General features: G+C 48.4%; 46 protein-coding genes and 1 pseudogene (1 of these 47 running past the window's edge). 33 read left to right on the top strand and 14 right to left on the bottom strand.

Annotation, left to right across the window (positions count from 1 at the left end; genetic code table 11):
• Both fkpB and ispH read left to right on the top strand, forming a co-directional pair.
• Nucleotides 1-28: the end of an FKBP-type peptidyl-prolyl cis-trans isomerase gene (gene fkpB, locus O9X78_RS09910; protein WP_269619510.1), read on the top strand. The gene continues 425 nt to the left of window position 1, outside the view; 28 of the gene's 453 nt are visible here — the last part of the coding sequence; its start codon lies off the left edge, out of view; its stop codon occupies nucleotides 26-28.
• A 62-nt stretch (nucleotides 29-90) separates the two neighbouring features.
• On the top strand, nucleotides 91-1,038 hold the full coding sequence (ispH, locus tag O9X78_RS09905) for a 4-hydroxy-3-methylbut-2-enyl diphosphate reductase (protein WP_269619645.1): 948 nt from the start codon (nucleotides 91-93) through the stop codon (nucleotides 1,036-1,038).
• Between the two features lie 5 nt (nucleotides 1,039-1,043).
• On the opposite strand, the gene O9X78_RS09900 is transcribed toward ispH, so the two are convergent.
• Nucleotides 1,044-1,547, bottom strand: coding sequence for a GspH/FimT family pseudopilin (locus O9X78_RS09900; RefSeq protein WP_269619509.1), 504 nt, complete (start codon nucleotides 1,545-1,547; stop codon nucleotides 1,044-1,046).
• Between the two features lie 148 nt (nucleotides 1,548-1,695).
• On the opposite strand from O9X78_RS09900, the gene O9X78_RS09895 reads away from it, so the two are divergent.
• From O9X78_RS09895 to O9X78_RS09840, 12 genes are all read left to right on the top strand, one after another.
• Complete coding sequence (locus O9X78_RS09895) at nucleotides 1,696-2,202, top strand: GspH/FimT family pseudopilin (RefSeq protein ID WP_269619508.1); 507 nt, start codon at nucleotides 1,696-1,698, stop codon at nucleotides 2,200-2,202.
• Complete coding sequence (pilV, locus tag O9X78_RS09890; protein ID WP_269619507.1) at nucleotides 2,199-2,639, top strand: type IV pilus modification protein PilV; 441 nt, start codon at nucleotides 2,199-2,201, stop codon at nucleotides 2,637-2,639. Before O9X78_RS09895 ends, pilV (O9X78_RS09890) begins: the two co-directional genes overlap by 4 nt.
• Before the next feature lie 10 nt (nucleotides 2,640-2,649).
• Nucleotides 2,650-3,693, top strand: a complete 1,044-nt coding sequence (locus tag O9X78_RS09885) for a PilW family protein (protein WP_269619505.1) — start codon at nucleotides 2,650-2,652, stop codon at nucleotides 3,691-3,693.
• Nucleotides 3,690-4,235 carry a pilus assembly PilX family protein gene (locus O9X78_RS09880; protein WP_269619503.1) on the top strand — a complete coding sequence of 182 codons (546 nt, stop codon included), beginning with the start codon at nucleotides 3,690-3,692 and terminating at the stop codon, nucleotides 4,233-4,235. The genes O9X78_RS09885 and O9X78_RS09880 overlap by 4 nt, the downstream gene beginning before the upstream one ends.
• Before the next feature lie 28 nt (nucleotides 4,236-4,263).
• Nucleotides 4,264-8,073: a pilus assembly protein gene (locus O9X78_RS09875; RefSeq protein ID WP_269619502.1), complete on the top strand. Its 3,810-nt coding sequence runs from the start codon at nucleotides 4,264-4,266 to the stop codon at nucleotides 8,071-8,073.
• Between the two features lie 5 nt (nucleotides 8,074-8,078).
• Nucleotides 8,079-8,516, top strand: a complete 438-nt coding sequence (locus tag O9X78_RS09870; protein WP_269619500.1) for a type IV pilin protein — start codon at nucleotides 8,079-8,081, stop codon at nucleotides 8,514-8,516.
• Nucleotides 8,517-8,648: 132 nt separating this feature from the next.
• On the top strand, nucleotides 8,649-9,068 hold the full coding sequence (locus O9X78_RS09865) for a type IV pilin protein (protein ID WP_269619498.1): 420 nt from the start codon (nucleotides 8,649-8,651) through the stop codon (nucleotides 9,066-9,068).
• Nucleotides 9,056-9,508 carry a GspH/FimT family pseudopilin gene (locus tag O9X78_RS09860; RefSeq protein ID WP_269619496.1) on the top strand — a complete coding sequence of 151 codons (453 nt, stop codon included), beginning with the start codon at nucleotides 9,056-9,058 and terminating at the stop codon, nucleotides 9,506-9,508. Before O9X78_RS09865 ends, O9X78_RS09860 begins: the two co-directional genes overlap by 13 nt.
• A complete protein-coding gene (pilV, locus tag O9X78_RS09855) occupies nucleotides 9,508-10,080 on the top strand; it encodes a type IV pilus modification protein PilV (RefSeq protein ID WP_269619494.1) in 573 nt (190 codons plus the stop codon). Before O9X78_RS09860 ends, pilV (O9X78_RS09855) begins: the two co-directional genes overlap by 1 nt.
• On the top strand, nucleotides 10,077-11,171 hold the full coding sequence (locus O9X78_RS09850) for a PilW family protein (protein WP_269619492.1): 1,095 nt from the start codon (nucleotides 10,077-10,079) through the stop codon (nucleotides 11,169-11,171). The genes pilV (O9X78_RS09855) and O9X78_RS09850 overlap by 4 nt, the downstream gene beginning before the upstream one ends.
• Nucleotides 11,171-11,716 carry a PilX N-terminal domain-containing pilus assembly protein gene (locus tag O9X78_RS09845; protein WP_269619491.1) on the top strand — a complete coding sequence of 182 codons (546 nt, stop codon included), beginning with the start codon at nucleotides 11,171-11,173 and terminating at the stop codon, nucleotides 11,714-11,716. Before O9X78_RS09850 ends, O9X78_RS09845 begins: the two co-directional genes overlap by 1 nt.
• A 37-nt stretch (nucleotides 11,717-11,753) precedes the next feature.
• Nucleotides 11,754-15,644 (top strand): pilus assembly protein, encoded by a 3,891-nt coding sequence (locus tag O9X78_RS09840; RefSeq protein ID WP_269619489.1) that lies wholly within the window; start codon nucleotides 11,754-11,756, stop codon nucleotides 15,642-15,644.
• A 46-nt stretch (nucleotides 15,645-15,690) separates the two neighbouring features.
• On the opposite strand, the gene O9X78_RS09835 is transcribed toward O9X78_RS09840, so the two are convergent.
• Together O9X78_RS09835 and O9X78_RS09830 are read right to left on the bottom strand one after the other, a co-directional pair.
• Nucleotides 15,691-17,064: a sigma-54-dependent transcriptional regulator gene (locus O9X78_RS09835; protein WP_269619488.1), complete on the bottom strand. Its 1,374-nt coding sequence runs from the start codon at nucleotides 17,062-17,064 to the stop codon at nucleotides 15,691-15,693.
• Nucleotides 17,065-17,090: 26 nt separating this feature from the next.
• The gene (locus tag O9X78_RS09830; protein WP_269619486.1) at nucleotides 17,091-18,686 is read right to left on the bottom strand and encodes a sensor histidine kinase; all 1,596 of its coding nucleotides are present in this window, start codon (nucleotides 18,684-18,686) and stop codon (nucleotides 17,091-17,093) included.
• Between the two features lie 147 nt (nucleotides 18,687-18,833).
• Between O9X78_RS09830 and O9X78_RS09825 the strand changes: the two genes are divergently transcribed.
• Together O9X78_RS09825 and O9X78_RS09820 are read left to right on the top strand one after the other, a co-directional pair.
• Nucleotides 18,834-20,462 carry an NAD+ synthase gene (locus O9X78_RS09825; protein WP_269619485.1) on the top strand — a complete coding sequence of 543 codons (1,629 nt, stop codon included), beginning with the start codon at nucleotides 18,834-18,836 and terminating at the stop codon, nucleotides 20,460-20,462.
• Between the two features lie 180 nt (nucleotides 20,463-20,642).
• Nucleotides 20,643-22,268: a glycerol-3-phosphate dehydrogenase/oxidase gene (locus tag O9X78_RS09820; RefSeq protein WP_269619483.1), complete on the top strand. Its 1,626-nt coding sequence runs from the start codon at nucleotides 20,643-20,645 to the stop codon at nucleotides 22,266-22,268.
• A gap of 139 nt (nucleotides 22,269-22,407) precedes the next feature.
• Here O9X78_RS09820 and O9X78_RS09815 read toward each other — a convergent pair whose 3' ends face one another.
• Nucleotides 22,408-23,274 (bottom strand): outer membrane protein assembly factor BamD, encoded by an 867-nt coding sequence (locus O9X78_RS09815; RefSeq protein WP_269619481.1) that lies wholly within the window; start codon nucleotides 23,272-23,274, stop codon nucleotides 22,408-22,410.
• Nucleotides 23,275-23,371: 97 nt separating this feature from the next.
• Between O9X78_RS09815 and rluD the strand changes: the two genes are divergently transcribed.
• From rluD to O9X78_RS09780, 7 genes are all read left to right on the top strand, one after another.
• Nucleotides 23,372-24,328, top strand: a complete 957-nt coding sequence (gene rluD / locus O9X78_RS09810; protein WP_269619479.1) for a 23S rRNA pseudouridine(1911/1915/1917) synthase RluD — start codon at nucleotides 23,372-23,374, stop codon at nucleotides 24,326-24,328.
• Between the two features lie 60 nt (nucleotides 24,329-24,388).
• On the top strand, nucleotides 24,389-25,156 hold the full coding sequence (gene pgeF, locus O9X78_RS09805; protein ID WP_269619477.1) for a peptidoglycan editing factor PgeF: 768 nt from the start codon (nucleotides 24,389-24,391) through the stop codon (nucleotides 25,154-25,156).
• A 120-nt stretch (nucleotides 25,157-25,276) separates the two neighbouring features.
• Complete coding sequence (gene clpB, locus O9X78_RS09800; RefSeq protein WP_269619476.1) at nucleotides 25,277-27,865, top strand: ATP-dependent chaperone ClpB; 2,589 nt, start codon at nucleotides 25,277-25,279, stop codon at nucleotides 27,863-27,865.
• 113 nt (nucleotides 27,866-27,978) lie between these two features.
• Nucleotides 27,979-29,550 carry a DUF4331 domain-containing protein gene (locus O9X78_RS09795; RefSeq protein ID WP_269619474.1) on the top strand — a complete coding sequence of 524 codons (1,572 nt, stop codon included), beginning with the start codon at nucleotides 27,979-27,981 and terminating at the stop codon, nucleotides 29,548-29,550.
• 10 nt (nucleotides 29,551-29,560) lie between these two features.
• Nucleotides 29,561-29,791: a hypothetical protein gene (locus O9X78_RS09790; RefSeq protein ID WP_269619472.1), complete on the top strand. Its 231-nt coding sequence runs from the start codon at nucleotides 29,561-29,563 to the stop codon at nucleotides 29,789-29,791.
• Nucleotides 29,775-30,911, top strand: coding sequence for a hypothetical protein (locus O9X78_RS09785; protein WP_269619470.1), 1,137 nt, complete (start codon nucleotides 29,775-29,777; stop codon nucleotides 30,909-30,911). Before O9X78_RS09790 ends, O9X78_RS09785 begins: the two co-directional genes overlap by 17 nt.
• Entirely contained in the window at nucleotides 30,908-31,996 is a 1,089-nt protein-coding gene (locus O9X78_RS09780) for a HupE/UreJ family protein (RefSeq protein WP_269619468.1), read from the top strand. The genes O9X78_RS09785 and O9X78_RS09780 overlap by 4 nt, the downstream gene beginning before the upstream one ends.
• 8 nt (nucleotides 31,997-32,004) lie before the next feature.
• On the opposite strand, the gene O9X78_RS09775 is transcribed toward O9X78_RS09780, so the two are convergent.
• Nucleotides 32,005-32,463: a DUF4124 domain-containing protein gene (locus tag O9X78_RS09775; protein WP_269619467.1), complete on the bottom strand. Its 459-nt coding sequence runs from the start codon at nucleotides 32,461-32,463 to the stop codon at nucleotides 32,005-32,007.
• A gap of 522 nt (nucleotides 32,464-32,985) precedes the next feature.
• Between O9X78_RS09775 and O9X78_RS09770 the strand changes: the two genes are divergently transcribed.
• The 3 genes from O9X78_RS09770 (at nucleotide 32,986) to O9X78_RS09760 (ending at nucleotide 36,153) form a co-directional block, all read left to right on the top strand.
• Nucleotides 32,986-34,734 (top strand): acetolactate synthase 3 large subunit, encoded by a 1,749-nt coding sequence (locus O9X78_RS09770; protein ID WP_269619465.1) that lies wholly within the window; start codon nucleotides 32,986-32,988, stop codon nucleotides 34,732-34,734.
• Nucleotides 34,734-35,225 carry an acetolactate synthase small subunit gene (ilvN, locus tag O9X78_RS09765; protein ID WP_103683381.1) on the top strand — a complete coding sequence of 164 codons (492 nt, stop codon included), beginning with the start codon at nucleotides 34,734-34,736 and terminating at the stop codon, nucleotides 35,223-35,225. Before O9X78_RS09770 ends, ilvN begins: the two co-directional genes overlap by 1 nt.
• 562 nt (nucleotides 35,226-35,787) lie before the next feature.
• Nucleotides 35,788-36,153 carry a YajD family HNH nuclease gene (locus tag O9X78_RS09760; RefSeq protein ID WP_269619463.1) on the top strand — a complete coding sequence of 122 codons (366 nt, stop codon included), beginning with the start codon at nucleotides 35,788-35,790 and terminating at the stop codon, nucleotides 36,151-36,153.
• A 72-nt stretch (nucleotides 36,154-36,225) separates the two neighbouring features.
• Here the strand turns inward: O9X78_RS09760 and O9X78_RS09755 are convergent, their stop codons facing one another.
• Together O9X78_RS09755 and rapA are read right to left on the bottom strand one after the other, a co-directional pair.
• Nucleotides 36,226-36,510 (bottom strand): hypothetical protein, encoded by a 285-nt coding sequence (locus O9X78_RS09755; RefSeq protein ID WP_269619461.1) that lies wholly within the window; start codon nucleotides 36,508-36,510, stop codon nucleotides 36,226-36,228.
• A 32-nt stretch (nucleotides 36,511-36,542) separates the two neighbouring features.
• Nucleotides 36,543-39,437 carry an RNA polymerase-associated protein RapA gene (gene rapA, locus O9X78_RS09750; protein ID WP_269619460.1) on the bottom strand — a complete coding sequence of 965 codons (2,895 nt, stop codon included), beginning with the start codon at nucleotides 39,435-39,437 and terminating at the stop codon, nucleotides 36,543-36,545.
• A 275-nt stretch (nucleotides 39,438-39,712) separates the two neighbouring features.
• Here rapA and O9X78_RS09745 point away from each other — a divergent pair, with 275 nt between their 5' ends.
• On the top strand, nucleotides 39,713-43,210 hold the full coding sequence (locus tag O9X78_RS09745) for a hybrid sensor histidine kinase/response regulator (RefSeq protein WP_269619458.1): 3,498 nt from the start codon (nucleotides 39,713-39,715) through the stop codon (nucleotides 43,208-43,210).
• Between the two features lie 12 nt (nucleotides 43,211-43,222).
• Here O9X78_RS09745 and O9X78_RS09740 read toward each other — a convergent pair whose 3' ends face one another.
• Nucleotides 43,223-43,876: a response regulator gene (locus O9X78_RS09740; RefSeq protein WP_269619457.1), complete on the bottom strand. Its 654-nt coding sequence runs from the start codon at nucleotides 43,874-43,876 to the stop codon at nucleotides 43,223-43,225.
• 83 nt (nucleotides 43,877-43,959) lie between these two features.
• Nucleotides 43,960-45,936: an acetate--CoA ligase gene (gene acs, locus O9X78_RS09735; RefSeq protein WP_269619456.1), complete on the bottom strand. Its 1,977-nt coding sequence runs from the start codon at nucleotides 45,934-45,936 to the stop codon at nucleotides 43,960-43,962.
• 198 nt (nucleotides 45,937-46,134) lie between these two features.
• Between acs and O9X78_RS09730 the strand changes: the two genes are divergently transcribed.
• The 5 genes from O9X78_RS09730 to O9X78_RS09710 all read left to right on the top strand — a co-directional run bounded on the left by O9X78_RS09730 (nucleotide 46,135) and on the right by O9X78_RS09710 (nucleotide 50,631).
• On the top strand, nucleotides 46,135-47,478 hold the full coding sequence (locus O9X78_RS09730; RefSeq protein ID WP_269619454.1) for a DcaP family trimeric outer membrane transporter: 1,344 nt from the start codon (nucleotides 46,135-46,137) through the stop codon (nucleotides 47,476-47,478).
• Nucleotides 47,479-47,582: 104 nt separating this feature from the next.
• The gene (locus tag O9X78_RS09725; protein ID WP_269619452.1) at nucleotides 47,583-47,849 is read left to right on the top strand and encodes a DUF4212 domain-containing protein; all 267 of its coding nucleotides are present in this window, start codon (nucleotides 47,583-47,585) and stop codon (nucleotides 47,847-47,849) included.
• A gap of 9 nt (nucleotides 47,850-47,858) precedes the next feature.
• Nucleotides 47,859-49,565, top strand: coding sequence for a sodium:solute symporter family protein (locus tag O9X78_RS09720; protein ID WP_269619450.1), 1,707 nt, complete (start codon nucleotides 47,859-47,861; stop codon nucleotides 49,563-49,565).
• Between the two features lie 150 nt (nucleotides 49,566-49,715).
• Nucleotides 49,716-50,240 carry a PaaI family thioesterase gene (locus O9X78_RS09715; RefSeq protein WP_052763527.1) on the top strand — a complete coding sequence of 175 codons (525 nt, stop codon included), beginning with the start codon at nucleotides 49,716-49,718 and terminating at the stop codon, nucleotides 50,238-50,240.
• Nucleotides 50,233-50,631, top strand: coding sequence for a PaaI family thioesterase (locus O9X78_RS09710; RefSeq protein ID WP_047012463.1), 399 nt, complete (start codon nucleotides 50,233-50,235; stop codon nucleotides 50,629-50,631). The genes O9X78_RS09715 and O9X78_RS09710 overlap by 8 nt, the downstream gene beginning before the upstream one ends.
• A 14-nt stretch (nucleotides 50,632-50,645) precedes the next feature.
• Here O9X78_RS09710 and O9X78_RS09705 read toward each other — a convergent pair whose 3' ends face one another.
• The 4 genes from O9X78_RS09705 to O9X78_RS09690 all read right to left on the bottom strand — a co-directional run bounded on the left by O9X78_RS09705 (nucleotide 50,646) and on the right by O9X78_RS09690 (nucleotide 55,198).
• Nucleotides 50,646-51,659 carry an AraC family transcriptional regulator gene (locus O9X78_RS09705; protein ID WP_047012462.1) on the bottom strand — a complete coding sequence of 338 codons (1,014 nt, stop codon included), beginning with the start codon at nucleotides 51,657-51,659 and terminating at the stop codon, nucleotides 50,646-50,648.
• Nucleotides 51,660-51,913: 254 nt separating this feature from the next.
• Complete coding sequence (locus tag O9X78_RS09700) at nucleotides 51,914-52,339, bottom strand: hypothetical protein (protein ID WP_269619447.1); 426 nt, start codon at nucleotides 52,337-52,339, stop codon at nucleotides 51,914-51,916.
• Nucleotides 52,340-52,438: 99 nt separating this feature from the next.
• Nucleotides 52,439-53,629, bottom strand: a complete 1,191-nt coding sequence (locus tag O9X78_RS09695; protein WP_008251353.1) for an iron-containing alcohol dehydrogenase — start codon at nucleotides 53,627-53,629, stop codon at nucleotides 52,439-52,441.
• Nucleotides 53,630-53,677: 48 nt separating this feature from the next.
• Entirely contained in the window at nucleotides 53,678-55,198 is a 1,521-nt protein-coding gene (locus O9X78_RS09690) for an aldehyde dehydrogenase family protein (RefSeq protein ID WP_269619446.1), read from the bottom strand.
• A gap of 377 nt (nucleotides 55,199-55,575) precedes the next feature.
• On the opposite strand from O9X78_RS09690, the gene O9X78_RS09685 reads away from it, so the two are divergent.
• Nucleotides 55,576-57,489 (top strand): TonB-dependent receptor, encoded by a 1,914-nt coding sequence (locus tag O9X78_RS09685; protein WP_269619445.1) that lies wholly within the window; start codon nucleotides 55,576-55,578, stop codon nucleotides 57,487-57,489.
• Here the strand turns inward: O9X78_RS09685 and O9X78_RS09680 are convergent.
• Nucleotides 57,461-57,671 (bottom strand): annotated as a pseudogene (locus O9X78_RS09680) (IS4 family transposase); the annotation flags it as partial. The gene O9X78_RS09685 and the pseudogene O9X78_RS09680 overlap by 29 nt on opposite strands.

Raw genomic sequence — 57,671 nt, 5'->3', positions numbered from 1 at the left:
TGTCAGCGCGCAGGCTGACCCAAAGTAATATTGATTTTCGCGCAGCGGAAGTCTGGGCATGGTGATGGTATGAGTAACTCTGGCGATAAAATGCAAATCAAAATGGCGAACCCCCGTGGGTTTTGCGCAGGGGTTGATCGCGCCATCGAGATTGTAAACCGTGCCTTAGACGTATTCGGTGCGCCAATCTACGTGCGTCATGAGGTTGTTCACAATAAGTTTGTGGTTGAGAACTTGCGTCAGCGCGGCGCCATGTTTGTGGACGAACTCGACGAAGTGCCAGACGATAAAATCGTCATTTTTAGTGCTCATGGCGTATCGCAGGCGGTACGTAATGAAGCAGACCGTCGCGGCTTAAAAGTATTTGATGCCACCTGTCCTCTGGTAACAAAAGTGCATATGGAGGTCGTTAACTTTAGCGGCACTGGCCGCGAGTGCGTGCTGATTGGCCATAAAGGCCATCCAGAAGTCGAAGGGACAATGGGGCAATACGATGCGTCCCACGGCGGCGATATTTATCTTGTTGAGGATGTCGATCAGGCCCTGGCCTTAGAAGTCAAAGATCCAGATCACTTGTCCTATGTTACTCAAACCACCTTATCGATGGACGACACCGCAGCCGTCATCAAAGCACTGCGAAGCAAATTCCCCAATATCGAAGGCCCACGTAAAGACGATATTTGCTATGCCACGCAAAACCGCCAAGACGCGGTAAAGACTTTAGCTGAGCAAGTGGATGTGGTTTTAGTGGTTGGCTCACCGAATAGCTCAAACTCAAATCGCTTACGCGAACTCGCCGAGCGCATCGGTTGTCGCGCCTATTTGGTCGACAGCGAAGAAGATATTCGTCCTGAATGGCTTGAAGGTTCACCCAAAATTGGCATTACTGCTGGCGCGTCTGCGCCAGAGGTGTTGGTGAGCGCTGTTATTGACCGGCTTTGTGAACTGGGCGCCTCTGTTCCTGTTGAATTAGAAGGTCGGCCAGAAAATATCACATTCTCATTGCCTAAAGAGCTACGTTTAGTCGATATTTCATAAGCCTTTCAACATTCGTCAATGTCGGTTTTTATCATCCGTATTCGGCCGCCAATGCTGATAATAAGCTGATAGGCCTTTGTTTGTTTCGGCGTACAAATAGTGATCGTCCCAACCTGAAACGCACCATTTGCGGTTTGGGCGCTGCCGTCAGCAGCGAACTTGACGTAATCCGCGACCCAGCGGTTTCCGGTAATTTGAATATTCGTCTGATCTACGCCGCTCAGTAATATTTGCTCGCCGTCTTCGTGCTTACCATTACCGTTATCGTCTTCAAATACCGTGACCCCACTAGTCCAGTCGCCGTCCTCATTCCAGATACTGATGGACCTACTGCGCATAACCGCCGTAGCTCGCGCAGTAGTCATCAGTCGGAAAAGCTGCTGTCCAGTTGAGCGCAGCTGGTACTGACGAATGAAAGACGTTAGAGGTGGCGCAGCGCCTACTACCAGTATTGCGGCTATAGCGAGTGCTGTTATAAGCTCAACTAAGGTCATACCTCGGTTTGCCACTATGGACTCCTTTCCATATTGGGTTACACTTGAGAGAGGTTCCTATCCAGCGTCGTCCGCGTCCATGCAGACGATGTATGAATTAGCACACTCGTAGTTTAATCTATGACTACTTCGCGAAAAGTCAAGCTTAAAACGGAAAAGCGATATGCGGTTTACAAGCAAAAACCGAGGTTTTACCTTAATTGAGCTGATTGTAACAGTGTCTATCGCCGCTATTTTGGCGGTCGTGGCGGTGCCTAGTTTTACCCAATTTATCGATGAATCTCGTGATCGCGCGATGGTTCAGCAATTAATGAAGGCTCTAATTACAGCTCGGTCAGAGGCTGTTGTGAGAGCGGCGCCGGTCACTGTAAGCGCGATTGACGGTAATTGGGCAAAGGGTTGGTTGAGCTGGGTTGATGCCAATGCGAATGGTAGCTACGACGACGGAGAAGCACTTCAGAAAAATGCTGCAGTTAGCAGCTCGACCATTACTGGTGATCGTGGTGGTACTTCAATCAGCAGCATCGCCTTCAATAGCGACGGATTTCTAAACGACACTGCAGCAGTGGTTGTTTCGTATCGAACATCGCCTGAATATTGTTCCCGTGATCGTAATATCAATATAAGCCTTACGGGGCAAGTGAGCGTGACGGAAAGGAGCTGCCCGTGAATAAGAGAAGACAACAGGGCGTAACGCTAATTGAAGTACTGGTTGCCGTTTTGATTACCGCGACTGGCGTGCTCGGTGCCGCTGCAATGCAGCTTAACGCGGTAAAGTTTAATCAGGCGTCTACAACCCGCTCCACCGCAGTTTTTCTCGCCAATGATCTTTCTGATCGCATGAGGGCTAACCGAGCAGATGCCTTGGTTGGCCGTTATGATTTAGCGATCGATGACGACGCGCCAACGGGAACGGAAATTTACAAAGTAGATATTCAGGATTGGCTTCAGGAAATTGCGCGACGTCTTCCTGCTGGTGACGCGTCTATTGCACGCGATAATAATAATTTCACCATTACTATTCAGTGGGACGAAAGCCGACTGTCTAAAACTCGCGAGGTAGGTGCGGGCGATAATCAAACTTTTGTTTTTCAGACCAGGCTGTGAGGGAGGCTTTATGAAGTTGTCACAGCGGGGGTTTGGTCTTGTCGAGTTGATGATATCCGTCACTCTTGGACTATTCTTAAGCACGGCAGTTATTCAAGTTTTTCTGGCAACCAATAGCAGCTCAAAAGTACAGGATTCCCTCGCGCAAATTCAGGAAAACGCGCGCTTCGCCATGCGTTTTATAGGAAAAGAAATTCGCATGGCGGGATATATGGGCTGTAGTTCTATCGGCAACATTAATGTCAATGTTATTGCCGTTCCGGCGAATACTGTAGATTTCAGTTTAGCGACTGCACTGGTGGGCGAAGATGATGTTGCGGCAGGGAATGCCTTAGGTGCAATAGTAGGTAGCGACATACTTCATATTAAAAAGGCGTCGGAAAACGATATTAATGTCACCGGTAATATGAATACGGTCAATGCTAATTTGCAAATTGAAAATAATAGCCTTGGCTTTGTCACCGGTGATTATGTGATGGTAAGTGATTGTCTTAATGCAGATGTCTTTCGCATTGTTAACAATCCAGGTAACAACGGAAATGGCAATGCGGCAACGACGCTAACTCATTCTAATGGTCAAGGGCTAAATTCGAGCAATAACTTAAGTAAGTTATACCAAACTGATGCCGAGGTATTCTCCTTCGAAAGTGTAGACTATTTTGTTCGCGACACCGGTCGAGATACAGCGGGAGGGCGACCAATAAACGCCCTTTATATGCGTAGGCTTATTGCTGGTTCGGGTGGCGCGATAAGCGCTGCAACTGAGCTAGTAGAAGGCGTAGAAAATATGCAGCTCACCTACGGTGTAGATACCAATGGTGACCGCGCTGTAGACGAGTATCAAAGCGGGGCCGCAGTAGCCGACTGGACTGATGTGTTAAGTGTTCGAATTTCATTGCAGATGGTGGCCTCTGAGGAAAATATTGTCGGTAAAACAGGCTCAGAGAGTGCCCAGTCAATTATCGATGTAAACGGAAATGTGGTTGCCAATACAGACGGCCGATTTAGGCAGATATTTACCAATGTATTTGCGATCAGGAATAAATTGCCATGATATATAAACTGCGTAGACACGGCATTCGCGGGCAGCGTGGTGCAGTACTGATCGTTAGCTTGATATTCATGCTCATACTTACCATCATCGCGGCGGCATCGATGCAATCTTCAACGTTGCAAGAGCGTATGGCGGGTAACGCTAAGGATACTAATTTGGCGTTCCAAGCTGCAGAGGCAGGTTTGAGGGCTGCGGAAACGGCGTTGTCACAAATAAATGTCGGACCATTTGACGGGACTAATGGTTTATATCGTTATTGTGCGGACCCTACTAGTACGGCTACCGCTTGTGTTGAGCCTGATTGGTCTGATCATTCCTCGTCAGTTGGTTGGCAGATTATGGCGGCAGATGTCATACCCTATGCAGCTAAACCTCCTGAATATTTTATTCAAGAGTTGACCAGTAACTCGGGGGTTAATGATGCCTTAGATTCTGACCTGGCCGTTACCACAAAGGTGTTTTACCGAGTAACAGCGCGAGGCTATGGTGCAAGTGATCGCAGTATGGTCGTGCTTAGTACTACATTTAAGCGAAATAATTGAGATTCCGAAAATTATGTCGGTGAATATTATGTCAAGACTCACGATAGATACCTTCCATACTCGCTTATTGTTGGCGCTTATTGCTGTGCTTTTAGGGGGGCTGATATACCCTCCCGACGTTCTTGCTGCTGATGATTGTATTGTTGAGCGAACAACTAATAAGTCGATCGGTAAAAAGAAAAAAAATGAGACATACACGTTTCAGGATCTAAGCAAAATCACAGGTATTGTTAAGGTTGATGTGGACAAAAATAAACAATGTCCGGGCAAGAAGTATGGTTTCAACGACAACAAGCTGACCGTGTACAACAGTGATGCTGATAAAACAAAATGTAAGGCGAAATTTACCGTAAAAGGTGAAAAAAAAGATTGCAGTTCTGGCGAACCAGTAAATGATGACATTTCCCAAAAACCACTATTTTTGACTCAGGCTGCTGAGCCAAATGTGATGTATATTCTCGATGATTCGGGGTCGATGCAATTTGAGTTGATGCCGGACAGTATTATTTATAGTAGCGCACGATATATTTTCCCTAGGGCGGACGGCGTATATAAAGGTAATGATTATAGTAACTACGTCCCTACTGTTGATGCCAATTCTGGGTTTAATGCCCGTTCGCGGTCACCACAAATCAATTCAGTTTATTACAATCCGGGAACTACTTATTCTCCGTGGATAAAGGCAGATGGCACATTGTATCCCGATGCAAACCCGTCGTGTGCTTTTCATAACCCTGACAGGCCAACAAATAGTTTTGATGCAAAGTATTGCCGTAAACTAAATGCAGAGGCCAACGATAATTATAATAGTGTGCGCTGGTATGAGTGTAATAGCTCTGGTTCGTGCAGTTATACAACAAGCGCAAAAAAATATTGGCCAGCTAAATATTTTTGGTACAAAGGGACCGGGAGTGATTGGAGCTGGAGCAACTTTAAAGAGGTCGAAATTCGCTCAGGCAAGACGTATACAGGTGACGGTCGTGATAATCGAGATGATTGTGATGACGAAGACACGGTAACGTGTACTTACGAACAGGAAATGCAAAATTTCGCAAATTGGTACACTTATTATCGCTCAAGAGTTTTAACTGCGCGAGGAGGTAGCGGTTATGCTTTTGCAGAACAAGGAGCAGGTATTCGGGTTGGCTTTGGTAGCATAAACCAAGGTGAAACCACCATAGATGGCGAGAAAACGAAAGTCATCGTTAATGGGGTACGTACGTTTGAAGGCGAAGCAAGGAAAGAATTCTATAAGTCTTTGTATGAACGTGAAATTCCCAATTCAGGCACGCCATTGCGTTTGGCCGTTGATTACGCGGGGAAATACTTTTCTCGTAAAGACAATAAGGGACCTTGGGGCGCCGATCCCGGTACTGATGACGATTCTGATCAGCTGCAATGTCGAAGAAATTATACGGTTTTAATGACAGATGGGTATTGGTCTGGAGATGCAACGAGTGGCGGGCCAAATAATAATAATGATGGTACAGATGGGCCTACTCAAACCGGGCCGACGGGCGCTAGCTTTAGTTATAAAAAGGTCTCACCATTTACAGATGGTGAGTCGAGTACCTTAGCTGATGTGGCTATGTACTATTGGAAAAATGATATCCGCACAGATATGGCAAATGTGGTGGCCGTGTCAAAAACATCGCCTGCATTTTGGCAGCATATGACCACATTTGGTGTGGGTCTTGGGGTTTTTGGGACGATAGAGCCAGAAAAGGCATTTGCTGCTATTTCTTCTGGTGATTCAATTTCTTGGCCTAAGCCGACTTCGAATGAAGTTCATAAAATAGATGATCTACTTCATGCTGCGGTTAATAGTCGCGGAGGTTTTTTTAGTGCGTCAGAACCAGAAGTGTTTGCTAATAAGCTTGGCAACATTTTGCAAACCATTGCAAATGAAAGTAAGTCCTCAGCATCATCTGTTGCGGCGAACTCAACGCGCTTAGATTCAGGTACTTTAATTTATCAGGCTAGCTTTAATAGTTTAGAGTGGTCTGGGCGAATTATTGCTTATTCCTTGAATGGTGACGGGAGTCTTAATAATGTTGTGTGGGATACCAATAAAGGCGGCATCCCTATTGAAGCTTCTAGAAATATTATTTCAGCTGTTGGTGACCAGGGGGCGACGGTGAACAAAGCCGTTGCTTTTACCGTCGGTAATTGGGGGGAGTTAAGTAACAGTCAACAAGACGATCTGCGCGCGGGCGAAACGGTTGACGACGGTAAAAAACGATTATTGTGGCTTCGAGGCGACAAAAGTAACGAAGGCAGTAAGTTTAGAGAACGCTCAACTATTATGGGCGATATTATAAATTCAGACCCCTTCTTTGTCGGTAAAGAGGAAAATTTTGGTTTTAGTAAATTGTCGGGGCAGGAGGGTTCGAGTTATGCAGCCTTTCTCGCTAAGAAGGCAACTCGTACGTCAATGATCTATGTGGGAGCCAATGACGGTATGTTGCATGGCTTCGATGCGGCTACCGGCAAGGAAAAGTTTGCCTATATTCCAGTAGCGGCTTTTCCGAAATTTGCAGAATTGTCTGATAGCGAATACGAACATTCATATATCGTAGATGGCTCGCCAAGAGTGCTTGATGCGTATTTAAGCGGTAGTTGGAAGTCGATTTTAGTAGGCTCTTTGGCTGCGGGTGGTCGTTCGGTATTTGCCCTTAACGTTACCGATCCGGCTACGTTGAACGCCTCTAGTTTTCTTTGGGAGTTTGCTACAGCTTCAAATGCTGTTGATAAATTGGGTGTTGCAATGAGTCAGCCTATCATTGCGCGGGTAGCAGCAGGTGGCAAGTGGGTAGCAATATTTGGCAATGGTTATAATTCCGGTGACAACGTTAAATTATTTGTGGTTGATTTAGAAACAGGCGCTTTGATTAAAGCTATCAATACGGGCGTCAGCGGCGTGGATAACGGTTTAGCAAGTCCGGTTCCAGTTGATGTTAATAACGATCGCGTAACGGATTTTATTTATGCAGGCGATTTAAAAGGCAATCTATGGAAGTTTGATTTGACCGGTGCATCGAAAAACTCTTGGGATGTCGCGTATAAAAATGCGGGAGTTGCTGAGCCTCTCTATAAAGTTGTTGATGCAGACGGTAATACGCAAGCAATTACGTCAAGGCCGACGGTAGGTGTACATCCTAAAGGCGGTTATATGGTCTACTTTGGAACTGGAAAATACTTTGAGAACAGTGATGGGCTATTGCCAGTAAAACCACCAATTCAGGATTTTTACGGTATACGAGATAACGGTTCGAGTTTTACAGGTCGGGACAAGCTGTTATCACAAAGCATTGTATTCCAAGGTGTTGCTACGACTGCCGACGGTTCGGCGTCTGCAAATAAGATCCGTATAGTCACTAATAATAGCGTAGGTACTCCGCCGACTTACGGATGGCATTTACCTTTGTATCCGCCCTCAAAAGTTCGCACGGGAGAAAGGGTTGTTTCGCAGCCAATCTTACGCAACGGCAGAATAATTTTTGCAAGTATTGTCCCCTCTGAAAGTGTGTGTGGTTTTGGTGGCGATAGCTGGTTAATGGAACTAGACGCGGTGACTGGAGGGCGTATTGGTGAGCCGGTGCTGGATATTAACGGCGACGGTAAGGTTAATTTATTAGATCTAGCTCTATTTGAAGGGGACTATTATCCAGCAAGCGGAATTGGCAGTGAAGAAATGATCAAAACCCCTGGCATTATCGGAGCTGGAGAACTTGAATATAAATACACATCAGGAACGAGTGGTACCATCGGCGTGATAACGGAAACCGGCGGTGGAAGTGACGTAACAGGTAGGCAGTCTTGGAGACAGTTGCAGTGATACGGATGTCAAAAGCTGACGGCTTCAGTTTAATGGAGCTGATGATTACGCTAGCGATCGTTGGTATTCTCGCGTCGATCGCATACCCCTCTTACCAAGAGTCGGTGGCTAAATCACGTAGGGCAGAGGCGAGCGGTGCACTTTTATCTGCGGCGCAGGCACTTGAACGTTACTACTCTACCAACGGGCGTTATACAACGACTGCAGCGGGTTCAACTTTGCCCTCGGTGTTTTTAACTACAGTGCCAGAAAGTGGTACTGCCTATTACACAATTGCATCCAGTTCTGCATCTGCGAACGCATTCACTTTAAAGGCAAGCCGGGCGGGAGTCATGGCTGGTGATGCCTGCGGTGACTTTACCTTAGATGAAACGGGATCGTATTCCATAACTGCAAAGCCTTCGGGTTCGTCTAAATCCGTTAGCGATTGCTGGCGGCGTTGAATTTAATGGCGGCAAGCTTTAACAAGATGCCGCCTGTCGTGTAAATCCTACCGGTCGTCGGTCTTCAGCTGACATTGATATAACACCCTCCTACAGTGTAAAACGAGTCATTTTTTTATGGGCGTTTTACGCATGATTTTTTCTCTACGTCGAAATAGCGGGTTTACCTTGATTGAGTTGATGATCACGGTAGCGATTATTGCCATCTTAATGATGGTGGCGCTCCCGTCTTATCGAGATTATACCGTTCGAGCTAATCGTTCTGCGGCAACTAGCTTTGTTATGGAAGTTGCGAATATGCAAGAACGCAACTTTCTTGATGAGCGGAGCTACGCGACGAGTATGGCTGATTTAGGTGCAACAACGCCGTCGCAAGTAAGTAGCAACTTTACAATTAGTACTACAGCCAATAACGCGGCAACACCGCCGACTTATACGGTTTCAGCGGTGCCTAGAGGTAGCCAAGCTAGCGATGATAGTTGTGGCACCCTTACCTTGAACAGTCAGGGGCAAAAGGGGCATGCAGCGGGGGCGACAAGATGCTGGGATTAGGTCAACAACGTGGTTATACCCTGCTGGAATTAATGGTAACGCTCGGTATCGTGTCTATCCTGGCCGCAGTGGCGGTCCCCTCGTTTAATGATGTCATTCGAACACAACGATTGCGTAGTGTTGCCAGTGATTTAAACGCGACGTTCCAACTGGCTCGTAGCGAGGCGGTAAAGCGAAATACCGATGTTACGGTTACTCGAGCTGGCAGCAGTTGGGTTGAAGGTTGGACGGTAACCGCGGCTGGCGATACATTGCGATCTCAGGATGCAGTTTCTGGGGTGAATATAACTGGCAGTGCAAACAGCTTTATCTTTCGAAGCAATGGCCGCATAGATAGTTCAGTGACCTTCGACTTAGTAAGTTCGGCTAGTAGCAGTGTCGCTAAGTGCGTCAGATTGTCTTTGAGTGGCAGCACCACTACTGATGATGGGAGTTGCTAATGCCAATAAGTCATCGAACTAACAGTGGCGGTTTTACATTAATAGAAATATTGGTGGCGCTGGTTGTATTGCTCGTTGGTTTGATGGGCGCAGCTGGTTTAATGGTGCGTACAGTGCAGCAGGAAGCCGAATCCTACCAGCGTTTGCAGGCCTTGAGTGTGTTGCAAGACATGGTCGATAGGATTAATGCAAATCGCACTGTAGCCGCTTGCTACTCCTACGGTGGTACAGGATCCGTGATGGGTTACAACGTGAGTGCATTGACGTCTTGTACACTCGGTGATGCGTCGCAGCAAGCTATCGCCGACGCAGATCTTAGCGAATGGAATGATTTACTACAGGGTGCGTCTGAGCAAATAGGCAGTGCAAAAGTTGGTGCAATGGTTGGCGCGAGAGGTTGCGTACAGCAAATAAGTGCTGCAGACCAAACATACCGAATCACTGTTGCTTGGCAGGGTTTGAGCGAAACGGTAACGGCAACAGCGAATAATACCTGTGGTAAGGATCTGTACGGCGACGAAAAAATGAGGCGTATTGTGAGTGCCATTATTCGTATTGGAGACCTGTCATGATGGGGTGCGTGTGTCATGTCGAGGTTCGTCAACGAGGCCTATCTTTAGTTGAGCTTTTAATTGCGATGGGACTCGGCGCATTTATGCTGCTGGGTATCATTAGTCTTGTTGCCTCTGTGAGTACAACGAGAACTGAACTGGCAAACACCTCGGACCAAATTGAAAACGGGCGTTATGCACTGCAGGTTTTTAATGAGGATGTGGCATTGGGTGGGTTTTACGGTAAGTACCATCCGGGTATTGGTGCAGTTTCATATAGCACTCCAAGTCCCTGTGGAACGGCGGTGGCGAATTTGGGCTTTAATAGCACCGTGACACCCGTGCAGATGCCCTTATCTGTAAATGGGTATCCTTATGATAGCGCTAGCTCGGCACCGGGCCTGACAGTGCCAAGTTGTTTCAGTGCCGAGGTGCGCGATAAATCTGAAATACTTATCGTTCGTCATGTGGATCCAAACTCGGTGGCGGTGACTGCGGCGAATATCCCTGCCAGTAATACCACGCCGTATCTTCAAATATCGAGCTGTGATTTGGATTCGCTAAGTTTCAAAATAAGCACTGACATTGCGGAATTAACACTTCGTGAAAATGGCTGTACAAGTGCAGTTTCGACCTTGGCTGAGGCTTGGCCATACACCTTTAATGCCTATTTCATTTCTCCCTGTAATGACTGCTCGGGTGCGGGCGATGGTATTGCTAGCCTTAAGAGCTATGAGTTTAGAGCTGGCAGTGGTGGCATTCGCACCTTGGTTGAGGGGGTAGAGGATATTCATTTCGACTATGGTTTAGACCTAGATGGGGATGGTGGACCGGATTGCTACGTTGCCAATCCTACTGTTGATACAAAACCAGCGGCTTGTCCAGCAGGTGCGAGCTACGAATGGGAGTTTACAGATAGCTTAAATTGGCAGAACGTTGTTTCTATACAAATTAAAATGTTGGTACGTGGTAGTCGTTCAAGTAGTAATACTAGTAACGCTAAAACATATGATATTGGGCGAGAAGTATTGGGCCCATATAGTGACAATATTAAGCGGCAAGTGTACTCAACCGTCGTTATGTTGCCGAATATCGCCGGAGTGAGAGAGTGATGCGCACATTAAAAAAACAACGTGGCGTGGTACTTATTGTTGTGCTGATTATGCTCGGAATTTTCAGTGTTATTGTGGCGAGTATGCTTACTAGCAGCAATGTGAATTTTAAAATCGCTGGTAATCAGCAGTATCGTGTTGAAGCAAAGCTGGCGGCGAGTAATGCCTTGGAAACGTACATCTCAAACCCCGCTAATTTTTCGCTACCACTGCCGACAACAAATTCTAATATTCAAAGTGATTTTGATGGCAACGGTGTTGCCGATATGGTCGCGGTTGTGCCCCCGCCGAGCTGCTTACGGATTGCTCCGGTCTTGCGGTCCGAACTCAGTTACCCAAAAGACAAAGATTGCATTCGAACCGCTCAGGATATCGATGCCAATATTTTTCGTGACGACGAAGGGGTAGCCACGGTAACTAACTCAGGTTGCGTCAAAATGACGTGGGATGTGCAAGCGAATGTCACAGATGCCGCAACCGGCACAAATTTAGAAATGCACCAAGGGGTTTACCTTCGCGCTGCATTGGGAACAACGTGCCTGTAGTGCACGATTTTAAGAAATTAAAAATGGTGAGGCAGTAATGAATACATTCAATCACACAATGAGAACTTTAATCTCAGCCGTCACATTTTTATTTGTATCTGGCGGCATAGCCCTTGCCGAAGATATAGATCTCTTTGTTGGGAATACGCCGTCGTCTGAAGCGCAGACGGTACTGCTTGCCTGGCATACCAGCGGTAATGTAAATGCCAATGCAGTTCATGGCTGTGTATACAGTGACAATGCGGGTATACCTGCTCTTGGTGCGAGTACTGTTGGTGGTATGGAACAGTGCGCCATGGTAAATGCGGTCCTGTCGCTTAAAGACGATATCGATAGTTTGGGAGCGCTTAAAGTAGGTTTGATGGTGTTTAATAAAAACAACCAAGACAATTATTTTCCGAACGGCACAAGTTTAGGAAACGGCAACAATGGTTGTGGGTATTTGGTCATTCCTCCAACGCTATTAACTTCTGCCGGTATCGATGCCTTTGTTGCGAAATTAAAAGCAATCGATAGTCGAGTGACGGCTAATGCCTCAGAAATGGGGGACATGATTTCAGAGAGCTGGGCGGTTTTAAATGGTCTTGGTGCATCGGCGTCTTGCTCTGGTGTTAATTACAGTTCATTGGCGACTGCCGGGGGTTTATGCAGGGATTCAGTTCTGGTTTATATTGGCAACGCTACTGCAGCAAATGCCAGTGTAAAAGATGGCAACAACAATCCAAGTGGCGTGCTTTTTAATCAATTGAGTTCGGCCTTTGGCTATGCCAACGGATCTGCTGAATATAATAGGTACGCGACGATTCGTAATATTACGGGCTTTAATAAAAATCCGGCTAATGATTTTTGGGGGGATGAATGGGCCTACTTCATGCACAATGTTGATGTTGATGATAGCGCGCAATCTGACCGCAATGTTACTACTTATTCGATAGCGGTTTATGATCCTAGTGTGCAATCTCAAGTCGCGGAGGAGTTGGTTTTTCTTGGCGAAATCGCGATTGCGGGTGGCGGTAGACCTTATCAAGTCACATCTACTGAACACGCTGATTTAGCAGCGATATTCCGGGAAATTTTTAACGAGGTATTAGATGTAAACAGCGTTTTCTCCTCGGCAACACTGCCGGTGAGTGCGAATACGCAGGGTACCTTTGAAAACCAGATTTATATTGCTATGTTCCGTCCAAATCCATCGGGCGGTCCGCGTTGGTTGGGGAATGTAAAACAGTTCCAATTCGGCGTAGATCTAAGTGGTGGTATTGTGCTGACAGATGCACTGAATCCCACAGTCAATTCTCAGTCGATAGTGAACCCCGTCACAGGTGGCTTGGTTGATAGCGCACAAAGTTTTTGGACCACTAATTCGCCTACAAATCAAGCACAATGGCCGTTAGAGGGTTTCTGGAAAAATAGCCCTGAGGGTGACGGTTTTACCTTCGATGCGCCAGATGGTGATTTAGTGCAAAAGGGTGGTGTCGCTCAAATGTTGCGTGTGGACTATTTAGCAAGTCAGAGTGCCCGTCGTGTTTATACTTGTCCTAGTTCTGGTTGCGTTGCTAACGCGACATTAACTGAATTCAAGGCATCTAATAGTGATTTGGTTAACGCCCTCGATAGCATAATTTCTTCTACCCCAAGTAGTGCTACCTCCACAATAACGGCCGGTAAACAGGCCCAGATATCAGGTACTGCTGTTTGCGATACCAGAGGCAATGCAAGTAATCGGACTTGTACGTATACCTACGCAGCGGGTTCGCCGACTTTTAATTTTTCAACCAGCGAAGATCGGGTTGTGTTGGGTACAGGTATTGCGGGAAGCTCAAACTGCACTAGTTCGTCACCGTGTGTGGTGGAGTCGTCGTCGGCAACGCAGTTTGTTGTTAAGGCTGGTAATACTGGCAATACAGCTAGTTCCTCGTTTACAAATGCGACTGTGACTCGTGTAACAAGTAGGATAAATGTTGCGAGAATCGCGCATGGAATAACAACGGCTCAGGCGCTGCAGTCATGTGCATTAAATGGCACCAATAGCTCAGCAACAGTATTGAATGCCTCGTTAATTACCGGGGCGACGGTTACTACAAGCAGTTTCGCGAATGTAGATGCGAATAATTACACGGCGAGTTTGGGCGCCGGAGCTTATGTCTACGCCAGTTCTGCTGCAAATGTGCAGTGTTCTGCGTCAACCAGTTCATTAAACACCGCTAGTATTATTAATTGGGTTCGTGGCGAAGACAATGCGGCTAACGAGCAGATGGCGGGTCCTTGCTCGGATGGTAGTTGTTCGCTAAATGTGCGTGGTTCAATTCATGGCGATGTATTGCATTCACGCCCTGCCGTGGTGAACTACGGTGGGAATATAGGCGTTGTTGTATATTACGGAGCTAACGACGGGCTTTACCGTGCTGTAAATGGTAATCGTAGCGCTAGTATCAGTAACAGCGGGAATACGGTTACGGTTCGGCCTGGTGGCGAGTTGTGGAGCTTTGTGGCGCCAGAATTTATTGATCAACTCCCTAGGCAGTTTAATGATGACCCTGCGATTCGTTTTCCAAATACGCCAGCGTCGTCAGACGCAGAGTATAGGGATTATTTCTTCGATGGAACGACGACATTCTTTCAAGATAGCCGCAGCAGTGGGGCAACCGCAGGTGATAAATATTTGTATCTGTCAGCACGCCGTGGTGGTCGTTTGCTTTATGCGATGAACGTGACTGATCCAATGGCGCCGACGGTAATGTGGCAACTCACAACTGCACAGTTGCCTGAGCTAGGCTATACATGGTCGCAACCAAAAGTGGCTAAAATAGGTGGTCGAGCTAGGCCTGTATTGATTTTAGGTGCAGGTAATTCCCCGGAGCAAGACGCTGACCCCGTTGTTTCAGCGGATACGATGGGGCGCGGCATTGTTATTTTAGACGGAATTACAGGAAAAATTATTTGGGCGGCGTTAAATAGTTGTGCATCAGTGCCAGCCGCAAGTTTTAGTACCTCTGCGACTGAAGGGGTGGTTGGCGTCTGTGTGAGTAATAGCGCTATGACTAGTGCTTTCCCTGCAGATATCACTTTGTTGGATCGTGATGGTGATGGCTATACTGATCGTTTATACGCCGCTGATGTTGCCGCTAATATCTGGCGTGTTGATCTTGACCCATCTGATTCGACGAATATCTATATTAGTCCAGTAACGACTACCCCGGCGTCAGAGATTATTCTAACTAAGTTTGCAACCTTAGGTGGTAGTGGGAATAACGCGAGAAAGATGCTTTACCCTCCAGACGTGGTTCCCACTGAGGATTTCGATCTCGTTGTGGCCTCTACCGGAGACCGGGAGCATCCTTTGTATAGCGCGGCGGCAACGGCTGGGACGGCACAGAATGTTCAGAATCGATTCTATATGCTAATTGATCCTAATGAAGGTGCTTCAGCAGCTGGATTTACAGCTATTGTTGAAAGTGATTTGTTAGATCAGACAACGCTTACCTGTATTAATAATAGTGATGTAACAGGTAATAGTGTCACTTGTGACAGCACCAATGCTACTACCTATGTGTTCAATGGAAGCACGTCGCCATATTTGGGTTATTACCTAAATTTCTCTGCGGGAGAAAAGGGCGTAAATGCACCGCTGACTGAAACTGGCACAGTTTATTTCGCGACGAATAGGCCTGATACGCCAACCCCCGGTACTTGTAGTAATGGTCTCGGACGTGCTTTCGCCTACAAGATAGATGTATTAACAGGTGAAACAACGAAGTCAGAATATGCAGGTGGGGGGCTGCCGCCAACGGCGATTTCAGGCTTGGTTAATTTGAATGGAGAAATTCGATATTTCTTATTGGGCGGAGATGGCGATTCAATCTTTAAGCCTAGCCAAGGTAAGCCGATTACCAGCGGGCGTAAACGCATGTTCTGGTACTACAAATAATTTGATGTGTCAGAATTAAAAACGGCGACCTTGAGTCGCCGTTTTTTTAATCATCTAATTTGTATTTTTTCAATTTATATCGAAACTGTCTAAACGTGACGCCAAGCATTTTGGCTGACTCGGTTTTATTCCAGCGGTTTACTTCTAGCGCGTCGGTAATAATTTTCATTTCTATATTGGCGAGATATGTTTCCATATCACCTTTGGCGGCTTCCATGTGCGATATTTCTGATAAGGCATTTGTAGAGTTGGCGCCGCTTGTTGCGGTTGTTGAAATTGACGGTAGAGATAAATCTTTAGCGGTAATAGTGTTGTTTTCACATAGAGTCGCGGCGCGTTCAATGATGTTCTCTAGCTCGCGAACATTGCCGGGAAAGGCGTACTTGCACAAGGTCGATAGCGCATCGTCACTCATGCTCGGTGGCGTGATGTCCCATTCGCGACCAATTTTGTCGAGCATAAATTTAGCGAGCAGAGGAATGTCAGTGCTGCGATCTCGAAGGCTCGGTACGGGGACTTCAATGACGTTAATACGGTAGAACAAATCGCTACGGAAATGTTCAGCTGCAACCGCTTTGGCTAGATCTCGGTGGGTGGCGCTTAGTATACGAACATCAACAGGGATTTCTTGGTTCGAGCCAATACGACGAATCGCTTTTTCTTGAATCGCACGCAGTAATTTGACCTGCATATTGAGCGGTAGATCGGCGACCTCATCTAAAAACAGCGTTCCTCCATTTGCCGCTTCAAACAGTCCTTCTTTGTGATCGTAAGCGCCAGTAAAACTACCTTTTGCGTGGCCAAAAAACTCACTCTCTACTAGCTCGCTAGGTATTGCCCCGCAGTTTACCGGTACAAAGGGGGCATCGCTGCGCGGGCCATTAGCGTGTATTAGTCGCGCGACGACCTCTTTGCCGCTGCCAGATTCACCGCTTATGTAGACCGGCGCTTGGCTCCGAGATAATTTAATAATTTGCTCACGTAGTTTTACGATGCAAGATGTTTCACCGAGTAGGCGGGTATTATTACTACCGTCCACTGCGGTCTCACGACCGGTTAATTTTAGCGCTGTCTTTACTAGGCTGCGAAGTTGAGCGACGGAAACGGGCTTATTTATAAAATCAAACGCGCCGGCTTTTAGGGCGTCTACTGCGATTTCGGTACTGCCGTAGGCAGTGAGCACGGCAACGGCGGGGCAGCGAGACGAGGCTTGAATATGGCGGACAATTTCTAGTCCCGAGCCGTCTGGTAGTTTTATATCGGTAAGGCATAAACTTATCGATGCATCAGATTGCAGTGCGTGAATGGCGTCGCGAACATTACCTACCGCAATGGTTTGCAGACCCATTCGGGTGATGGTGATATCTAGTAGTTCTCTGATATCAGGTTCATCGTCGATAATTAGTACAGTTTGTTGCATATTGTTTAGCTCGTTCGGTATTTATTTTATTCTGCCAATGTGCCGCGATCTGGGTGCGAAAATTGTAGTCTAAAGCAGCTTTGATTGAGTTCAGTGCGACGAAAGTAAATATTAATTTGATTTGCTAGGCAGAGCTCGCGACATAAGTATAGTCCTAAGCCATTGCCATGTTCTTGGGTGGTGAAGAAAGGCTCGAAGATTTTATCTTCGTCGGATTCCTTGATGCCAGGGCCATTATCGATAATGTCTAGAATGACTGCATCGCTGGTTTTATTTTTTATACATCTGAAAATGATTTGTGCTTTGGGATTATGTTCCGCACCGTGACGCGCGCCGTTCTCGGCAATATTAGAAATAATTTGTGCCAACTGGCTGCGATCCACATTCACAGTATCATTGTCCAGTTCGCTTTCGATGTTGATATCTATGGCGATGTTATTCATTGGTTGCCAGTCTCTTAGAAATTGCGACAACCAGTCATTCAATTTAAAGCGCGCAGGCTCTGAGCTGCGACCGCGGGAGAGTTCGAGTATGTTTTTAATAATGTCGTTCATGCGTAGCGCATGATTTTGAATGATGGTTGCAAAGCGATGATCGGCCTCAGGTAGGTCGGGGCTTTCTGCTAGCAATTGTGCCGCATGGCTAATGGCACTTAATGGATTGCGTATTTCATGTGCGATACTGGCGGTGAATCGGCCTAGAGATGCGAGTTTTAAATTTTGTGCGCGCTGGGTAATTTTACTGATGTTTTCTATGTACAGAAGGCGGTCGCTGTCGCTGTCATGCCCTTGCTCTAGCACACTCATATTTACGTGGGCATCTAAACGGCGTGCCCCGAGGCTGATTATCTGCGAGCTGCTAGACGTATCTTTAGCCATTTCAATTAATACCTTGGGTGCAAAATACGTGCTGCCGGCAATTGGCATTGGGATTTCAAGCAGCTCGGCGGCAGCAGCGTTAATGAGTTTTATCTGTCCGGTTTGACTCATCACCACAATGCCAGTTTGCATGCGCTGAACGATGTGTTGGTTGATGCGCGATAGTTGCTCAATATCTGATCGCCGCCGATCAGCCAGTTGCTGAGTCTTCACAATGCGAGCACTTAAATAACGAATTGCGATTGCGGAAGAAAAGTAGGCAGTGCCGGTCATACCCGCGACGATGAAACGTTGTGCGGATACTTGTTCGTTTAATGTATGAGCTGCCACTTCACTGATCGCTGATATGGTGGCGAGGGCGGCGATGGCCAAACTGAGCTGGCCGGGCATGGTAATGCTGGCGGCACTGATGGTGACAATCAGCAGCAGTGGCAAACCCGAATCAGCGCTGCCTGAGCAATAGCTCATTAGCATGATGACGCCAATATCGACGAAGAATTCGAAAAACAGCTGGGTTTGAGAATATCGGGTGCTGAAAAGTGTGTGAGTTAGCAGCGATACAAAGGCAAACAGCACGTAGGAGAAGGCGGTAATTGCAAACCATTTTGGTGCGGTTGCGCCGAGGGTTGAGTTTGCTGGGCCAAAGATCAAGGCGATAAGCAGCATGCTTGCCAGCGCTAAGCGATAGGCGCTGTACACTCGCATGATGGCCCGTTGCTGGGAAAAATCTTGCGCAAAAGACATATTGTGCCCTGAAGTTCGTCAAACCGTAGTTTATACGTCCATAGTGGGGGATGCACTCTCGCTTATTTGCTAGAATATGCGCTGAATTCACATGCGGCATTCGGGACGACCGAGCGCGGCTTCGTATTTACTGATGGAATTGCATTAATGACCTCCCTGCGTATCGTTATGGCTCAGATAAATCCCGTCGTCGGAGATATTGAGGGCAATACAAATAAGATTATTGCCACCATTGAAACGGCGGTGTCACGCCATGATCCTCAGTTGATTTTATTTCCTGAGTTGGTGGTGACGGGGTATCCGCCTGAAGATCTTTTACTGCGCTCCAGTCTTGCCCACCGAATAGAACGGGCGCTGCAGCGTATAGCCAGTCATGCGCCCAAATGCTACGTGGTTTTGGGCTATCCGCGATCTATCGATGGCGATTTATTCAATGCTGCCGGGGTGTTTTTTGGCGGTAAATTGGTCAATGAATACCACAAGCAATGTCTGCCCAATTACCGCGTCTTTGATGAGAAGCGTTATTTCAAAGAAGGCCGCGATACGCTGGTGATGGATATTTTTGGTGTGCCCACGGCGATCAGTATTTGCGAGGATGTCTGGGAAGATGCGCCGACGGCAGGTGCGAAGGCAGAGGGTGCGCAATTAATGCTAAATCTGAGCGCCTCACCATTCCATGCGGGCAAACAGATAGAGCGTGAGGCACTGCTGGCACAGCGTGCTTGGCAGGGTGGTATGCCGGTGGTGTATTGCAATCTGGTAGGTGGACAAGATGAGTTGGTATTCGATGGCGCCTCGATGGTGGTGTCTGCAGAAGGTGAGTTAATAGCCCGCAGCCCAGCCTATGTGGAATACATCAATTGTGTAAATGCTCGCTGGGATGGCCGTCGTTTGCGCTTTGATGACGGCGAAGTCAGCGATTTGCGCCCGGTACTTGAGGACATCTATGAAACCCTTGTGCTCGGTGTGCGGGATTACGTCAACAAAAATGGCTTTAATGGGGTGGTGCTCGGTTTGTCCGGTGGTATTGATTCCGCGCTAACCTTGGCGATTGCGGTCGATGCCTTGGGCGCAGATCGCGTCGAAGCAGTCATGATGCCTTTCCGCTATACCGCCTCGATGAGTATGGAAGACGCTCAGTCCCAAGCCAATGTGCAGGGTGTGAGCTATAAGGTCATGTCGATAGAGGCCATGTACGACAGCTTTATGTTAGCGCTGTCTGATGAGTTTGCCGGTATGTCACCCGACAAGACCGAAGAGAATTTACAGGCTCGCTGTCGGGGCGTGTTGCTGATGGCGATATCAAACAAGAAAGGGTGTTTGGTACTGACTACCGGCAATAAAAGTGAAGTGGCCGTGGGGTATTCCACCTTATACGGTGATATGGCCGGTGGCTTCGACGTATTGAAAGATGTGGCTAAAATGCGGGTTTTTGAGCTTGCGAGATATCGCAATACCGTGTCACCGGTAATTCCGCAGCGCGTTATTGATCGGCCGCCGTCGGCAGAGTTAGCGCCTGATCAAAAAGATCAAGACAGTCTGCCGCCTTACGATATTTTAGATCAAGTACTTGAGCGCTACATAGAAGATGATGAAAGTGCAGAGACCATTATCGCCGCAGGCTTTGATCGGGAGATGGTGTATCGTATTTTGCGCTTAGTGGATTTAAATGAATACAAGCGTCGCCAAGCACCGATTGGAACGCGTATTACCGAGCGCGGCTTCGGTCGAGATAGACGCTATCCGATTACACAAAAATGGGTCATTGGCGACTGAGGTTCTATTCTGTGTCGCGATTACGCTGGTAAGCTTGTCGCGACGATCTTAACTCTTTTGCCTATATCAACCTCATCAGGCTAGCTTCTTGCTTGGTGTCTAGCTATTCGCGCCATCTTATTTTCAGCGTAGCACGTGTCGTAAAATTGAATGAATTGTTAACTAACAATCGGGGCCGCAATGGAATTACGGACAAGTAATGTAAGTAAACTGCGCGACGGCTATTTCGACGTCCTTATTTTAGGGGGGGGTATAAATGGCGCGGTTTCTGCCGCGTCATTAGCAGCAAAAGGCGTAAAGGTCGCCCTGGTTGATAAAGGTGATTTTGCAGGACTCACGAGTTCCAATTCGTCTAATTTGGCCTGGGGCGGCATTAAATATTTAGAAAACCACGAGTATTTTTTGGTCGATAAGCTGTGTCGCAGTCGTAACCATCTTATGCGGAGCTACCCGTCGACGGTAAAGGAAATTAGATTCCTCACCACGATTCAGAAGGGCTTTCGATTTCCGGCTTTCCTCGTTTATCTCGGTACCATTGTTTACTGGATTTTTGGTCGCTTTGTTACCCGCGCACCAAAGTATTTAACTCCAGCGGGCTTAAGCAAGCGAGAGGGGGTAATTGATACTTCTCATGCGGCGGGAGGTTTTGAGTACTCTGATTGCTACCTATACGACAACGATGCGCGCTTCGTATTTAATTTTATTCGGTCTAGCTTAAATTATGGCTGCATTGCGGCGAATTACGTCGAGTCCCAAGGTTCTGAGCGCAAAGGCGGCTTGTGGCGTACTCGCCTGAAAGATAATCTCAGCGGCGAGACATTTACAGTGCGCAGCCGTGTGTTAATAAATGCCTGCGGACCTTACGTCGACACGCATAATCAACTCACCGGTCAGCACACAGAACACCGCCACTTGTTTTCTAAAGGCGTTCATCTCATTGTTGACCGCGTATCAGACACCCAGCGAATTCTTACCTTCTTCGCCAGTGATGGGCGTCTGTTTTTCGTGATTCCAATGGGACCCAAGACCTGTATTGGTACCACCGATACCCAAGAAGTTAGCCCAGAGGTCGAGATGAGCCCTGCAGATCGTCAGTTTGTGCTCGATAATGTAAACGCCCTGTTGAAATTAGAGCGGCCATTAACCGTCGATGACATTATTGCCGAGCGCTGTGGTGTTCGGCCATTGGCGTTAAAAGGCCAGGATGGCGTTGCAGACTGGGTAAAACTGTCGCGTAAGCACGCTATTGATATAAACAGTAATGATCAACATTTGAGCATTTTTGGCGGCAAACTCACAGACTGCCTCAATGTGGGGGATGAGGTGTCTGACATTGTTGCAAAATTGGGTGTCGCAGTTCCGTTTCCCGAAAAATGTTGGTATGGCGAACCGGGTAATAGCGTGAAAGAGGAGTTTATGCATCAAGCGATGTTGATGGGGCTTGATGATTTAACAGACAAAACATCCTCTGAACCCTTAACCCAGCGCCTGTGGCGTCGCTACGGTAGCAGTGCCCTAGAAATGCTGGAGATGATTCGAGAAGACCCCAGCGGTGCGGAGCTCTTAATTGAGAACGCGGAGTACTTACGCTGTGAAATAGAGCATGCCGCGCGCCGTGAAATGATTACCAAGTTAGACGACTTTCTGCGCCGCCGCTCCAAAATTTCTCTGGTGGTACGTCGCGATGACATTATCAATGCGCCAGGTTTGAAAGAGGCCTGCGAAATTCTCTTTGGTGATGAGGCTGAGGCTAAATTGCAGGAGTATATTGAGGAGACTGCTGGACGTCGGGAGTCGGACGTCTGACGAACGGTCTGTAGTTCAGCTTCAGCCGGCGCAGCTATTCTGAGAGTCTTACAGATCTATAAAAAAGCCCGAGATTATTACACCTCGGGCTTTGCGGTTTTACACGTCTGGCGTCAGTCTTCCGACGTCTAGCAAGGTCTCAATTTTCTTCCCGGTTATCAAATTTTGGCGGTTCGTAACGGTCAAATAAGCCTAGTGTCGCTTTATTTATAATAGATCCTTCCTGATCCATCCCCACTTGGCTAATAAAATTACCATTCTTATCCAGTGACGGGTGGTCGGGATAATTTTTACGTAATACCGTCAGTGATTGTTCGGCAAGGTCTTCCATGCCCAACAGTAGGTAGGCTTGAACCATGACTGCCAGCGCGTCTGGTGTAGCAGGCGTTTGTGGCAGGTTTTCGATTACATAGCGACCACGATTGGCGGCGGCCAGATAGGCTTTGCGCTTAAAGTAGTAATTGGCAACGTTGATTTCGTAGCGAGCTAAGCGGTTACGCAATTGAATCATGCGTGCTTTAGCGTCATCTGCGTACTCGCTGTCTGGGAAGCGCTGAAGTAACTGCCGGAAATCGTCAAAGGATTTGATGGTTGATCCGGGATCGCGCTGGGTCATATCAGTGGGAATAAAGCGTTCTAGAAAGCCCTCACCATCGGTATAGTTGGCCAAGCCGCGCATATAATAGGCGTAGTCGACTTTTTGATGCTGTGGATGCAGGCGAATAAAGCGGTCTGCGGCGGCCACGGCGGCTTCATTGTCGCCACGACGGTAGTGAGCGTAAATGATTTCAAGCTGTGCTTGTTCGGCGTAAGGACCAAACGGATAGCGGCTTTCCAATAGCTGTAAATTATCAACAGCCAATGCAAAGTTCTTGCTTTTCAGGTAGCCTTGCGCGGTTTCGTATATTTCCCGCTCAGACAAATCTGGACGATCTGGTTTGCCGGCGCAGCCGACGACCAAAGCGGTGATAAACAGTAGTGCACAGACCTTAACGACAGATTTCATGTAATTTTTCCAAATAGCGGAATATCCCCAACGACCCCTTGCCTTAACGAGGGCCTGCTATTTAAACACAGCCGGATGATGGTATAAAGAATCACATATGACCGAGATTATTGAACGACAGGAAATAGTCCCAGACAGCCACAATGGCGAGCGCTTCGACCAAGTTGCCGCGCAGTTGTTCCCCGAGTATTCCCGCTCGCGGCTGCAAACGTGGATAAAAAGTGGCGAACTCACCGTAGGCGGTGAGCTTAGACGTACCCGAGACAAGGTGCTGGATGGCGAAACCCTGTGTTTGAAGGCGGAACTCCAAGTAGAAGTGCGCTCGGCAGCCGAGCCGATTGACCTTGATATTGTTTATGAAGATGAGCATGTCATGGTGATTAATAAACCTGCTGGTCTTGTGGTTCACCCCGGAGCGGGTAATCCAGATGGCACATTATTGAACGCCTTGCTTAATCACTTCCCAGAAATTGATAAAGTCCCTCGTGCGGGTATTGTGCATCGCCTTGATCGCGATACAACCGGCTTGATGATTGCCGCTAAAACTATAGAAGCTCATACCAGTCTGGTTGCGCAACTTCAGTCTAGGGAGGTTCATCGGGAATATGACGCCGTGGTATTCGGCACCATGACAGGCGGAGGTACCGTAGATGAGCCGATGGGTCGCCACCCGCGTCAGCGTACTAAAATGGCCGTGTCGCAAATTGGCGGCAAGGAAGCGGTTACTCACTATCGTGTTACGCGTCGCTTCCTTAATCACACCCACATTCGCTGTTTCCTAGAGACTGGCCGTACTCACCAAATTCGGGTGCATATGGCGCATATAAAACACCCATTATTGGGTGATCCTCTGTATGCCGGGCGCCCGCGTCTGCCTAAGGGGGCCACGGATTTATTGATTACCTCGCTTCGCGGCTTTGGTCGTCAGGCACTTCATGCTCGTAAGTTGGAGCTAGAGCATCCTATTACCGGCGACACCATGTCGTGGGAAGTGCCACTTCCCGACGATATGAAAGCGCTGCTTGCCGTGCTGGCATCGGAAGATGTTCGCTAGATTGGGTCGGCCATTTTCTCGGCATGCGCTCTGCATGTCGAAGACGTGTGGTTGATGTTTATGGATCATTTTATCGTCCCAAATTGGCCAGCGCCCGCTAATGTCCTTGCCTTGTCCACCACGCGTAATGGTGTCGCGGGTTTTGCGGGCGCCAGTGTCGCACCCTTCGCTAGTTTTAATCTTGGCGATCATGTTAATGATAATGCCGCCAGCGTTGAAAAAAATCGTAGTGCATTGATTGCTGCTTGTGATGGTTTGAACTCTATTTCATGGTTGAATCAGGTTCATGGGGTGGATGTGTGCGATGCTTCGCTTATCGAGTCGCCCTCTGATTTTGATGCCAGTATTATTCGCGACAAGTCCCGCGCCTGTGCAGTGTTAACCGCTGATTGTCTTCCGGTGTTATTTTGTCGAGTCGATGGCGGCGCGGTAGCTGCCGCCCATGCTGGTTGGCGAGGTCTGTGTGCCGGGGTTTTACTTAATACGGTAAAAGCATTTGATTGTCCGCCTCAAGAGTTGATGGCTTGGATTGGACCGGCTATTTCTGCCCCGCACTTTGAAGTTGGTGCGGAGGTGTATCAGGCATTTATTGCAAATTTTGGCGCTGTCTCGGCGGAGAGAATCGCCCAAGCGTTTACCCCGTCTCCGCAAAAAGCCGGGCATTTTTACGCCGATCTGAATGCCCTCGCCAGCGCCCAGCTTCAAAGTCTAGGTTTGGCATGGGTTGGTAGCAGCAACATTTGTACTTATGCAAATGCTGATCGTTTTTACTCCTTTCGTCGCGATGGCCAAACGGGTCGTCAGCTCAGTTTGATCTATATCAAGTAGTCGTATAGTTAATTCCGCGTATTCTATCTAGCCTTGAATTTTTCCTAGTAACCCCCCATTTATAGATCAAGGAAGATGAAGTTTAACTTTGTCGAATCATGATTTTTTGGAGAGCCCGACATGCGTGCTGATCGTTTTACTAATTCATTGCAAACTGCACTTGCCGATGCGCAATCGCTCGCATTAGGTAAGGACCACCAATATATCGAAGCGGTGCATTTGCTATCTGCCTTGTTAAAACAGCAGGGCGGCAGCGTGCGGCCATTACTCACGCAATCTGGAGCAAATCTACCGGCTTTAGAACAAAAAATTGCAACTGAGCTGGATCGTTTGCCCACAGTGCAAGGCGCCGGTGGCGATGTCCATGTGTCGCAAACGCTAGCCAGAGTATTTAATGTCTGCGACAAGCTGTCTCAGCAACGTCAGGATAGCTATATATCCAGTGAACTAGTGCTACTGGCGATGCTAGACGTTGGCGGTGATGTATCAAAATTATTGACTGATAATGGTGTTGCAAAGCCGGCCTTGGTTGCCGCTATCGACAAGGTTCGTGGCGGTCAGCCGGTTAACGACGCCGCTGCAGAGGAATCACGGCAAGCGCTAGATAAATATACGATAGATCTTACCGAAAGAGCTGCCTCCGGCAAGCTCGATCCGGTGATTGGTCGCGATGATGAAATCCGTCGTACCATCCAAGTGTTGCAACGCAGAACTAAAAACAATCCCGTGCTCATCGGTGAACCCGGTGTGGGTAAAACGGCTATTGTTGAAGGTTTAGCGCAGCGAATCGTCAATGGCGAAGTACCCGAGGGCTTAAAGAACAAGCGCGTACTTTCCCTCGATTTAGCGGCGCTATTGGCGGGTGCAAAATTCCGTGGCGATTTTGAGGAACGCTTAAAAGCGGTCTTGAACGAACTCGGTAAAGAAGAAGGTCGCGTTATATTATTTATTGATGAATTGCATACCATGGTTGGCGCGGGTAAGGCCGAGGGCGCCATGGACGCCGGTAATATGCTGAAACCCGCTTTGGCGCGTGGCGAGTTGCATTGCGTGGGTGCAACCACACTAAATGAGTACCGTCAGTCGATAGAAAAAGACGCGGCGCTGGAGCGTCGTTTTCAAAAAGTATTGGTTGAAGAACCGTCTGAGGAAGACACCATTGCGATTCTGCGTGGTTTGAAAGAGCGCTATGAAGTACATCACAGTGTTGATATCACCGACTCTGCGATTATTGCCGCAACGAAATTATCACAGCGTTACATTACAGATCGTCAGCTACCCGACAAAGCGATTGATTTAATAGACGAAGCGGCTAGCCGTATTCGTATGGAAATCGATTCCAAGCCGGAGGTGATGGATAAATTGGAGCGGCGTTTAATTCAGTTAAAAATTCAACGCGAAGCGGTGAAAAAAGAAGATGATGACTCGGCGCGTAAGCAATTAGAAAAGTTGAATTTAGATATTGAAAAAGTGGGCAAAGAGTTTGCCGATCTGGAAGAAATTTGGAAGGGTGAAAAAGCAGCGCTTCAAGGTTCTGCGCAAATTAAAGTGGATCTTGAAAAAGCGAAGTTGGATATGGACAGTGCCCGTCGCGCTGGCGATCTAACGCGTATGTCAGAATTGCAATACGGCGTGATACCGGGTTTAGAAAAGAAACTACTCGACGCCGATTCGGTTGATCATGGTGAAATGCAATTATTACGTAACAAGGTAACTGAGGAAGAGGTTGCCGAGGTTGTGTCGCGCTGGACAGGTATTCCCATCAGTAAAATGCTGGAAGGTGAACGCGATAAATTACTACGTATGGAAGATGAATTGCACCGCCGCGTGATCGGTCAGGTTGAGGCGGTGGATGCGGTGTCGAATGCGGTGCGGCGCTCCCGTGCAGGTCTTAGTGACCCCAATCGGCCCAACGGTTCTTTCCTGTTCTTAGGGCCAACCGGTGTGGGTAAAACCGAACTCTGTAAAGCGCTGGCGATGTTCCTTTACGACAGTGAAGACGCCATGGTGCGTATCGATATGTCGGAGTTTATGGAGAAACATTCGGTCGCACGTTTGATCGGTGCGCCTCCGGGCTATGTTGGCTACGAAGAGGGCGGATACCTAACCGAGGCTGTGCGTCGCCGACCTTATTCGTTGTTACTTTTAGATGAGGTGGAGAAAGCGCATCCCGATGTGTTTAACATTTTGCTGCAGGTACTAGACGACGGTCGCTTGACCGACGGACAAGGCAGAACCGTTGATTTTAGAAATACCGTTATCGTGATGACGTCGAATTTAGGCTCAGACGTTATTCAAGAGATGACCTTGGCTGGTAGCGAATATACAAAAATTCGCGACGCGGTGCTAAATGTGGTGTCCGGACATTTCCGGCCCGAGTTTGTCAATCGTATTGACGAGCTAGTTGTATTTGAACCGCTGGACCGGGAGCAAGTTAGGGCCATCGCCGGTATTCAAATCGATATTCTGAATAGCCGTTTAGCGGAGAGAGAGCTTCGTTTAGAAGTTAGTGATGAAGCAATGAAGCGCTTAGCTGATGTCGGTTTTGATCCTGTTTATGGGGCGCGGCCACTGAAGCGGGCGATACAGCAGCATTTTGAAAATCCTCTTGCGCAGCGCCTACTTAAGGGTGAATTTAGCCCTGGGCAGGTGATAAATGCGGCGGTTGAAGACGATGACATCGTCTTCGGGGTGGCGCGCTTGCAGTAGGGATTTTATTCGAAATAGGTGTAAGTCCTAGGTAGATATTTTTATTTTAGTGATCTGTGTTGAATGGCGGCGCGTACAAACAGCGGTCAATCCATAATAACCGAGGTGCTAAGATGAAAATATCTACCAGGGGACAGGTGTTCGCACTGTCATTACTCAGTGCTGCTGTCGTCAGTCAGTTCGCAATCGCATCTAGCCATCGGGAGGCCCCCTTTATTGCAGGCTCACCTAAAGTAGATGGTACCGATTTTTATATGTTCCGCAGTTATGAAGCTGGTCGTGGCGACTTCGTCACTTTGATCGCCAACTACCAGCCCTTGCAAGATGCTTACGGTGGTCCAAACTATTTCACCATGGACCCCACCGCGCTATACGAAATTCATATCGACAATGACGGCGACGCTGTTGAAGATTTAACGTTCCAATTTCAATTTAATAATGCCTACGGTCAAGCCAATGCAGAGGGTTTGATTAATAATGGCGGCATAGCAATTGGTCCTGATGGCGCCGAGGTTCAAGTGCCATTAGCAGCAGTAGGCCGTGGTTCTGGTAATGGAACTGGTTTACTCAACGTGGTAGAGACATATACAGTCAACCTGGTGAGCGGTGACCGACGCACAGGGACTAGTAATCCAATTACTGCTTCAGGTGGCAGTGTTAGCACATTCACTAAACCCGTAGACAATATCGGTACTAACACGATTCCTCAGTACGCAAATTACGCCGATCAGTTTATTTATGACGTCGCCATTCCTGGCTGTGCTACGCCCGGTCGACTGTTCGTTGGACAGCGTCGCGAAGGCTTCGTAGTAAATTTGGGCGAAGTATTTGACCAGGTAAACCTGAACCCGCTAGGTGCGCGCGATTCGAGTAGCAATACCATTGGCGACAAAAACGTGACATCTCTCGCCTTAGAAGTGCCTTCAAGCTGCTTAACGAGTGGCAATGATCCAGTCATCGGTGCTTGGACAACTGCCAGCAAACGTCAGGGCCGTGTCCTTAACCCCTCACCGACTGGCCCTACTGATACTGCATCAGGAAAAGGTCCGTCAGTTGAGATTGGTGCGTGGACGCAGGTCTCTCGTTTGGGTAGCCCATTAGTTAACGAAGTTGTCATTGGTATTACCGATAAAGACAAGTTTAACGCGAGTGAGCCGTCTGGTGATGTAGGCAATTTTGGTGCATATGTGTTGTATCCGACGCTGCCTGTGTTGGTTGATGTCTTATTTCCTGGGGCGACCACCGTTCCGACAACGCCAAGAAACGACCTCTTGGCTGCCTTTGTTACCGGTGTAGAGGGTTTGACAAAGCCTGCAAACCTGACGGTTCCCGGTGAGATGCTGCGATTGAACACGGGTGTTGCTCCCACTGCTTTTGGTTTGCAAAGTGATCTCGGTTTTCTTGGTTGCGATCTTGCCGGCTTCCCGAATGGCCGTCGTCCAATTGATGATGTCGTCGACATTGCCTTGTCAGTTGCGGAAGGTGCGGTTGGCGGCTTAGATGCGTCTGATCCTACCCCAAATCCAAATATGCTTCAGACCTGCGATTTGAGTGGTTCGTCTCCGTCTGTGGTTAATTCCGGCGCAGTTGTAAACGATGGTGCTTTGCCATCTAAAGCGGATTACCTCACAGTGTTCCCTTACTTGAACACTCCGATTCCTGGCGCAGGATTGGCTAGCCAATAAGGAGACGTTTATGAACACCATCATTAAATGTAGCCTGTTTCTTAGTTTGGCCCTCGGTTTAGCGGCGTGTAACAGCGATAGTAAATACGATGGTAAAGCGGCAGGTGGCGGTAATACGCCGCTAACGGCTAGTCAGTTACTCACATCGGTGTCCATGCAAGCTCCAAATGGCGAACCAGTGTCAGTGAACGACAAAAATATTGCAGACAGTTTTGACCCGATTGATGTCAATAGCCTGTAATTTTAATAGTCGAAGCAAGACCCAAGAAATAGCGCGGCGGTTTCATCGCCGCGTTATTTTTTTGCGGGTATTCCTTTTAGCGAACTGTGTATTTTTATGCGCACAGGTTTCGGGCGCGTCTATTGATGGGCCAGAGATCTATCAGCCGTCAGACGACAAGGCGATTATATTTAGAATTACAGAAATACCTGCACCAGCTAGTCCTAGTTTAAACAAAACACCTCAAGAGCACTTAGACTCGGTTGAGCAGGCATTAATTTCTTTTAGGAATACGGCTAACCCTCGTTTTCTAGGTGATGCTGAGCGCGAACTCGCGTTAATTCCTGTCGATGACCGCGATGTTATTTTCTATTTTTTCCGCGCATCACTTAGGCAAAGTCTTCATATGTTCGATGAGGCGGTTGCGGACTTAAATACCATTTCAGATTTAAAGGGCGACACTATTGAGTCGCTAATGATGCGGTTTACGATTAATTTTGTGACCGGCGATTACGCCGCCGCGGATGATGCCTGCATTGCAATTAAACGATTTGAAAATAGTCTTTATGCCGCAAGTTGCAAGCAGCAGCTGCAGGCTGTGGATAATCCGCAAATTGCCTATCGTGATCTCAAACACGCAATGGCCGAGTTCGGCGTGTTGAGCGATCGCCGCGCTTTGCTTTGGGCAAGCGGTACTCTAGCGGATATTGCAGAGCGGGCTGGGCGCGACGATGCGATTGCACTATGGCAACTTGCCCTGCAACTGAATCGTGACGATCTCTATGCCCGCGCCCGCCTAGCTGGAGTCTTGCTTGCGAATGGTGATTATCAGCAGCTAATACCGCTTACCGAAGACTATTTATCGGTCGATGCGTTGGCCGTGAGCCGTGCTATCGCTCAGAAACAACTGGGAGACGGTGTCGCGTTAACGAGCATGTTGCGCGAGCGTTTTGATGAAGCCCTTTGGCGTGGAGAGATTTTACATAAACGCGCCTACGCACAATTCTTGCTGGATATTGAACAAAATCCGCAAGCCGCCTTAGATATGGCAGAACAAAACTGGGCGCATCAACGTGAATGGCCCGATGCGCTTATTCTACAGCGCGCGCGTGACGCATTTAATGGCGAGGCAGATAAATGATGTCACGTGTCATGTTACTTGTATTGCTAGTGGGCCTATCGGTAGCTTTCCCTCGCTCGGTGTTAGCCCATAAGGCTAGCGATAGCTTTATGTATATCACCGCAGACCAAATACGTTTAGATATTGCGCTGCAGGATATGCAGCGAATCCAGTCGTTGGATTTGAATAATGATTCACAGGTCGAATGGGGCGAGCTGCGTACTGCCGAGGCTGCGTTTTCGCAGTTGTTGGCGGAGCGAATTTCGATAAGTAGTGATGATGAGTCCTGTCCCTTAGTCATTAAATTTGCTGGGCTTAGCGAGCATAGCGACGGGCCCTATGGGGCGTGGTTGATTCGCTCCAACTGCTTGGCGCAATCGGGGGCTCAGCTCAGCTATTCTTTGTTATTCGATGTGGATCCGCTGCACCGAGCATTGTTGGTGAGCGACCTCAGCGGTGAAAAACAACTTGGCGTGTTATCGCCGTCCAAAAACACGGTTAAGTTAAATGAGCGGGTTTCCGCGCTAGATACCGCCGAAGTATTTCTTTGGCAGGGCGCGGTGCATTTGCTGTTGGGCTACGATCACATGCTGTTTTTATTAGCGTTGTTACTACCTGCAACGCGGCACAGAAAGCACGGCGCTCAACTGCCCCTGCGTAGGGTATTTACCGATGTTGCCTTGGTCGTCACCATGTTTACCTTGGCCCATAGTTTTACCTTGGTTGCGGCGAGCTTGGGATGGTTTAGTCTGCCATCACAACCAGTGGAAATTGCGATTGCGTTATCAATTAGTTTGGCTGCCGTGTTGGCATTGATGGATGTTGATGCGCGTTTTCAGCGGGGCTTGGCGATGGGGGTTGGTTTAATTCACGGCTTTGGTTTTGCGGGTGTCTTGTCCGATTTATTGGCCGCAAGCTCCTTAAAATTATTGGCACTTGGCAGCTTCAATGTGGGTATTGAGCTGGCTCAGTTAGCGCTGGTTATTTTGGTATTGCCACTTCTGTATCGATATAGCTTCCATGCTTGGTATCAGAAAAAGGCATTTCCACTGGCGGCCATTTCGTTAGCCGCCAGTGGTTTGTATATGGCCTTCCAGCGAATCTAAATAAGCGATTAATTGCAATTAAGCTTGATGACCTGTTGTGCGCGATTCTCTTGTTCTTTGATTTCCTCGGCGTTTAGCATTCTGCTGCTACCGTCAGCGTTGGTAATGCGTATTCTGGCACCATTGGCTTTTAATGATTGCATATTGGCCTTGGCCTTCTCGCACAGTTCTGGGCTCTTCGGTGGAATTATTTCCATTTTGGCGGGGGCCGCATCATTGCTTGCCGAATCGGTCTCCGCTTCGCTACCAGTATCATCGGCCTCATTGCCGTATTCTTCACTCTGCATTGTTGCGCCGCCGCGGGTTTCTACAAAGTAGTATTTGCGGCCCTGTGGTGGTTGTTGGGTGAAGTGCTGTTTGCCGTCGTCGTCTGCCCAGCGGTAGTAGCCGGTTTTGTCTGCGTAGGCAGAAAAGGATGCGGCTAGTAAGCCAGCGCAAAGTGCAATTGTGAGGGCCGTATTTTTCATAATGGATAATGACCGTGACGTTTAGTTATTGAGATTATGGCAGATTAATAGCAACGTGGAAAAACTGCCTCTAAAACAACGCTAAGTTTTGGCGTTTTAATCTGCTATAGGCAAATCACCTGAATTAAGTCTTTGTTTGGTATTGACATAGATGGCTGTAGGCTAAAAAATACGCGGTCTATCTTTACGATAGCAAATGGCTGTTTTCCGCGCCGCTTACCTGCGGCCTAAGTACAGAGTATGACTCATCGTGTCGTACTGCTACATACGTGTAGTTCCATTCACTCTGCAGACACATGACCTGTGTTGCGAGATTGCCCGCACCGCGTTATCCCGCGATGCATATAAACGCTGCTTGGCAGCATTTTGGCGTTTCGCCCGGAAATCAGCCGTGTCGGCTGGGAACCGGTGGTAATGTGTTTCGACATCTTTGTTCTTGTTTCATACCTATTGCTGAGGATTTGCCTCCGCGATGCTATTAACAAGATTTTTGCGTATTCAAACTGAATCGAGGATATTTCAGTGGAGTTGTTATCTGGCGGCGAAATGATCGCGCGTGCCATGGAAGACGAGGGTGTTGAATTCATCTTCGGCTATCCCGGTGGTGCAGTACTGCATATATACGATGCTTTGTTTAAAAGCTGCAAAGTACCCCATATTTTAGTCCGCCATGAGCAGGCAGCTACTCACGCTGCCGATGGTTATGCGCGGGCGACGGGTAAACCTGGCGTGGTCTTGGTCACCTCTGGTCCCGGCGCAACCAATGCCATTACCGGTATTGCGACCGCGTACATGGATTCAATTCCAATGGTCGTCTTGTCAGGTCAGGTCATGAGCCATCTGATTGGTGAAGACGCCTTTCAGGAAACCGATATGCTGGGTATTTCTCGTCCCATCGTAAAGCACAGCTTCCAGGTTTCTCGCACCGAAGATATCCCTGAGATTATTAAAAAGGCGTTTTATATTGCGTCTAGCGGTCGTCCTGGTCCTGTTGTCATCGATTTGCCAAAAGACCTAACCAACCCTCATGACAAGTTTGAGTACAACTACCCTAAAAAGGTGAAGTTGCGCTCTTATACGCCAGCTGCACGCGGCCACTCAGGACAAATTAAGAAGGCCGCCAGTTTACTGCTTGGCGCTAAGCGCCCAGTTATTTATGCTGGCGGCGGTGTCGTTCAGGGCAATGCCTCTGAGCAATTGCGGGTGTTGGCACGTGAACTGAATTTCCCAGTAACCCATACCTTAATGGGCTTGGGTGCTTATCCGGCAAGTGATCGTCAATTCCTTGGCATGTTGGGTATGCACGGGTTTTACGAAGCCAACAATGCCATGCATCACAGCGATGTAATTTTGGCAGTGGGCGCGCGTTTCGATGACCGCGTTACTAATACTTGCGCCAAGTTCTGCCCAGGCGCAAAGATTGTTCACATCGATATTGATCCTGCTGCTATTTCTAAAACAATTGCTGCAGACGTACCTATCGTTGGGCCAGTGGATTCTGTGCTGACGGACTTGTTAGCGGTAATTCGCGAAATGCGCCAGGCCGACAGCAGTTTGCCAGATGCCTCGTCGCTCAAACATTGGTGGAGCCAAATTGATGAATGGCGCGATGCGCATGGCTTGTGGGTTAAGCCACGCTATGACATCTCTACGCCATATATCAAGCCGCAACAGGTTATTGAAACTCTGTGCAAAGTAACCCACGGCAAAGCCTATGTGAGTTCTGACGTTGGCCAGCATCAAATGTTTGCCGCTCAGTACTATAAGTTTGATGAGCCGCGCCGTTGGTTAAACTCAGGTGGTCTCGGCACGATGGGCTTTGGTTTGCCAGCCGCGATGGGTGCCAAGTTGGCCTTCCCTGATGCTGACGTAGCCTGTGTCACTGGCGAAGGTAGTATTCAAATGAATATTCAGGAGCTGTCTACCTGCGCCCAGTACAATATTCCGGTCAAAATTATCAGCTTGTACAATGGCTATCTCGGCATGGTTAAACAGTGGCAAGACATGCAATATGAAGGCCGTTATTCAGAAAGCGTTTACGAAAATTCGCTGCCAGATTTTGTCAAACTGACCGAAGCTTATGGCCACGTTGGTATTAAAGTGACTCAGTTAAGTGATTTGGAAGAGGCAATGAAAGAAGCCTTTGCCCGTAAAAATGACTTAGTATTTATGGATATTCACGTTGATCCGCACGAGCATGTTTACCCTATGCATATAGCGCCTAACGGATCGATGCGCGATATGTGGTTGAGCAAGACGGAGCGTACATGATGCGACATATTATTTCGGTATTGATGGAAAATGAGCCGGGTGCTTTGTCGCGTGTTGTCGGACTGTTTTCACAGCGTGGCTACAACATCGAGACACTTAACGTGGCTCCTACAGAAGACCCAACCTTGTCGCGTTTGACCCTGACGACAATTGGTGATGATCACAAAATTGAGCAAATCACCAAGCATCTTAATCGTTTGATCGATGTCGTGAAGCTGGTTGATTTGTCAGAAGGCTCACATATCGAGCGCGAGTTGATGTTAGTAAAAGTGCGTGCTACCGGTGCGCAACGCGCTGAAATCAAACGCTGCACTGATATTTTCCGCGGTCAGATCGTCGATGTTGGCCCAAGTGTCTACACCATTCAGGTTACCGGCGCGGCTGACAAGCTAGATTCATTTCTAGAAGCAGTCGGCGAAGCGGCGATTATGGAAGTAGTGCGCAGCGGTGTGTCGGGTATTGCTCGCGGTGAAAAGGTACTGAGCTTGTAATCAGCACTGAGCTAAATGATAAGGCGCCTTTCGGCGCCTTTTTTATTTCATAGTTCTTATAGTTTGAGTATAACTTGGTCATCGCTGTTCAGTAGCAAAAGTTGGCCATCATCAGAAAGTAGCAGGCGGTTCTTTTGCGCAATTTGAATATGGGTTAAGGCCTTGGAGATCGGCTTTTGGTTTTATTGAGATGAGTGCCGGGCTCGATAATTTTTTTAGAAACTATTTGTATGTATTTTGTACTACTAATTTTCGTGTTTTAGCTGCTACCCATCAAAGAGGCGGATGGTATTTGGCCCTCGCGATTGTTGGTGAGCGACGTGTGGTGTGTCTTTCGGTAAGAACGCTCGCTAAATACTTGCACAAAGCGCATCAAAAGGGTCAGGATGAAGATTGCTTAGACCGTCGGAGTATCACGGGCAGTGAGTGAGTGCCATTACGAATCTCGTAAGCAGTCTGGCGTAATCCTCTATCGGGTTGGGGATGACTTAGTCGAAGGCTTGTATATGGCGGTTCAGACACTTGGGAAAAGAACTGCATTTAAAATTCGATAGGTGAGTCAATGACAGTCCAGAAAAAAACTCTCGATCAGGTGCTGGCGGAGCAACGGGAATACAATGCGAAGCGCGCAACGGGTTACCGAGAGAGAGCCTTAAAATTATACCCATGGGTTTGTGGGCGCTGCGCGCGTGACTTCGATCGCAAAAACTTGTCTGAGTTAACTGTTCACCATGTAGATCATAATCATGACAATAACCCCTCTGATGGAAGTAATTGGGAGTTATTGTGTATCTATTGTCATGACGAGGAACATACGAAACATGAAAACCTCGTGCGCTATGGCAGTACAACAGAAAAGAAATCTAATGCGGCGACCTTTAACCCCTTTGCGGATTTAAAGGCGAAGATGGACGCAAAGAATAAATGATGGCGCCTAGCTAGCATTGGTATTTCTAGAGAGGAAAGGTAGACCACCATTTCGCTTTGCTGAAGTTACCAGTTAATGCGCGCTAAACGCTTGCACACAGTAGCCTTTAGTTAAAGCTTCAAGAATTTGTGGATCTTTTGCTAGGGCTGGATTTTTAGGTATTTGCGCGTTGTCGATGAGTTTGCGTTTAATGATTGTGACATCGCGAAAACCTTCTGCCATTACAAAAAGCTGCGCGAGTTTTTCTGCGCCGAACATGTCTTTGAAATCGACATAAACAATAAACGGCGCGCTTTCGCCCTCGGTGAATTCGCCTTGGGTTTTTTTGGCCGTGGCGTTAACTGAAAATAGGTACATGATTTTCTCCGGCCAGTCCGTTGTCTGGCAAATTACTGACTAACAATGGCCAGTCGCAGTGCTGACATATTTAATTGTAGTGATTTTAGTGCGGCCAAACCTACTACCGTTTCCTGATCAAAGCTGTCCAGTTCGGCGGCTTCTACATTGGGATTACGGCTCATTAATGCCTCGAAGCGTTCGCGTTCATTGTGACGCTCCACTTCATAAGCTTCGGTCGCAGTCCTTATCCACTCTTTGCTAGCCTCTTCGGCAAGACCTTCTATATGGGGAATCATCGCAGTGATGCTGTTACGCACTTCGCGCAGTAATACGGGCATCAATGTCTTCTTAACGCCTTGTGCCAGTTGATTTAATTTACTGTGTGCCACCGCGTTCGATAAATTGCGATTCTGTTGATCGGTAACTAGGCGGAAGCTTTGCGCAGGTAAATAACGTTGTAATTGCAGCCATGCGGGCGCTTGCACCGCTGGGCTGAAAAAGGCTTCTAGTAACAGTGTTCCTGGTTTTAATGCTTTTACTGCGATAGTACAAATACTTGCGCTGCCGAAGTCGCTGGACATCACCATATCCATCGCGCTGCTTACCAAGGGATGTTCCCAGCTGAAATAGGCCATGTCTTCGCGGCTAAGCGCGCGATCGCGATTAAAGGTGCCGGTAATGCCATCTTCCGGTAAATGCGGAAATGCCTCGGTGATCATGTGGTCGCCGGGGCGCAGGATGATCGCATTGTCACTGTGATCTTCATGGTCTAGGCCGAACTGCTCGGCGAGCATTTCAAGGTATTCGGCTAGGGTGTCGCTGCGTTGCTCTTCTTCAAGCGCGCTAATTAGTTCTGCAGCGCGCTGTGGCTGGCAGGAGTTTAATTCCAGCAAGCGATTGCGGCCCTTGCGAAGATTTTCTTGTAGTTCAGTGGCTTTACTTGCGGCCTCAGCAATGAGCGCTCGGATAGCGGCGTCGTTTGTACTGGCAAGTGCGGTGGTAAGTTTGTCGCCGAATTCCAGCATCAGCGCGTTTCCAACTGTGCAGGGTTGGGTGAATATATTGAGTGCGTCGCGGTACCAGTTCAGTAGTTTTTCTTGAGCACTGTCTGTGTAGAAGGGGACGTGTAAGTTAACGTCGCCGAGTTGTCCGATACGGTCGAGGCGACCAATGCGCTGTTCCAGTAAATCTGGGTTTAAGGGCAGATCAAACAGCACTAAGTGTTGCGCGAACTGGAAGTTGCGGCCCTCGCTGCCAATTTCTGAACAGATTAGCAGTTGGGCGCCTTCTTCTGGGTCTGCAAAGTAGGCTGCGGCGCGGTCACGTTCGATGAGACTGAGCTCTTCGTGGAAGACGGCGCTGGCAATGCCACGACGTAGACGCAGATGTAATTCGAGATCCCTTGCAGCGCTTGAATCCGCAGCGATTAGCAGGACTTTTTCGTCGGGATTTTGTAGTAAGAACTTTTCTATCCATGCAACTCTTGGGTCTGATTTTAACCACGCCGCGCCAAGTAATTGCTCGGGGTGAAGTGTTTCTTGAACGGTCGCGGTGGTGCAGGCTTGTTCATATCCTGCGGGTTTGTCGAGTGGATGCTCGTGGAGAACACGCTGGGGGAAACCGCCGACAGAGGCACGGGTATTTCGAAACAACATGCGACCAGTGCCGAAGCGATCCAGAAGGTCGCGGATGGCTTTGTCCAATTGTTCTGGGCTAGGACTTTTTTGCAGCGCGTTGATTTGCTCGCTGCCCAATAGCGCCTCCAATCGCTGACAGAAATCTGTCTCGGCCAGTGCGGTATCCGGTGTGTCGGCTAAACCCTGAATGAGATCGCTAATCTCTTCGTAATGGTCCTGCTCTTCTAGGAAGGCGGCTAAGTCGGGGTAGCGTGCCGGGTCGAGCAGGCGAAGCCGTGCAAAATGCCCGTCGATACCGGCATTCTCAGGCGTCGCCGTGAGTAGCAATACAGAGTTAATTTCGGCGCTGAGGCGTTCAACAAGTTTGTATTCGTCTGAAGAGCTGCCGTCCTCGTGCCAGTGTAAATGGTGAGCTTCGTCAACCACCAACATGTCCCAACCGGCTTCACTGAGTTGATCTTGGCGGCGAGGGTGGCTGCTGATCCAACTTAGCGGGCAGATGACGAGCTGTGCATCTTCAAAGGGATTTTCTTCTTTTTCTTTCGATTCTTCTTCGTTGAAGAAAACACTACTGGGTTCGTCTTCATATTCATCGATCAGGCGGCAGCGGGCTTCATTGAAAATACTAAACTTCAGGTTGAAGCGGCGTAGCATTTCTACCAGCCATTGGTGAACTAAACTGTCGGGCACCACGATCAACACCCGTTTCGCTCTTTCGAGTAACAGTAGTTGATGAATGATAAGGCCAGCTTCGATAGTTTTGCCCAGCCCCACTTCGTCTGCCAGCAATACGCGGGGCGCTGGTCGGCTCGCGACTTCGGCGGCAATATACATTTGGTGTGGAAGTAGCTGAACTCTTGGGCCTAAAAGCCCGCGAGTGCTGGCGGCTTGGCTGGTATTTTGTTGCTCAAGCGTAGCGGCGCGTAGGGCGAAACGACGATGATGCTCTACTTGGCCAGCCAGCAAACGCTCTTTGGCATTACTGAGTTTTATGTGGGCACTCAGTATTTGTTCGGGCACTGGGTGTATTTCGCCATTCTCATCTTCGGCAAAATATACGATACAGCCGTTGTGCTCCTGCTGTTCTTTGACAACGAGCGGGCCTTGGTTTGGCACATCAATATTGTCGCCGACCTGAAATAGTACCCGTGACAAGGGCGCGGCAGCGGCTGCGTAAGTGCGCTCTTCTTCGGCGGCAGGAAAGGCAATGACTACGCGGCGATGTTCCGCTTCTAAAATAATACCAAGGCCGAGATCTGGTTCTGGGTTGCTGATCCAGCGTTGGCCGGCGATAAAAATAGTAGACATAGGGTATGTGTATAGCTCGATGGATTGAGTAGGTTCAGAGCATGTAACCGTGATTGCTCTGATTTCCGGAGTGCGAATGTTACGCATCGGTGGCGTCAAGGGAAAGGCTTAATACCGTAAATCTGCCCAGCCATCGCTTATCTCGTCATTCATTAGGTCGCTTCGGCATAGTAATGTGTGAATGTAGACCATAGTCGAGTACCGCGAGTCTTGTGGTGGGCTAGACTGAGGGTATTGGTAAGATAACTGCCGATAAATCGGTGTGGTGAGCTTAGGTGCTGGAAAATCAGTGGGTTGTGTTGCTGGCGTTTGTATACGTTGGCTTTTTATTTTTAATCGCATGGTGGGCAGATCGCCACACCCAGCGATCGGCGCTTCTTCGCGCGCTGATATACAGTTTGTCACTGGCAGTGTATTGCAGCTCTTGGACATTTTTTGGAGCAATAGGCCAGGCGGCGAACGATGGTTGGTCGTTTGTGCCAATTTATCTCGGGCCGATTCTTTTGTTTCTACTGGGATGGCCATTCCTGCGTCGTCTGTCGGTAGTGAGTACGCGTAATCGGGTAACGTCGATTGCCGATTTTATTGGCTCTCGCTACGGTAAACATCAGTTTTTGGCGGCCTTGGTCACTTTAATTGCGGTCGTGGGTAGCCTTCCCTACATTGCCTTGCAGCTAAAAGCGGTCACCCAAGCGTGGCTGACAGTTCAGAATTTGTGGCAGCCCAATTTGGAGGCGAATCACAGTAATACTAGTTTTATTGCCGCCTTAATTTTGGTGGCCTTTACCGTTGCGTTTGGTACTCGGGTTTTAGATAAGCGTCATCGCCACCGTGGTTTGATGTCGGCAATTGCCGTTGAATCCACCGTAAAATTGGCGGCCTTTGTTGTGGTAGGTGTGTTCGCTATTTCGGTATTGATGGATGCAAGCAACCGTCATTTCGATATTGAATATGGGGAATTGGCCGAGTGGCCAGATCCGATAAATTTTATAACCCAGCTCGTGTTGGCTGGCGCCGCTATTGTGTGTTTACCGAGGCAATTTCATGTGATGGTGGTTGAGCATCACAGTCGGCGAGATATGCGCAGCGCGCGATGGATTTTCCCCGTCTATTTGGCCTTGTTTTGTGTATTGATTGCGCCGGTTGCCATACTTGGGCAGTCGTTACTGGGCAGTGGCGCGGTACTTGAAGGTGGCGGTGCGGACATGTTTGTGGTGTCGGCGCCATTGGCGGCGGGTAGTACAAGTTTTGCGATAGTGGCGTTGCTCGGCGGCCTATCTGCCGCCACGGGGATGGTTATTGTTGCCTGTGTCACCCTGTCGGTGATGATATGTAATGAGTGGATGGTGCCACTGTGGCAGTTTTTTGATCGCGCTCACAGCATTAATGCCCGCTGGCTGCAATTGGTCAGGCGCAGTGCCATTGCTGCGGTTTTACTGGCCGCGTGGTTATTGGAACAACAGTTAACCAATCGTGGCGGTTTGGCGTCATTGGGTTTACTTTCCTTCGCCGCCGCTGCGCAATTGCTGCCCTCTATTCTTGCGGCGCTGTATTGGCCCCGAGCACATTCGCGTGGCGTCATTGCAGGCTTATTTGCCGGTGGTGCGCTGTGGTTTTATTGTCTTTTGCTTCCTGCTTTATTGGGTGGTGAACATCCCCTTCTCGCGCAGGGCCTATTCGGTATGTCGTGGCTGCGGCCCGAGGCTTTGTTGGGAGTCGATTTCTTTGACCCACTTACCCACGGCGTGTTTTGGAGTTTATTACTTAATTGCCTTTGTCTCGCGTCTGTGTCGGCGATAAGCCGGTTTCGAGCTATTGAATTGCGTCAGGCAAGAGCCTTTACCCAGCTTCGTCTGGCTCGGGGATATCAAAAAGCCGACTTCGAACTGACCAAAATTGAAAGCTGGCAATTGCAGCGGATGTTGACGCCCTTATTGGGTAATGAGCGTAGTCAGCAATTGTGGCAGCGATTTGAGCAGCGTGTCGGTCAACGTTTGTTGCCAAACGACCCTGTGCCACGGTTCGTCGTAAAGGACGTTGAGGAGGCCTTGGCTGCAATTGTTGGTGCGGTGTCTGCTCACCGTACTCTTGATTTATTGCAGCGTAAAAAGCCCCTGCAACTTGATGAGTTTGTGTTATTGATTGGCGACTCTTCAAAGCAGTTGCAGTTTGGTCAAGATTTACTGCAAATCACCTTGGAGACTATTCCCCAAGGTATTAGCGTGGTCGATGCGAATTTAGACTTGGTCGCGTGGAATAGTCGCTATGTTGAATTATTTGGTTTTCCCGAGCGCTTGCTTTATATCGGTTGTCCCATCGCTAAGGTCTATCAGTTCAATGCTGAACGCGGCTATTTGCAAAATGCCGATACTGATGTAGACACTGCAATTACGCGGCGTTTGGATTTGTTGAGCGGTGGTAAACCCTATCGTATTGAGCGTGTGCTGCCCAACGGTATGGTAATTGAAATTTGCGGTACGCCAATGGCGCGGGGTGGCTACGTAACCACTTACACTGATATCAGTGAATATCGGCGTATGTTCAATGAGTTGGATCAGGCCAAAAATCAGTTAGAACAGCGTGTTATTGAGCGCACGTCCGCGCTAGCGACGGCAAACGATTCACTGGCCAATGAGAATCAAGCGCGGGCTAAAATAGAGCGAGAGCTAAACACCGTTTACGCCAGTAAAAGTCGTTTCCTCGCCGCGGCGAGTCATGATTTATTACAGCCTATCAGTGCTGCACGATTGTTTACGGCTGCATTGATGTATCGCAGCAAAGACAGTGATGTGGCTGCGGAGGTTGGGCATATTGATTCGGCGCTGATTGGTGCGGAAAATTTAATTACCTCGCTACGGGAAATTGCCCGTCTGGATTCTGGAAATATTCAACTCGACCGTAGAGATTTTTGTTTGCGGGAGATGCTTGAACCGCTTGCTCGTGAATGTGGCTTAATCGCTGAGCAAAATGGTTTGGCCTTGCGTTTTCGACCCTCGAATTTATGGGTCTACAGTGATCAGCAATTATTACGGCGGGTGATTCAGAACTTCCTTTCCAATGCCCTGCGCTACACTCGCGTGGGTCGGGTCTTATTGGCGTGTCGACACCGTAGTGACCATGTTTTGATTCAGGTTTGGGACACCGGACCGGGCATTTCTAAAGTAGATCAGCAGCGGGTGTTTGATGAGTTTGAACGGGCTCCTGGCGCTGTTCACAATGATTCTGATAAAGGTCTAGGTTTGGGCTTGTCGATTGTTCAGCGGATTAGTGGTTTGCTTGGTCACGAAGTTACCCTCCACTCGGTTGAAGGCCGGGGCAGCGTATTTGCTATTAAGATTCCCATTGGGCAGCGGCAGGAGCGTCTGGTTAAGAGCAATGCCGTTGATTTAGAGTCTGAGCTGGCCGGTATTAGCGTTTTATGTATCGATAATGAGGTGGGAATTCGCGCAGGAATGCAGGCTTTGCTCAGTCAGTGGGGCTGTCGTGTTTTTAGCGCGGCCAATCTCGGTGAAGTGCTTGGCCAGTGGCGTTTGGAAACAGCACCAGATATTGTGCTCGCGGATTTCCATTTAGATAATGATGAAACGGGACTGCAACTCATTGAGGCATTGAATTACCACTGGCATACCCGCTTGCCCGCGGTGGTGATTAGCGCTGATAACAGCATAGAGGTGCGCGCTCAGGTTGAAGGTGCCGGTTATCGTTTCTTGGCTAAGCCTGTTAAACCGGCTGCTTTACGGGGTGTGATGCGCCAACTACTGCTGCGTAAATAACGGTCTTGATTGTTATGCTAGCTGTTGTGGGCTGACATCTAGCTGACTAAATGCCAAGGCGGCTTGGGTGCGCGAGTGAACACCAAGCTTGCGAAATATTTCGGTAACGTGGGCTTTTACGGTGGCTTCTGTGACATTTAGCTCGTAGGCAATTTGCTTATTTAGCAAGCCTTGTACAAGCAGGGTGACCACCCGAAATTGTTGCGGTGTGAGGCTGGCGATGTCTTCGGCCATTTTCTTTTCTTTGCTGTCCTGTCCAGCTTGATAGTGAACTCCCTCAGGAAGCCATCGTGCGCCGCTGATCACGGCATTAATAGCGCGGCTTATTGCCTCAGCTGGACTACTTTTCGGCAGAAAACCGGCTGCGCCGTGGTCTATGGCACGACACATTACTTCGGGGGTTTCACTGGCGGAAATAACCATAACGGGTATTTCGGGGTAGTGGGCCTGCAGGTGTATCAAACCACTAAAACCCTGCGCGTCTGGCATATGTAGGTCGAGCAAAATGAGGTCGCTGCTAGTGTCGGTGCTTAGCAAATTTTGTAATTCGGTAATGGATGCCGTTTCGCTGACCGTGCAGTGTTCAAAGCTCTGGGCGAGCGTTGCTTTGAGCGCAGTGCGAAATAAGGGGTGGTCGTCGGCAATGATAAATCGCAGTGAGTCCATCTGGCGCCTTTTTTATTGGTTTGTATAGGCGACAGTGTATAGAAAAAAGCCCCGCAATGCAGGGCAAAGACCCATAGGAAAACTTAGGCGGTACTGACTTTTGATGCTTTGTGCGTTCCGATCAGCTTCGCAACAACCGCAGGATCGGCGAGGGTGGATAAATCGCCGAGATTCTCGGTGTCGTCCGCTGCAATTTTGCGAAGAATTCGGCGCATAATTTTGCCAGAACGGGTCTTCGGAAGATCGTCGGTCCACTGAATGATATCGGCTACCGCAATGGGGCCAATTTCTTTGCGCAGCCACTGTTTCAATTCATTGCGCAGTGATTCGCTTTCGTCAAGTTTGTCGGTGAGGGTAATGTAGGCATAGATACCCTCACCCTTAATGGCATGGGGATAGCCGACAACAGCGGCCTCCGCGACTAAGGGGTGCGCGGCGAGGGCGCTCTCAAGTTCAGCGGTTCCCAAGCGGTGTCCAGAGACGTTAAGTACGTCGTCTACTCGGCCTGTAATCCAGTAATAGCCGTCTTCGTCACGACGGGCACCGTCGCTACTGAAATAGTAGCCTTCAAAGGTTGAGAAGTAGGTTTCGATAAAGCGCTGGTGGTCGCCGAAAATCGTGCGCATTTGTCCCGGCCAGCTATCGCAAATTACGAGGTTACCCTCCGCTTCGCCAGATAAAAGCTGGCCTTCGTTATCGACTAGTGCAGCATGTACGCCAAAGAACGGTAGGGTTGCCGAACCGGGTTTTAGACCGATAGCACCGGGCATCGGGGTGATCATTACACCGCCGGTTTCTGTTTGCCACCAGGTATCCAGTATTGGGCACTGGCTGCGGCCAAATTGTTCGTAAAACCACGTCCACGCTTCGGGGTTGATGGGTTCACCGGCGGTGCCCAGCAAACGCAGCGAGCTGCGGTCAGTATTGGCCAAGGCTTCGGTGCTATGCGCCATGAGTGCTCGGATAACTGTGGGCGCGGTGTAGAGAATATTGACCTGATGTTTGTCGATGATCCGGGCCAATCGACCCGCGTCTGGGAAGTTGGGAATGCCTTCGTACATGACGATGGTTGCGCCATTGCTCAGAGGTCCGTACACGGCGTAGCTGTGGCCGGTGATCCAGCCGATGTCGGCCATACACCAATATATCTCGCCGGGTTTGTAATCAAAAACTAGCTGGTGACTGAGTGAGGTGTAAACCAAATAACCGCCAGTAGTATGGACCGCGCCCTTGGGTTTACCTGTTGAGCCTGATGTGTAAAGGATAAACAGCGGATCTTCCGCGTTCATGATCTCTGGCGCGCAGTCGCTAGCCTGATCATTTACGAGCGCGTGGTAGTCAACGTCTCGAGATTCCTGCCAGTCAATCTTGTCGCCACAGTGGTTAACCACCAAGACTTTTTCTACTAGTGACGTGGGGCATAGCGCAATGGCGTCATCGACATTTTGCTTTAGGCTGACCCGTCGGCCACCGCGATTTCCGGCGTCGGCGGTAATGACTAATTTCGACTGGCCGTCTTGTATGCGGCCGGACAGCGCTTCGGGTGAGAAACCACCGAAAACGACGGAATGTACGGCACCTATTCGCGCGCAGGCTAACATTGCGATGGTCGCCTCTGGAATCATGGGCATATAGAGCGTTACCACATCCCCTTTCGTCACGCCTAAACTTTTTAGGCCGTTGGCGAGTTTGCAAACTTCTACGTGTAGCTCCCGATAAGTGTATTTGCGAACGGGATCGGTCTCGCTGTCGGGCTCCCAAATCATGGCTAATTGATCGGCCTGCTGATCTAAATGACGATCTAAGCAATTCACGCTGGCATTTAGTTGACCGTCTTCAAACCAGCGAATGGACAGATCGTGTTTTGCAAAGCTGCAATTCTTAATGGTGTTTGGTGTCACGACCCAGTCGAGGCGCTTTGCTTGCTCGGCCCAAAATATTTCTGGTGTCTCTAACGATTGTTCATACAGCGAAGTGTGAGTGTCGATGTCGATATAGGCAGCATCCTTTGCTTTGGCATCAACAGGATAATGGCTTTTAGAAGGCGTCGAGGTGGTCATGACCGTGGTCTCCATTTTAATTTATTGTGTTCAACTATCCTTGAACTATGGCATGAAGAAAATTAGACCTTGGTCTAGTTCCGCGTCCCTGTGGCTTTTTCGCATAGACTTTAGTCTATATATGACTAATGGCTAATACCCAGTTTAGACCAGTGGGTCTATAAATTTCGTGTCATTTACGATTCGAGAGAGCTCACTATGATAAACAATAAAAAATTAACTCCGCCAAAGCTGACTAACTTACGGTCGAGAGCACGCCTACTCGCTGGTCTGATTTTCGTGGCACTGCCGCTATCGGCTGTCGCTGAAACAGCAAAGGCTGAAACATTAGAGCAAAGAGTAGCGAGATTAGAGCGTGCGCTCGCTGAGAAAGAGGCATCGTCCGCCGTTCAGCAAACCAAAGGCGGGACCGAGTATTCTTTTGGTGGTTATATAAAATTAGATGCCATCGCCAGTCAATACAGCGACGGGGAGCGTGCGCTGGCAGGAGTAGGCGACGATTTTCTGGTCGCATCGGTAATTCCTGTTGGAGGGGAGTCCGGCGACACCAATCTCGATATGCATGCTAAGCATTCTCGTATTTGGTTTAAAACTAATACGGCAACCGATGTTGGTGCAATTGGCACTTATATCGAAATGGATTTTGGTGTGAACCAAATTGGTGATGAGCGGATTAGTAACTCAGCCGCATCGCGAATTCGACATGCCTATTTAAATTGGCAATACGATGCTAATAGTTCTCTATTGGCCGGTCAGACGTGGAGCACCTTTTTTAATGTGGGCAGCTTGCCCGATACCCTCGACTTTGTTGGCCCTGTTGGCACTCTGTTCGAGCGGCAGGCGCAAGTGCGCTGGACTCATACACTGAGTGGTTCCAGCTCAGTCATGTTTGCGATGGAGAATCCCTCAAGTGGTTTGTATGGCGAAAGCGGATCTGCCGCTGGCGCCAGCGCATACGACAATAATGCGCTGCCCGATATGGTACTGCGCTATAACGGAAAATCTGGTGATTTCAGCTATAGCCTTGCGGGTTTGGTGCGCGAGGTTGCGTATAAGCAAAACTTTGCGAATAGTCAGGCTCAGGCGATTGTTGGTGACGACAGTGTCTACGGTTATGGACTCGCCTTCGCGGGTGTGTGGCAGCTCGGCCAAGATGACCTTCGTATCCAGCTAAATGCCGGTAATGCGCTTGGTCGCTACCTTGGTTTACAAACCTATCGCGACGGTGTGATTGAAGATAACGGTGATATTGATTTGATTGACTCTGTGGGTGGCTACGTTGCTTATCGCCATTTCTGGGCGCCGAAATGGCGTAGTAGCCTAGTGTTATCGGCCAGCTCTGCGGACAACCCAGATACGGTAGCTGATGCAACAGCCGCCTCGTATCAAAGTGCCCATGCTAATTTAATCTACGCCCCTGTAGCGGCGCTGAACCTTGGCGTTGAGTATATTCACGCCACTAAGACGATTGAGCGACCCGTCAATGGCGACGATAGCGGCGATATAGATCGTCTGCAATTTAGCGCGAAATACACATTTTGATTTTAAAGCGTGCCAGTCGACTAAGGTCGAATGGTGAGAGTACGAATTAACTGCAATGCTTAAGTTATAAGACGGTAAACGACGAAAATAACGGGAGAATAACAATGGCGTTTCATTCAAAAGAACTGGCGAAAGCCTACTGGCGAGAAAATGTGAAGCTATTACTTAGCTTACTTTTCATCTGGGCCTTGGTGTCCTTTGGCTTCGGGATCCTTTTAGTTGATGCATTAAATCAAATCCAATTTTTTGGTTTTAAATTGGGTTTTTGGTTTGCTCAGCAAGGGGCAATTTATACGTTTGTGGTGCTGATTTTTGTGTACGTATACAAAATGAATCGGCTCGACGAAAAATACGACGTCCAAGAAGACTAGGGGTGATTTATGGATATTAGAACTTGGACATTCTTAATCGTCGGACTGAGTTTTGTTTTGTATATCGGCATCGCAATTTATTGCCGTGCGGGCTCCACCAAGGAATTTTACGTAGCGGGGGGCGGCGTTCACCCAATTGTTAATGGCATGGCGACGGCAGCGGACTGGATGAGTGCAGCGTCGTTTATATCAATGGCGGGCCTTATTTCCTTTATGGGTTACGACGGCGCTGTCTATTTAATGGGCTGGACTGGCGGCTATGTGTTGTTAGCGCTGTGTTTGGCGCCGTATCTGCGTAAATTTGGCAAATTTACGGTGCCGGACTTTATTGGCGACCGCTACTATTCGCAAACGGCGCGAACCGTTGCCGTTATCTGCGCGATCTTTGTGTCCTTCACCTATGTGGCGGGACAGATGCGCGGTGTAGGTGTAGTGTTTAGCCGCTTTCTTGAAGTTGATATAACGACTGGTGTATTGCTCGGTATGGCGATTGTGTTTTTCTACGCCGTACTCGGCGGCATGAAAGGCATTACCTATACCCAAGTTGCACAGTACTGTGTGTTGATGATGGCCTACTTGGTACCCGCGATCTTTATCTCGATCATGGTTACCGGTCATGTTATTCCCCAGTTTGGCTTCGGCGCGACCTTGGCCGATGGTTCGGGGGTGCATCTGCTCGACAAGCTCGATGGCTTGTCGGCTGAACTCGGGTTTGCCGCCTACACCAGTGGGACGAAGTCGACGATTGATGTGCTGTTTATCACTGCAGCATTGATGGTGGGTACGGCGGGTTTGCCTCACGTGATTGTGCGCTTCTTTACCGTACCTAAGGTGAAAGACGCGCGTAAGTCTGCGGGCTGGGCGTTGATCTTTATTGCGGTGCTTTACACCACAGCACCCGCGGTTGCCGGTTTTGCACGGCTGAATATGATCAACACCATTAACGGTGCCGATAGTCAGGGTACTGAGTACAGTGAAGCGCCGACGTGGGTGACCAACTGGGAGAAAACCGGCTTAATCGGCTGGGAAGATAAAAACGAAGATGGCCGTATGTTCTACTCCGGCGACGAGCGCAACGAGATGCATATTGATCGGGATATTATGGTCTTGGCCAACCCCGAGATTGCCGATCTTCCTGCATGGGTGATTGCCCTAGTTGCCGCGGGTGGCGTTGCTGCAGCCTTGTCTACCTCGGCAGGTTTGCTACTGGTTATCTCAACATCGATCTCCCACGATTTGCTGAAGCGAAATCTGATGCCGAATATATCGGACAAAATGGAGCTTCGTTATGCACGTAGTGCGGCAGCGGTGGCGGTGTGTATCGCTGGCTATCTGGGGATAAATCCGCCGGGCTTTGTCGCCCAAGTGGTGGCCTTTGCCTTTGGCTTGGCGGCATCGAGCTTTTTCCCTGCCATCATCCTCGGTATCTTTTACAAACGCATGAATAAATACGGTGCGATAACGGGCATGGTTAGTGGTCTCTTGTTTACTGCTACCTATATTGTGTATTTCAAATTTATCAATCCTGCGGCCAGCGTGCCTGAGAATTGGTGGTTTGGGGTGTCGCCAGAAGGGATTGGTACCTTAGGCATGATTGTTAACTTTGCAGTGGCCGCTGTGGTGTGCCATTTAACACCGCCGCCACCGCAAGATGTACAGGATATGGTAGAGAGTATTCGCTACCCACAGGGAGCGGGTGAAGCCCAAGTTCACTAAGCTCACATAGCGCGAGGCGCCAAGCCGCTACCGATTTTCGGTGGCGGCTTTTTTTGTCTTATGGTGTTTTCACCCTTTTAGACGTTAACTTGGTAAAATGCTGGGCTGCGGCCGTTTATACTCGGTCGAATAGCTATTTCGGGATAAATAATGGCATTGGATTTTGAAGAGCTACTTCGTTTCGTTGATACCGTTTTAACGGCCAATGAAGGCGATCATTTTACGACCTTAGGCATTCGCCCAGAATATGTTGAGCGTCATCGGGTTGGTATGTCTATGTCCTACAGCGACACATTGATTGGTGACCCGGATACGGGCGTTATTCATGGCGGCGCAATCACCGCCTTATTGGATACTTGCTGTGGCTTTGCCGCCGCGACGGTATTAGTAGATTTGGCGATGACGCCAACCATCGATTTACGTATCGATTATATGCGCGCGGCGACCCCTGGCCAAACGGTGTATGCCGACGCGGAGGTTTATCGCGTCACTGAGAGTGTGATTTTTGCGCGAGCTCTTGCCCATCATGGTGATCGCGAGAAGCCAATTGCATCCGCTGTTGGTAATTTCTTCCGAATGGAGCTCGCGTTGTTTACCGATATGCGTCGTGAGTTTCGTGCAGCGCAAAAATTGAAACAATCAGGGCAGAAGTCCCGTGGTAGCGACAATGAATGATTTGGAATTGCATCAACTTATTAACCGAGTTCCTTATGCGCAAACGCTTGGTATACAAGTGGGAGGGGAGAACGATTGCTTTTTGTTACCGACCAAAAAGAGCAATATCGGCAACCCGACACTGCCAGCGTTACATGGTGGGGCAATTGCTGGTTTTATGGAGTTGTCGGCAATGATGTATGTCTTGCGGCATAGCAACAGTGAAAAATTTCCCAAGGTGGTCGATTTCGCGGTGGACTATGTGCGTGCAGGCAAGTATGTGGCTACACATTCGCGCTGCAAGTTGGTCTATCTCGGTAGGCGAATGATTAACGTGAGTATAAGTGCGTGGCAGGAAGATGAAGCTGCGCCTATAGCAATGGCTAGGGCGCAGTTTTTGGTTAAAGAGTGAAACTTTAATTTAGCCTAAGGTTTGCTTTGCAAATATTGTTTTGGCGTCATATTAAACCAGCGTTTAAACGCTCTATTAAATGAGCTTTGTTCGTTGTACCCCAATAAACCCGCTATTTGTGACATGGGTATGGCGTCGTGCGCAAGAAGTTTTTTAGCTTCAGTAATCCTAACTTCGTCAACAAGTGCTTCAAAGGTATACCCTTCAGATTGCAATTTTCGGTGCAGGGCACGTTCATGAAGTTTCATGTTTTCTGCAATTACGGGGCGTGACAGTTGGCCGGTCGGTAGCAGTTTTTGAATTAAATGACGAGCTTGCTTGCTGGTCGATAAATTCGGTTTACTTGTGGAGTTGGAATCTATTTCTACCATCGAGAGGTAGCTGGATACCAAACCGTGAAGCTGAGGGTTGTGGGAGCTCAATTCGATATCTAAAAAGTCGGTGTCGAGCTCTATTGAATCATATTTTTGATTAAATACCGTTGGGCAATTGAACGCGCTTTGATAATGCTTTTCGGGACCAATTTTTGAATGGCGGAAATGAACGGCCCGCGCTTTAAATTTTCCTTCGGTAAGCAGGTGAATAATGTGAAGTGTGCAAGCGACAGCGTGCTCTACTGCCTGGCGGCTGTTATTGGCGTTGACGAGCTCTAAGCAGGCATAGCTTGGCTGGTCCTCACTCTCTCTCAATGTGAGTGAAATGGCGGGGGTGAAATGGTACAAAAATTTTCCTACACTTGTTAATGCTGACCTGACATCGTGCGCAGATAGTGCTAAAAAAGCAACTGGACCAAGAATAGAGTGATCCTGTCGCATAGCAAGTTGTAAGCCAATATTGGGTAGATTTAGGCTTGTGGCACTTAACTCAAGTAGGTCTATAAAGCTTTGATATGGGAAAAAATAGTCTTCCTGATCTAGTTGACTGTAATCTATACCTGCTTTGAGGCATAAATCCTCAGCATTACCTTGTAGCTCCTCAATTAGGGATACAAAATTATTTAGGCAGCTGGCCCGTACGCGTGCAGTCATTGAGTCTCACAGGTATATAGGTATTGTTATCGTTGTGGGTACGTTTTTGATCTGCTCGGAGCATAGCAAGAATATGCAGAGTTTCCTACTCAGGGAATGAGTGGCACTTCGGTGTAGGCGGGGGAGCTACCCATTGTCTGCACGGCTGCTTTGGTGCTGTTTGTTTATATTGGTTTCGGGGGGCTACTGTATGACGAACTAAATATAGCGCGGGAACACTCGCCCGCATTTAAGGGCGAGCGGTGAAAGGTGTTTTAAAGTTGTGAATTAATCAGCCCATCGATTAGGGGAAGGGTTGGAATAAATGGCTTTAAATTTTCACTGTAAGTCGCCTGTATTACATCGCCACCAGGTAATCCGGAGAGAACGTTATTTATGATTAGGTTGCCCTGTAGTAGATCGCTGATAACGATAGTATTTTCCGGCCCTTTTAATAGAACATCATAAGTGATTAGTAATGGATTATTTGGCAGTATATTGAATAGCGGTGACGAATTTAACCCAATGGCTGCGGTGGTTGCTTGGAGTGGGTCAACTAGCGTCACCACTAATCCCCCGCTTAGGCTCCCCAATGTGTCGGTAATACCCTGAAGCGGACCTAAGCTTTGGGCGTTGACAAGTGATGGGCCAGTCATTAATGCTGCGGTTAAAGTTGAGTACGAAAGTAGTTTTTTTAACATTATTTTCTCCGGTATATAAAAGTGACGGGGTTATACGAGCGTCCATGCTCTTTGAGTAAGCTAATACATCCAGTATTACGCTGCTTTAATTCGCTCCTCTCAGCATACCGCTTGAACAATTTTAGCCATCGCTGCAGGGGGTATATTGTAAAACATTGCGGCAGGGTCAGATGCAATCGCATGGTAAATAGCATCTTGCTTATCTTGGTTGACCTCCCAGCGTTTAAAGTTGGTTGTACAGCCTATGCGCTGTTGGAAGTCTATTAAGAATTTAATGCAATTGCCCAATAGTTCTTGGTCACTACCATTTTGAGAAAGATTGAGTGCTTTGGCGAGCCGCTGCCCTTTGCCTGCATAAAATTCAGGGCATGCTTCCATCACGACGGGAAGGAGCGCGGCATTGGCGTCGCCGTGGGGGATGTGGAACATGCCGCCGAATGCGTGGGCGCAGTTGTGAATGGGGATTGCGTTTAGGCTACCGCCGAAGGCGTCGATTGCTAGGCTGCTCGCTTGTAACATATTTGAGCGCGCGACAACGTCCTTGCCATTATCGATCACCTTGGGCAAATTTTCGACAATCATTTGTGCGGCATGAAATGCGTGAGCATCTGTCATGGCATTCGCAGTTGGCGAGGCGACAGCCTCCAGTGCGTGTGTTAGAGCATCCATTCCCGTGGCTGCCGTGAGGAAGTCCGGTAGTCCTAAACACAGATTGCCGTCTAGTACCGCCATGTCGGGCTCTAGAAAAGGCGCGACAAGGTTGGTTTTAATGCCTAAGGCTTCATTGTAGAACACCGCTACTGGTGAAACCTCTGCCCCTGTGCCTGCAGTGGTAGGGACGCCGATATGAGGGATCCCCGAGTGCTGGCAGCTTGGCCATGCATCAATTTTAATCCCGCTTTGAAGTAAGTCGGCGATATCTGTTGCCCCGTGTTGAAGGGAGTATTTGACACCTTTTGAGGCATCTAGAACACTGCCGCCACCCACTGCCAGAATGGCATCGGCCGCCACGGACCTAGCATAAGCAGTTGCAGCGTTTACGGATTGGCAGGCTGCGTCTTGGCTTATGCCGGTATAAACGCCTACTAGCACGGCTTTATTGCTAGAGCAGCTGGCGAATACTGCCTTTATTTGGTCTACGATGCCGGCCTGTTCGAGACCAATATCGCTAAATAGCACCACTCTTTTGGCACCCATGCCTTCAAATAGCGCGGGTATGCGAATAACTGAGCCTGCGGCGCAATGAATCGTGCTGCGCATATTGTACTGATAGTAATGTGAGCTAGACATGCTGGTATCCTATTAATAATTAGCGTTCAATTAGCTGGGTCGCGAACCTTAAAACGTATGGACCAAGTGGTAAGTTGATTTTTTCCTAGGGTCGCGTTCAAACGCTGTCGAAATGGACTTCAGTTCGGTATACGAGTTCAGGCTGTTGTGACTCATTTCCCGGCCATAGCCGCTTTGCTTCATGCCGCCAAATGGTGCGTCGGTCCGCATCATGTGCCAGTCATTTATCCAAACTGAGCCTGCCTCGAGTTGCCGGGCAATGGCTTGGGCGGCAACAACGTCCTCTGTCCAGATGCCGGCCGATAGCCCGTATATTGAATCGTTTGCGATGTTTATGGCTTCGTCGAGCTCGGTAAATTTTATGATCGACACTACTGGCCCGAAGATTTCTTCACAGGCGTGTTTCATGTCGTTCTGGCAATTGCTGAGAATAGTTGGCTCAAGGAAATAGCCATTTTCGAAGCCCGCGACAATCTTGCGCTTTCCTCCGGTAATGATGTGGGCGCCTTGCTCTTGCGCTGACCTAAGATAGGCTTCAATTCGATTAAACTGTTGCTCGGAAACAATAGGGCCCATGCCAGTTGCAGGGTCGAGTGGATTGCCGACAACTATTTTCTCGGCTAGGGTCTTCATTTTGGCGATGAGTTCATCGTGAATATCGACATGGACAATTAGTCGACTAGCTGATTCACACGCCTGCCCAGAGTTCATCATGATGCCGAACAGTGCGCCATGTGCGACCAAGTCGATATTGGCGTCAGGCATTACGATAGCTGCCCCTTTACCACCGAGCTCAAGGGTGACTCGCTTTAGCGTGGCGGCTGCTGCAACTTGAATGTTTCTACCTGTTTGAGTGGAACCTGTAAAAGATATTTTATTTACTTTGGGGTGTTTGACTAGGGCGTCACCCACTTTTACCCCCGTACCACTTACTAGATTCAATACACCAGCCGGTAAAAATTGATTAATTAGCTCAATTAAGCGAAATGTCGATGTTGGCGTTAATTCTGATGCTTTTACGACCACGGTGTTACCTGCAGCTAAGGCTGGGGCTATTTTCCAAGAAAGTAAAAGAAGCGGAAAGTTCCACGCGGTAATAATGCCGCAGACGCCAACAGGTTCTTTGACGACCATGGTGTGAACTTGTTCTGGCAAAATCTTTGGTGAAAGGTTTTCGATAAATGGGTAGTTTTTGATGGACTCGGCAAGAGTGAAAAATAAATCGGCGATGGCCAAGATATCTAGTCCCATTACCCGCTTGATCGTTCCGCCGGAGGCTTGAACCTCTAGAATAGCTAGCTCTTGGGCATTCGCTAATACCGTGTTACCGATTTGATACAGCAATTTGGAACGCGCGGTTACGCTAATATTGCGCCAATCTGTACTTTTCAATGCACGGCTGGCTGCGTTTACCGCGAGGTCTACATCGGTCGCATCGCCATCGGCGGTTTTCGCTATTAGATTGCCTGTGGCAGGACAATGCACGTCAATATAGTGACCAGAGTTTGGCTTTACTATATCGCCGTTAATGATGTGATGATAAAGCGGTAATTCATGGGCGTTGTTCATTTAATGTCCTTGATGTTGGTCTGTATGGATATAAATGTTTTATTTATTTATTTATTTATTTATTTATTTATTTATTTATTTATTTGTTTATTTGTTTATTTGTTTATTTGTTTATTTGTTTGAACTGATTATTGATGTTTAGTGTTGATTGGTATTGGCTTTTTAGGACGTTTTTTTGTCATTTGAGCATTGCCAATGCGGCTGTCCTAATTTGCCAAAAAGTTGTCCGCATCGGAAAAGACGTGAGATTGCTTTTGGTGGATTATGTGCACTTAATCGATAGTGTTAGAGGGGATAATAATTAAATGCGCATATCTCAGAGTTACTTAAAAAAGATCACGTTAGGTGCATCTTTAGCTAGTCTAAGTTATATACCAATGACTTCGTTGGCCGCGCCAATGCTCGAGGAAGTGATTGTTACGGGGCAGAAGCGCTCGGAGAGTACCCAGGATACTCCTGTTGCGATTACCGGTATGACTTCTGATTCGTTAGAAAAATTCGGTTTCGCGAGTGCAAATGATATATCTGCGCAAGTACCCAATATGCAGGTTAGTGGTCCCTTTGGTGACGTCCAGCCGATCTTTGCGATTCGCGGTGTCAGTATGTCGGATTACAGCTCTAATCAGGCAAGTCCCATCGGTGTTTACTCCGATGAGTCATATATGGGGCCGGTATATACTCATGGTATGAACTTTTTTGATGTTGAGCGACTAGAGGTTTTGCGCGGCCCTCAAGGCACATTGTATGGTAAAAATACTACTGGTGGTGCAATCAATATCATTACTAAAACCCCAATAATTGACGACGGCTTGCACGTCAACGCCAAGCTAGGTGCGGGGAATTATGATTCACGAGTCGGTGATTTAGGGGTTGAGGGTACGTTAATAGATGAAACTCTAGCAGTGCGTGCCGCATATTCATTTTCTCGAAATAGTGGCTATACCGAAAACCGTTCTGGTGGTCCAAATTTATCCTCCATTGATTTCCAAGGATTGCGAGTAACACTGAATTGGCAGATATCTGAAAATTTAAATAATGTGCTTAAGTTAACCCATGGGCAAAATGATTCACTAGCCAATGCATCGAGAAACGAACCACGTGGAAATCTTGATGGTGGTGATGGCTTACTTGGCGTAGGCGGTATTGTGACGGGCTCTCTGGCCCAAGGTGACGACAGTAGTGGTTATATGGATAACACGGGTTATTCGGCGTCGTCGCAAAACCTCGGGCATCATGAGGTTGAAGATAACTTTACCGGTCCGTTAATAGTTAATTCGGATATGTTGGTAAACAAACTAGAGTTTATTGGCGATAGCCACACCCTCACAAGTATCTCGTCAATTAGCATTTCTGACTACGCTCAGCAGCAGAATACTGACGGCTCACCCGAAGAGCTGCTTGAGATACGTTGGGCGGTAGACACTACGGCGTTTAGTCAGGACTTGCGAATTTCGAGTAATTACGACGGCATGTTCAATTTCATTGGCGGTTTATATTACGCCGAAGAAGAAATGGATATGCATAATGAATACGCAATTTACGGCACACCGCCCGATCTTCGGGTTGCGGTAACGTATCCCGGTGCGACCGGGTTCTATCCATACCTGCTTGATTTTGGTCAGCTAGACCAGAAAATGATCACCGATAAAACAAGTTACGCCGCTTATACGCAGCTTCGTTTTGACGTAACCGCAGACTTTGGAATCGACTTTGGTATTCGCTATACCGTCGACGAAATTGACCTTGCCTACCTTAATATATCTAGAGAAGGTTACGATGGTAGCCCGCGCGGTACATATGTTCCTGGTAATACTAGTCGATATGACGAGCCCTTTGTACCGCTGAACCTTGGTGGCGATGCCGGTATTGCTGAAATCGATGTGTTTCTAGAAAATTTATTGAGTGGGCAAGTGACATTAGAAGATCTTCTCGCAACGGGGCAGGTAGGTTATACCCACGGACCGTATACCACAGACTCCTCGACGCCAATGTCGGCAAAGGAACAAGAATTTACCGGTAAGCTTGGTTTAGATTATCGTTTCAATGACGACTTCATGATGTACGCAAGTTATAGCAAGGGCTTCCGTTCCGGTAATTTTAATGGCGGTGTTTATTATCGTGAGCGCGATTTCGAAGATGCCTATGCGAGACCTGAGTACATAGATGCTTATGAAGTAGGTTTCAAATCTGATTTTTATGATCAGCGTGCTCGTGTTAATGCCGCAGCCTTTTTATACGATTACATTGCTGTCCCACAAATATTCATAGCAAGCAGAGCTGCGGATGATTGACGTTGTTCATCTGCTCTGGCGGATCGCCTCTCAGCAAAGGCAGCAACTCTCTGCGCTCAAATAAATTGAGCTGAAGAAGGCGAATCATTTGCTGCAGGCTGCGATCAATTTGGCTGCTGAACTTAATCCAGGCCAGCAGCAGATAGGCACACATGGCGATCCAAATCTGGGTCATGACCGCG

This window comes from Zhongshania aquatica (assembly GCF_027257955.1).
Taxonomy (GTDB): Bacteria; Pseudomonadota; Gammaproteobacteria; order Pseudomonadales; family Spongiibacteraceae; genus Spongiibacter; species Spongiibacter aquatica.
This window is presented reverse-complemented; position numbering and strand designations above follow the sequence as displayed.

Coding starts and splice junctions, on each gene's coding strand:
- O9X78_RS09740 (WP_269619457.1), bottom strand. CDS start 43,876: ATGGACTCACTGCGATTTATCATTGCCGACGACCACCCCTTATTTCGC.
- O9X78_RS09710 (WP_047012463.1), top strand. CDS start 50,233: ATGAATGATTTGGAATTGCATCAACTTATTAACCGAGTTCCTTATGCG.
- acs (WP_269619456.1), bottom strand. CDS start 45,936: ATGACCACCTCGACGCCTTCTAAAAGCCATTATCCTGTTGATGCCAAA.
- rapA (WP_269619460.1), bottom strand. CDS start 39,437: ATGTCTACTATTTTTATCGCCGGCCAACGCTGGATCAGCAACCCAGAA.
- O9X78_RS09830 (WP_269619486.1), bottom strand. CDS start 18,686: ATGTCTTTTGCGCAAGATTTTTCCCAGCAACGGGCCATCATGCGAGTG.
- O9X78_RS09755 (WP_269619461.1), bottom strand. CDS start 36,510: ATGTACCTATTTTCAGTTAACGCCACGGCCAAAAAAACCCAAGGCGAA.
- pgeF (WP_269619477.1), top strand. CDS start 24,389: ATGGATCATTTTATCGTCCCAAATTGGCCAGCGCCCGCTAATGTCCTT.
- O9X78_RS09865 (WP_269619498.1), top strand. CDS start 8,649: ATGATTTTTTCTCTACGTCGAAATAGCGGGTTTACCTTGATTGAGTTG.
- O9X78_RS09760 (WP_269619463.1), top strand. CDS start 35,788: ATGACAGTCCAGAAAAAAACTCTCGATCAGGTGCTGGCGGAGCAACGG.
- O9X78_RS09690 (WP_269619446.1), bottom strand. CDS start 55,198: ATGAACAACGCCCATGAATTACCGCTTTATCATCACATCATTAACGGC.
- O9X78_RS09835 (WP_269619488.1), bottom strand. CDS start 17,064: ATGCAACAAACTGTACTAATTATCGACGATGAACCTGATATCAGAGAA.
- O9X78_RS09775 (WP_269619467.1), bottom strand. CDS start 32,463: ATGAAAAATACGGCCCTCACAATTGCACTTTGCGCTGGCTTACTAGCC.
- O9X78_RS09725 (WP_269619452.1), top strand. CDS start 47,583: ATGGCGTTTCATTCAAAAGAACTGGCGAAAGCCTACTGGCGAGAAAAT.
- O9X78_RS09695 (WP_008251353.1), bottom strand. CDS start 53,629: ATGTCTAGCTCACATTACTATCAGTACAATATGCGCAGCACGATTCAT.
- O9X78_RS09790 (WP_269619472.1), top strand. CDS start 29,561: ATGAACACCATCATTAAATGTAGCCTGTTTCTTAGTTTGGCCCTCGGT.
- O9X78_RS09870 (WP_269619500.1), top strand. CDS start 8,079: ATGTCAAAAGCTGACGGCTTCAGTTTAATGGAGCTGATGATTACGCTA.
- O9X78_RS09825 (WP_269619485.1), top strand. CDS start 18,834: ATGACCTCCCTGCGTATCGTTATGGCTCAGATAAATCCCGTCGTCGGA.
- O9X78_RS09715 (WP_052763527.1), top strand. CDS start 49,716: ATGGCATTGGATTTTGAAGAGCTACTTCGTTTCGTTGATACCGTTTTA.
- O9X78_RS09880 (WP_269619503.1), top strand. CDS start 3,690: ATGATATATAAACTGCGTAGACACGGCATTCGCGGGCAGCGTGGTGCA.
- rluD (WP_269619479.1), top strand. CDS start 23,372: ATGACCGAGATTATTGAACGACAGGAAATAGTCCCAGACAGCCACAAT.
- ispH (WP_269619645.1), top strand. CDS start 91: ATGCAAATCAAAATGGCGAACCCCCGTGGGTTTTGCGCAGGGGTTGAT.
- O9X78_RS09885 (WP_269619505.1), top strand. CDS start 2,650: ATGAAGTTGTCACAGCGGGGGTTTGGTCTTGTCGAGTTGATGATATCC.
- O9X78_RS09895 (WP_269619508.1), top strand. CDS start 1,696: ATGCGGTTTACAAGCAAAAACCGAGGTTTTACCTTAATTGAGCTGATT.
- O9X78_RS09840 (WP_269619489.1), top strand. CDS start 11,754: ATGAATACATTCAATCACACAATGAGAACTTTAATCTCAGCCGTCACA.
- O9X78_RS09795 (WP_269619474.1), top strand. CDS start 27,979: ATGAAAATATCTACCAGGGGACAGGTGTTCGCACTGTCATTACTCAGT.
- ilvN (WP_103683381.1), top strand. CDS start 34,734: ATGCGACATATTATTTCGGTATTGATGGAAAATGAGCCGGGTGCTTTG.
- O9X78_RS09685 (WP_269619445.1), top strand. CDS start 55,576: ATGACTTCGTTGGCCGCGCCAATGCTCGAGGAAGTGATTGTTACGGGG.
- O9X78_RS09815 (WP_269619481.1), bottom strand. CDS start 23,274: ATGAAATCTGTCGTTAAGGTCTGTGCACTACTGTTTATCACCGCTTTG.
- O9X78_RS09705 (WP_047012462.1), bottom strand. CDS start 51,659: ATGACTGCACGCGTACGGGCCAGCTGCCTAAATAATTTTGTATCCCTA.
- O9X78_RS09780 (WP_269619468.1), top strand. CDS start 30,908: ATGATGTCACGTGTCATGTTACTTGTATTGCTAGTGGGCCTATCGGTA.
- O9X78_RS09860 (WP_269619496.1), top strand. CDS start 9,056: ATGCTGGGATTAGGTCAACAACGTGGTTATACCCTGCTGGAATTAATG.
- O9X78_RS09720 (WP_269619450.1), top strand. CDS start 47,859: ATGGATATTAGAACTTGGACATTCTTAATCGTCGGACTGAGTTTTGTT.
- O9X78_RS09785 (WP_269619470.1), top strand. CDS start 29,775: ATGTCAATAGCCTGTAATTTTAATAGTCGAAGCAAGACCCAAGAAATA.
- O9X78_RS09875 (WP_269619502.1), top strand. CDS start 4,264: ATGTCAAGACTCACGATAGATACCTTCCATACTCGCTTATTGTTGGCG.
- O9X78_RS09700 (WP_269619447.1), bottom strand. CDS start 52,339: ATGTTAAAAAAACTACTTTCGTACTCAACTTTAACCGCAGCATTAATG.
- pilV (WP_269619494.1), top strand. CDS start 9,508: ATGCCAATAAGTCATCGAACTAACAGTGGCGGTTTTACATTAATAGAA.
- O9X78_RS09820 (WP_269619483.1), top strand. CDS start 20,643: ATGGAATTACGGACAAGTAATGTAAGTAAACTGCGCGACGGCTATTTC.
- O9X78_RS09845 (WP_269619491.1), top strand. CDS start 11,171: ATGCGCACATTAAAAAAACAACGTGGCGTGGTACTTATTGTTGTGCTG.
- O9X78_RS09850 (WP_269619492.1), top strand. CDS start 10,077: ATGATGGGGTGCGTGTGTCATGTCGAGGTTCGTCAACGAGGCCTATCT.
- clpB (WP_269619476.1), top strand. CDS start 25,277: ATGCGTGCTGATCGTTTTACTAATTCATTGCAAACTGCACTTGCCGAT.
- O9X78_RS09730 (WP_269619454.1), top strand. CDS start 46,135: ATGATAAACAATAAAAAATTAACTCCGCCAAAGCTGACTAACTTACGG.